We start from the raw sequence: 51,922 nt of genomic DNA, 5'->3' as shown, positions 1-51,922 counted from the left end.
GCGATGCTCAAGACCGCAGAAGAATCCACGCCATGCACCATGTCCAGTCTGTCTTGAACCGGACAGCCGTGGGCTTGTCCCGGCCATCCACGTCGTTCGCCGGATGTCGATGGGCGTGGATGCCCGGGGCATGACGTGCCTCAAGCCAACAGGCGAGCTCTCCACAGGGGATTCTGTCGTTGCCGCAACATCGAAACCCTGTGTTTCGTCCCAGCCGCTTGCAATCCGGTTCCGCCCCTTCCAGCTGACAGCGGGACGCCGTATGACGGCCCGACGCAATGGAATGAGACATGATCACACCAATCGAGTTCGGCCTGGACACGTTCGGCGACGTCACCCGCGGCGCCGATGGCGACATGGCCTCGCATGCCCAGGTGATCCGCGACGTGGTCGAGGAAGCGGTGCTGGCCGACCAGCTCGGGCTCGATTTCATCGGGCTCGGCGAGCACCATCGCGGCGATTTCGCGATCTCGGCGCCCGAAGTGGCGCTGGCCGCGATCGCGGCGCGGACCTCGCGCATCAAGCTCGGCTCGGCGGTGACGGTGCTGAGCTCGGACGATCCGATCCGCGTGTTCCAGCGATTTTCGACGCTGGACGCCGTCTCGAACGGCCGCGCCGAGGTGATCCTCGGCCGCGGCTCCTTCACCGAGTCCTTCCCGCTGTTCGGCTTCGATCTCAAGGACTACGAGGCGCTGTTCGAGGAGAAGCTCGATCTGTTCGTCAGCCTGCTGCCGCAGCAGCCGCTGACCTGGCAGGGCAATCTGCGCCCGCCGCTGCGCGAGCAGCTGGTCTACCCGCCGGTCGAGCACGGCCGGCTGAAGGCCTGGATCGGCGTCGGCGGCAGCCCGGAGTCCGTGGTGCGCGCGGCGCATTACGAGCTGCCGCTAATGCTCGCGATCATCGGCGGCGATCCGAAACGCTTCGCTGCCTATGTCGAGCTGTACCATCGCGCGATCAAACAGTTCGGCCGCGAGACGAAGCCGATCGGCGTGCATTCGCCCGGCTATGTTGCCGACACCGACGAAGTGGCACGCGAGGAGCTGTGGCCGGACTACAAGACCATGCGCGACCGCATCGGCCGCGAGCGCGGCTGGCCGCCGATGGGCCGCGACGAATTCGTGCAGGAGGCCGACCACGGCTCGCTCTATGTCGGCTCGCCGGAGACCGTGGCGCGGAAGATCGCCGCGACGATCAAGGCCCTCGGCCTGTCGCGCTTTCAACTGAAGTATTCGGCCGGCCCGCTGCCGCATGCGAAGCTGATGCGCAGCATCGAGCTGTATGGCCGGGTGGTGGTGCCGCGGGTGCGGGAGTTGCTGGCGGAGCAGTAGGCCGCCTCCGCGGTTCTTGATCATGTCCGCAACCGCGCCTGGCTCCTGCATCACGGGACCTGGATCAAAGGCGGGCGGCTCGTTCAGGACAATCCAAGCGAGCCGATTAGGAGAGCCTTCGTGACACGCAGCATAAGCTCGACGTCGCGCACGCCTGCTCCGATCAAGGGGGCGCAATCCGATCGGCTGCCCGGAGGCAGACGACGATCTCGCGGGCCTGGGAACGAACTGATGTTGCTGAAGATCATCGCGGTGGTTTACGGACTCTGGTTCGTCCAGGCCGCCCTGGACTCCGGCTTCTACGATACGCCGGCTCACATGGTGAGCTCGACGCTCGCGCTCGGCGGGTTGCTCGCGCTGTTCGATCATGCCTTCAGGATGGGCTTGCTCTCCGCCAACATCTGGCGGGTGGTTGCGCTTGTCTACGTCGCCGACGGCCTGGTCCACGTGGTCCCGGGCGCCAAGGCTCTGATCGAAGCGCAACGTTTCGAGGTGCTGGCAGGCGCTGCGGCGATCAGCTTCGTTTTCCAGCTCCCGATGCTGTTCAGCTTGTGGCGATTGTCGTTTCCGTCCGCGCGCTCGGATCAGACCGGTCTCGCACGCATCGCCACGCGATAGGCGTCGGACCTCATCAGCCTTCGACGTCCGCTCTCGGCCTCAGACCGGCCCGGGCGACAACAGCCCGCGCTCACCCGCCGCCAGCCGCGCAAGCTCCCCGGCCGTCCGCGCCAGCACCCCGTCCCAGGCCATCGGCTTCTCCTGGCGGAACAGCCGCATGGTCGGATACCACGGGCTGTCGGCGCGGTCGCGCAGCCAGCGCCAGTCGAGCGCGTAAGGCAACAGCACCCAGACCGGGCGGCCGAGCGCGCCGGCGAGATGCGCCACCGATGTGTCGACGGAGATGACGAGGTCGAGTGCGGCGACGGCGGCCGCGGTCTCGGCGAAGTCGCTCAGCAGCGGCGCGAGATCGATGACGTCGGTGCCGAGCTCGGCGAGCCCTAGCGCATCGCCCGGCCGCGGCTCCTTCTGCAAGGAATAGATCTGCACGCCCGGCATCACCAGCCGCGGCAGCACCGCCTGCGCGGTCAGCGAGCGCTGCCGATCGCCCTTGTGCCTGGGATTGCCGGCCCAGACGACGCCGACTTTCAACGACGGCGCGCGGCCCAGCACGCTGCGCCACGCGGCCATCTTGATCGGATCAGCTGCGAGATAAGGCACCTCGGCCGGGATCGTCTCCAGCGTGGTGCCGAAGATGCGCGGCAGATCCATCAGCGGCGCCTGCAGGTCGACTGGCGGCAGCGGCGCGCCGCGCGGCACCACGGTCACGCCCTCCAGGCAGCGCAGCAGCGGCGCGATCGCCGGCTGCACCTGCAGCACGACCGGGCCGCCCATCATCCTGGCGCGATCGACATAGCGCACGAACTGCAGCGCATCGCCGATGCCATATTCGGCGAACAGCAGCAGGGTGCGTCCGTCGAGCGGCGCGCCCTGCCATTCCGGCGCGTCGAAGCGCGGCATGCCCGCGGAGAGGTCCGGACAGTCGCGGCCCCAGCGATGCTCGGCAAAACCGTTCACGAGGTCGCCGCACATCAGCAGGAAATGCGCGTGATTGTAGCGGGCGAGCGCATTGTCGGGCGCCAGCGCGATCGCACGATGCGAGGCGGCCAGCGCCGCGTCGATGTCGCCGGCGTTGCGCAGCGCCACCGCGAGGTTGGCGTGGCCCTTGGCGTAACCGGGATCGGCGGCCACGGCACGGCGATGCGCCGCGACGGCCTCGATGGTCTCGCCGCGCATCTCATGGATGATGCCCAGATTGGTATGCGCCGGGGCGTGATCGGGCAGCAAGGCCAGCGCGTGCTCGCAGGCGGCCATCGCCGCATCGAGCTGGCCGGTCCCGCACAGGCAGGCGGCGAGATTGCTGAGCACGACCACATCGGTGGGATCGAGCACGGCGGCGCGCCGATAGGCCTCGACGGCCTCGGCCGGGCGGTCGGCCTCATGCAGCGCGTGCCCGAGCAGCCGCGCAGCATTGGCATCGCCCGGCGCGAGATCGCAGGCCCGACGATAATGGACCGCGGCCTCGGCAAAGGCGCGCTGCCTGTAGAGCACATCGCCAAGGCTGAGATGCAGGCCGGCATCGGCCGGATGGACGGCGAGCGCATGCTGATAGGCCGGCACCGCCGCCGCATGATTTCCCTGGTCGGCGAGCACATGCGCCAGCGCCCGCCACGCCTCGGGGTAGGCCGGGTCGCGTTCGAGCAGCGCACGGTAGACGGCTTCGGCCTCCGCGAGGCGGCCCTGACGCGTCAGGGCCAGCGCGAGATTCCAGCGCGCATGCGCGAGCGCAGGATCGAGCGTCAGCGCCTGGCGATGGGCGGCCTCGGCCTCGGCGAAGCGCGACAGCTCCAGCAGCGCGCTGCCGAGCCTGCTCTGAATCGCCGCATCGCGCGGCCGCAACGCCGCTGCGCGCGCGAACGCATCGGCGGCGCCGTTGCGCTCGCCTTTCACCGCCAGCGCATCGCCGAGCGTGACATACGCCGGCGCATGGCGGGGATCGCGGGCGAAGACGCGCTCGAGCAGCTCCGCGCCCTCGGCCATGCGGCCGTCGGCAAAGGCGAGGATCGCGGACAGATGCAGCGCCGGCAGATGATCCGGCACCGCCTGGAGGATGTCGCCGCACAGTGCCTTGGCCGGTCCGGCGCGCCCCGCATTGTAATGATCGGCCGCCTCGATCAGCAGCCGGTCGACAGCCACAGCCCCCATGATGTCCTTGACCTCTTGCACCCGGATGCAAGCTTGAACGGGCGGCCGGGTGATTCCAGGCGAGACTCGAGGCCGAGCCGGCTCAGCCGGCCGCCGCCTCCATCCGCGTCGGCACCTTGCGCGCGCGCTCGACATCGGGCGTGCGATAGGCCGCCTCTGGGATGGTGCCCAGCCGCGAATCGTGAAGGCGCGGGCCGAGGCCATAGAACTGCTGGAAGCTCATGATCAGCGGCCGCCATTTGTCGGGATCGATGCGGTCGCGCGCGCCGTCCACCAGGAGGGCGCCGTCGACATGAACGCGCTGGACGCGGACCTCGAAGCACAGGATGTGCCCCTTCAGCAGCGCGTCGTCATCGGCGATGCCATGCACCGCTTCGACGCGCGCTTCGAGCTGAACCGGACATTCGGCGACACGCGGCGCGGCCACCGTTTCGGACCTGACCGCGGTGAGGCCGGCCGCGGCGAACTTGTCCGGCTCATGGCGGTAGCCCTTGCGCTGCTTCATTGCCGGCACCGGGGCGGATCCCGTGGTCAGCGCCAGGCGATCGACCGCGGCGACGAGATCGACCGACGGCAGGTTCAGCACGCACTCGCCGGTGCGGCGCATGTTCTGCGGCGTCTTCGATCCCGCCGCGAGACCCAGCATGCAGCGCCAGCCGAGCCAGAACGCGGACGACATCGGCGCGAGATTGAAGCCGCCGTCCTCATTGACGGTGCTGATGAGGACGACGGGCGTCCCGAAATAGAGGATGCCCGGCTCGATCGTCGTGTGCATGGATAGCTCTCCAGGGTGATGCATTCGGCGGCGATGGCGCGCCGCGCGGACGGGGCTCGGGCCGCCGTCTCACCCGGAGAAGGTCCTCGATCGCGGCGGCGCGCTCCACCCGTTTCCCGAGCGGATCACACGCGCGACGGTTTGATCTGGAGAGGTCTGCGCGCGCAAAGGCTGCGGCGGCAGATGGCGATCCCGGCATGACTCGAACATGCGACCTACGGTTTAGGAAACCGCCGCTCTATCCAGCTGAGCTACGGGACCGGAGCCTGCACCGAAGTGCACCTGCTTCGCTGCCTCCATAGCAGACCCGGCCACCGACCGGAAGCCTCTCCGGTGACCGCCAGCACGGCGTGGCTCACCGTGGCACAGCGCCGCGCGGCAGGTTCGCGGGTCCGGTTCAGCGCGGGGGAACGTCGGCGCGCCGGACCGCTCGAAGGGGCTGCCGCGATCACACCCCCGTTGGCCGGGGCCGGTTTGACTATCCGGGAGGCAGCCAATGGTCTAAGAGAACGGCGCCGATGCGGAACCGGCCTCGGGATCGCCGTATTGGTCGTGCCTGAGCGCATCTCGGACCGGAGGATAGCCGTCCTGCGAAGCCGGAGCCGCCAGGTCACATAGACCTTGCCCATCATTTTTCAGCCGAGGGAAACGATTAAGTCGATGCTCATCCGGTCGGTCATTTCAGGCGCGCTCGCAAGCTTCCTCTCCATCGCCGCCGCAGGCGCGCAGGACACCCGTAATCTGCTGGAGTCCAAGGAGTCGCTCTACAACAACATCTATGTCTATGAGCAGCCGCCTTACCGCAGCATGACCTTCGGTCACAACCGCCGCATCTATACCGAGAGCGTCTACAACACCCGTGACGAGCTCGACCTGCCGGTCGACTATACCCGCTTCATGACCGCGAGCGTGATGTACGCCAAGGACGTCCACTCGATCCTGGAGATCGGCTTCGGCGGCGGCCGCACCGCGTGGTACCTGCACCGCTTCCTGCCCAAGGTGCAGGTGACCTCGGTCGAGCTCGATCCGACCGTGCTGGAGCTCGCCAAGAAATACTTCGGCATCAAGGAGGAGCCGAACTTCCACGTCGCCAACCGCGACGGCCGGCTGTTCGTGCAGGAATCCAAGGACCGCTACGACATCATCCTGATCGACGCCTATCGCGGGCCGTTCGTGCCGTTCCACCTGCTGACCAAGGAATTCTACCAGCTCGTCAAGGACCATCTCGCCGAGGGCGGCGTGGTGGCGCAGAACGTCGAGCCGTCGACGATGCTGTTCGACGCCGCGGTGAAGACCATTCACAGCGTGTTCCCGCAGGTCGACTTCTACGAGGCCGGCGGCAACATCGTCATGGTCGCCTATCCCGGCGACGAGCGGAAGGCGGAAGATCTCGCCGGCATCGCGCAGGAGCGCGACAAGGAATTCGGCTTCCGCTACAAGCTCGCCGACATGCTGGCGCAGCGCAAGCGCATCGACATCGACAACGGCCAGGTGATCGACGCCAAGGCCAAGGTGCTGACCGACGACTTCGCGCCGGTCGAGGCGCTGAAGAGCATCGAGCGCCACAACAAGAAGCTGCCATGAGCGAGCACGTGTCCCGCGCCGGCATGCTGGCGATCTATGTCTGCTCGTTCCTGGTCGGCTGCGTGCTGATGGGCTTCGAGATGCTCGGCAGCCGCTACCTCAACCCGTATTTCGGCAGCGGCATCGGCGCCTGGGCGAGCCTGATCTCGACCGTGCTGTGCGCGCTCGCGATCGGCTATTTCGCCGGCAGCGCCATCGTCGACCGGCAACCGTCGACGCGCACCATCGGCACCATGATCCTGATCGCCGCCGCCTACATGGCGCTGGTGCCGGCGACCGCCGATACCGTGATGGCCGACATCCTCGACAGCATCGGCGACGGGCCGATGGCGACGCTGATGGCCTCGACCGCGCTGCTGCTGGTGCCGCTGACCCTGCTCGGCACCTTCTCGCCGATCGCCGTCAGCCTGCTGACGCGCTCGGCCGGCGAGGCCGGCCGTGTCGCCGGCCTGGTCTACGGCGTCTCGACCATCGGCAACGTCGTCGGCACGCTGGTCACGACGTTCGCGCTGATTCCGACCATCGGCTCGCGCGCCATCACCTATTATTTCGCCGTGGTGCTGGCTGGCTGCGCCGGCATCCTGTTCATTCCCTTCGGCAAGAAGCCGTCCTGACATCGTTGAAGAGCTTTTCGGATGACCGAGTTCTGGCCCCGCCTCGCCGCCACCGCGACAACGGCCGCGTTGCTGCTGACGTCGCCGGCCGCCCACGCCGCGGACGCAAAGATCGAATTGTGGGACGGCCAGCGCGCGCTGTCCGTCATCACCGATCTCTTGCGCTTCACGCCGCGCTCGATGGGCGAGCCGGGACATCAGAAGACCATCGACTACATCAAGGATGCGATGGCCAAGAGCGCGGCGGAGGCGGTGCTCACGCAGAGCTTCACCGCCAAGGGCGATGACGGCAAGGCGATCCCGCTCACCAACATCATCGCCCGCTTCCAGGTGCAGAACCCGCGGCGCATCATCGTCGCGACCCATTACGACAGCATCATCAAGGCCTACCGCGATCCGAAGTCACCGGATGCGCCGATGCCCGGCGCCAACAACTCGGCCTCGGCGGTGGCGCTGCTGCTCGAGACCGCACGCGTGCTGTCGCTGTCGCCGCGGCCCGACGTCGGCATCGACATGATCTTCTTCGACGGTGAGGAGGGACCGAAATCGCTCGGCGCCGGCGATCCGACCTGGCGTCCCCTCGGCTCGCCGCATTTCGCGGCCAACCTGAAGACCTATTATCCGACGCACAAGCCGGAGAAGGCGGTCGATTTCGACATGGTCTGCGACAAGGATCTCAAGCTGCAGCCGGAGCCGTCGTCGCTGGCCTCGGCGCTGCCCGAGGTCAAGAAGTTCTGGAGCATCGGCAGCCGGATCGCGCCGCAGGCGTTCTCGCCGGAGCCCACGACGTACCCGATCAGCGACGACCACACGGCGCTGCAGCAGGCCGGAATTCCGAGCTTCCTGGTCATCGACTTCGACTACGAGCCCTATTTCAACACCACGCAGGATACGATCGAGCAGTGCTCGGCGCAGAGCCTGGAGACCGTCGGCCGCACCCTGCTGCGCTACCTCTACACGCCCTGATCGCCGCGCTCATGCCGCCTTCGGCGGCGCTGTCATTGCGTCCGATGCGACATCTGATACGCGCGCCAGCAGGCCGGGCACGAGCGCCTCGGCCGCCTCCGCGCCCGAGATCACCACGGCCTCGACGCCGGCTCCGGCATTGCCGCCGCCGGCGATGACGAGATTGCGCACCGGCGCCTTGGCGCCCTTCAGCCGTCCCGACCGGGCCACGCCATAGATCGCGCCGGCACTGGCGAGGTCGTAGCGCGCATAGGTCACGGGGCTGGCGTCGGTGCGGTAGACGATATGCTGCGACAGGCCGGGAATGATGGTCTCGGCGGCGGCGACCATGGCATCGCCGAGCTGCTGCTTGCGCGCCTCGTAGTCCGGCGAGCGCCGCCACGCCTTCCAGTCGTCGCCGCCCTCGTCGGGAAACCAGCTCTTGGCCTGTTCGTGAGGAACGAGGGTGATGATCGTCATCGTCGCATGGCCTTCCGGCGCCGCCGACGGATCGAGCTTGGACATTACCGCGAGCCCGATCCCCATCGGGGAGTCGAGATGCGCGGCGGGCGCGACGTCCGGCACCATGTCGAGGCCGAGATGCACGGAGAAGCACGACGTGGCGGGCGCGAGGGCGCGGGCACGCTCACGAAACGTGGCGGGCAGATCGTCGGCCTTCAGAAGCTCGGTGAAGGTGCGGCCGAGATCGGCATTCGAGACCACCGCCTGCGCGCGGACCGTGCGGCCATTGCCGAGCACGACGCCGGCGGCGCGGCCCTGCTCGACCAGGATGCGGGTGACCCTGGATTTCAGATGCACCTCGCCGCCCCGGGCGGTGACCGCCTCTGCGAGCACGTCCGCGAGGTGGCCGGAGCCGTCGACCGGATAGAAGCCGCCCTTGAAATAGTAGCCGAAGATCGGGACCATCTGCGCGCAGCTCAGCGTCTCGCTGCCGTCGCCGAGATAGCCCGACAGCGCATTGAGAGTGGCGATCAGCTCGGGATCGGAGACGTGGGCGGCGACGAGCTCGTCGAACGGGCGGTTCATCCAGCGGTACGCCTGCGGATGCTTGCGCGGGAAGGCCAGCATCTCCTCCAATGTGGCGGGCATGCCGGGAATGCCGCTGCGACCCTGCCCCGTCGCATACATGCTCTCGAAGATGGCATGGATGGTGTCGAACAGCCGGGTCAGCCCGTCCGCGCTGGCTGGAAACATCTCGCAAAGCAGTCGGACATAGGCGCGCCAGTCCTCTGGCACCTCGATGCGCCGGCCGGCGAGACGGTAGGAGTGGGTGACCCGCCGCCATTGGATACGGTCAGCGACGCCGAGCCGGCGCAGCACGCCGTCGACCGGCCCGCCGGGCCAGACGCCGGAGAAATCGTGCGGCCCGGCATCGAAGCGATACAGCACCGGCTTGTTGTCGTGGTGCGCCTTGCGAAGATAAGTGTGGCAGAAGCCGCCGGGCACGACGTGGTGGTCGAACACCTTCACCTTCAGCCCGGACTCCGCGAGCAGGGCCGCGGCCGTCAGCCCGCCGATTCCAGCGCCGATCACCGCGACATCGCAATCGGTCTCGGCCGCGGAGGCGAAGCCCGGCGCCGGCCAATGGCACTCCTCGCGCGCGGCCCGCATGCGCAGCAAGGCCTGGCGAATTGCGAAGCGGGGGCCGAAGATCGAGATCAGCGCGCCGCCGACGACGATCGCCGTCGTGATCCAGGAGGCGACGCTGGCCCAGCGGCACAGGCCGAGCACCAGGAACAGCACGCCCCAGAGCCCGGTCATCAGCATGTTGATCAAATGGAATTGGGGCGTCGAGGCGCTGTCGGCATAGGCCGACCGGGAATAATCCCCGGTCCAGGGGCGGCCGACGGCGAGCGAAGCGAAGCTGATGAGGCCGAGCCCAGCGAAGGACAGCCACAGGGCATTGCCGGCCGTCCAATTCGGCGCGACGTCGTTGGCGATCGCCAGCACGACGAAAAGGGCGAGGCTTCCGAGTTCCAGCAGCGCGAGCTCGCTACGGGAGGCGCGCCAGACATTGGCGGCCAGCGCCAGGGCCAGCGCGGACCACACCGCCCATGCCGGCTGATGCCAGGCCAGCAGGGTCCAGAACACGACGAACGGCAGCAGCGCCAGCTTGACCGTGAGGAACACCTTCATCGCAGCCTCCTCCGCGCCGGGCGGCGCAATCCATCTTTCCAGTGTCAAGATATTCATAGGAGCGCTTGTGCGGTCCAGTCAACACCAATCTTTCCATCGTCAAGATTAGTTTCGTCAACTACGGCGGGATGAAAATGGTGGAAAAAAGCTGCGTATCGTTCCGGCGCCACAGCAAGGTGCGATTCACGAACGGCGCTGCCGTGATTGCCGACCCGACTGTGGCAATGAGATCACGGAACCACGGCAGATAAAGAAGAAAGTCGCAAATTACGCAGCATTGGAGTCACACATCGCCCCAAATTGGCGACAATCTCCCGTCATCTGAGGCGGGGAGCCGCTGAGGATTGCCGTTCGTGTACCGACCCCACTTGCCAATTCTGGTCTTTGCAGCGATCACCTGCCTGCCTGCGGTGCAACCTCAACGCGCGCATGCGGAATGGTGGAGCCGCGCCCCGACGGATTTCGAGGAGTGTGCCGACGCCGCCGAGAAGTCCGCCTCCAAGGAGGAGAAGACCGCGGCGCTGGCGCAATGCAACGCCAAATTTGCCGGGAGACGGAAGCCGGGCGGCGGCTATGTCTACTACGACTTCATGCAGGACCGCAGCTTCGACATCGCCGGGCCCAATCCCACGGCCGAAGAGCAGAAGTTCATCGACCAGCAGTATACGCAATACCTCGAGCGCCAGCGCCACGCCAACATGAGCTCGGCAATGATGTCGCGGCCGCAGACGCAGGACCTCCAGCCCTCGCTCCGGGACATGACGGCGCGGGCCGCGATCGAGCCGCCGAAGCCGGCCATGCCGGCGCCGCCGCCGCAACGGCCGAGCAAGCCGCCGGCCGCGACCGCGCAGGGCGGCTTGCCACCGCCGGCGTCGAACGTGGAGGCACGCGCCCGCATCAAGGCAGCGCAATGCGCCAAGGATGGCTGGCGGCGCGATTCGTTCTCGTGCAACTTTCCGGTCCTGTCGGAGAAGCTCGACGAGCTGAAGCGGATGTTCACCGGCCCGAGCCAGACTGCTGCCGCACCGCCGGGAGCCAAGGCGCCGAAACGGGCCGAAGCCCGGAACTGAGCCGCGCGCGACACGTTCCCTTGTGCGACCGTTCTGAGCGCGGCTTGTCACGCCGCGTGCAAGCCCATAGGTTCGTTGGCACGGGTCGCAGGAGGCAGGTCATGGGTCTACTCGATATCCTCAACGGCATGCAGAACGGCCCGAATGGGCCAAGTCATCCGGCCACGCAGAAGAGCGGCGGCATGTCGCCAATGACGATGGCGATCCTCGCTTTGCTGGCGTGGAAAGCGGTGAAGCATTTCTCGCAGAATGGGCAGCAGCCGAATGCGGCGCCCGCGCCGGTCCCGCCGTCTCAGCCGACCGGGAATCAAGGCGGACCGCTCGGCGGTGCGCTTGGTGGCGGATTGAGCGGCGGCCTCGGCAACATCATCGCTGGCGGACTCGGCGGCCTGCTCGCCGGCGGCGCCGCCGGCAGCGTCTTGTCCGGCGGGCTCGGCGATCTGCTGCGCCAGTTGCAGGACAAGGGCCATGGCGACACCGCGAACTCCTGGGTCTCCCCCGGCGAGAACAAGCCGATCTCGCCCGGCGACCTCGCCAATGCGCTCGGCGCCGACCAGATCGATCAGCTCACCGCGCAGAGCGGGCTGTCGCGCGATGAGCTGTTGAACGGGCTGAGCCAGTACCTGCCGAAGGTGGTCGATCAGCTCACGCCGGACGGGCGGCTGCCGACCGAGCACGAGTTGGCGAGCCGGATCTGAGCGCGACCTTCAGGCAAGGATCATGTCATGCTCTATATTTTGATCGTCGGGCTGGTCGCCGGCTTCCTCGCCCGGCTTCTGTCGCCGGGACCGAACAACCCCTCCGGCTTCATCCTGACCGCCGTGCTCGGCATCGTCGGCGCATTCCTCGCCACCGCGGTGGGACAGGCGATCGGGCACTATGGTCCGAACCAGGGCGCCGGCTTCATCACCGCGACGATCGGCGCCGTGGTGGTGCTATTCATCTGGAACAGGCTGGTCGCCAGCGGCACGATCCGCGATTTCAATCGCTAGCGCGCTCGCTCCAAGCGCTCTCACTCCAAGTCATTGCCAGCCAGGCGGCGACGCAATCCAGCACCAACAAGGTCTGGCCTGCGCCGTCGCGTCGGCTGTTCACCACGACGGCGTCGCCCCAAGAAACGGCGTCACCCCAACAGATGCATCCCCGCATCCATGCGCACGACCTCGCCGGTCATGTGGCCTGACGCCGGGCTCGCCAGGAACGCCACGAGCTGCGCGATATCCTCGGCGGACGAAGCCGCGCGCAGCGGCACCCGCGCCACCACCGCATCGCGCACCTGCTTGGCGCCGGCCTCGCCGCGGCCCTTGGTGAACCACGGCGTATCGATGTAGCCGGGGCAGACGGTGTTGATGCGGATCGCTGGCGCCAGGGCGCGCGCCAGCGACAGCGTCATCGTGTTCAGCGCGCCCTTGCTGGCGGCATAGGCAACCGACGAGCCGACGCCGCTGATGCCGGCCACCGACGAGACGTTGACGACCGCGGACGCACGCGCCGTCGCCTTGGCCGCTGCTTCCAGCAGCGGCCGTGCGGCGCGCACCATCTGGAAGGGGCCGATGGTGTTGACCGCGAAGATGCGCTGGAAATCCTCCGCCGAAAGGCCGTCGAGCTGATCGTGCGGGACGTGCTTGGTGGTGCCGGCATTGTTGACGAGGGCATCCAGCCGGCCCCAGGCCGCGGCGGCGGCGACGATCTTGCGGCAATCCTCGTCGCGCGACACGTCGCCTTGAATGACGACGACCTCGACTCCTTCCTTGCGGCAGAGATCAGCGGTCTGCTCGGCTTCACTCTTGCTGTTCGAATAGTTCACGACGATGCGCATGCCGGCCTTCGCCAGCAGCAACGCGGTCGCGGCTCCGAGGCCGGACGCCGACCCCGTCACGACCGCGCACAGACCTTCAGCCATTCCGCACCTCCCTGTTTGCCTTTGCCTGTTACCTTGCTTCTTCTTAGCCAACATCGCTGCATCTGCAAAATCGGCAAAATCTCCGCAGCGCGGAAATCGCTCGCCTCCATGCGGCGAGCGGACGGGGCCCTGCAGCGCGCTACGCTTGTCAGGGCCATCGCTTGCGCCCATCATGCCGGCAAGACATCGCCGGCGCGCGCAGGACATGGCGCGCCGAGACCGACGATAACGAGGGCGAGGAGCGCTGTGGCGGAAGCTGAGAACATCGTCGTTGCGACCGCGGAGAAGATCTTCGCCGATCTCGCCGACCCGCAGACGATCAACCACGACAAGGACGGCCGCTGGACGGCGCCGCTGTGGCAGGCGCTGAGCGAGGCCGGCCTGACGCTCGCCTGGGTGGGCGAGGAGTTCGGCGGCGCCGGCACTGACCTCGCCGACGGCTTCGAGATCATCAATGCCGCGGGCCGTTTTGCGATTGCGGTGCCGCTGGCCGAGACGCTGCTCGCCGGCTGGCTGCTGCAACAAGGCGGCATTGCCTCGCCCGACGGCGCCATGACGATCGCGCCGGCTCATCCGAGAGACCGGATCACGCTCGACGCTGACGGCACCTTGTCCGGCCATGCCCGCGGCGTGCCGTTCGCCAGAGCCGCGCAGCATGTTGCCGTGCTCGCGCAAGGCGGCGACGGCGTGTCGATCGCGCTGGTCGAGACCGCGCGGCTGCGCATCGACGCGGGCCTCAACCTCGCCAACGATCCCAGCGACACGGTGACGTTCGACAAGATCACGCCGCTGGCATGCCGGCCGGCGCCGGCCGGCTTCGACGCCACGACATTGATGCTGATGGGCGGCGTTGCCCGCGGACTGCAGATCGCCGGCGCGCTGGATCGGCTGCTCGCGATCAGCGTCAACTATGCGGGTGAGCGCGTCGCCTTCGAGAAGCCGATCGGCAAATTCCAGGCGGTGCAGCACAATCTCGCACGGCTGGCCGGTGAGAGCGCCGCTGCGAGCGCGGCCGCGACATCGGCCGCCGATGCGATCGCGCGGGCCGCCGCATTCGACGACGCGGTGTTTCTCGAAGCCGCCGCGGCCAAGATCCGCTGCGCCGAGGCCGCCGAGAAGGGCGCGGCGATCGCGCATCAGGTGCACGGCGCCATCGGCTTCACCACCGAGCACATCCTGCATCGCTTCTCCTTGCGCGCGCTGGGCTGGCGCGACGATTTCGGCTCCGAGAGCCATTGGGCCGTCGAGCTCGGCAGGCGCGTCGCCGCACACGGCGCCGATGAGCTGTGGCCGCTGGTCGCCTCGCGCTGACGACGAAGAGGATTGCCGCATGACCGCACTTCGTTTCGATCCGATCCGCCTGCCGAGGGAATGCGAGGAGCTGCGCAAGGAGGTGCGCGCCTTCCTCGCTGATGAGATCGCGGCCGGCACCTTCAACCCGTACCAGCCCAAGCGCGAGGATGCCGACGCGCGCGAGTTTGCGGCCCGCGTCGGCGCGCGCGGCTGGATCGGCATGACCTGGCCGAAGCAATATGGCGGCCACGAGCGCTCGTTCCTGGAGCGCTACGTCGTGACCGAGGAGATGCGGGTTGCCAACGCGCCTGTCAGGCGCTTCTTCGTCGCCGACCGGCAGAGCGGGCCGATCCTGCTGCGCTACGCGCCCGAGCATATCAAGACGGACATCCTGCCGCGCATCTGCCGCGGCGAGCTGTGCTTCGCGATCGGCATGAGCGAGCCGAACTCGGGCTCCGACCTGTTCGCCGCCAAGACGCGCGCGACCAGGACGGACGGCGGCTGGCTGATCAACGGCTCGAAGATCTGGACCACGTCGGCGCACATGGCCGACTACATGATCGCGATCTTCCGCACGTCGCCGGCCACCAAGGAGAACCGTCGTCATGGCCTGACGCAGTTCCTGGTGAACATGAAATCAACGGGAATCAAGGTGAACCCGATTGGGCAGATCACCGGGCAGAAGGAGTTCAACGAGGTCGTCTTTACCGACGCCTTCGTGCCGGACGATCATCAGCTCGGCGAGATCGACGGCGCCTGGAAGCAGGCCACCTCCGAGCTCGCCTATGAGCGCTCGGGGCCCGAGCGTTTCCTCGAAACCTACTATGTGCTGACCGAGCTGGTGCGCGCGGTCGGTCCCAACCCCGACACGCGCAGCGCGGAGGGCATCGGTCGCCTGGTGGCGCAGCTGCACACGATGCGGCGGATGTCGGTGTCGGTCGCCGGCATGCTGCAGGCCGGCAAGGAGCCGGTGGTCGAGGCCTCGATCGTCAAGGACGTCGGCACGGTCTGGGAGCAGCAGCTGCCGCATCGCGTCCGCGACCTCGCCGCGTTCGTCGAGGACAACGCAGGAAATCGCGAGACCTTGGAGAGCCAGCTGACCTTCGCGATGCAGACCGCGCCGAAGCTGACCATCCAGGGCGGCACCACCGAGGTGCTACGCGGCATCATCGCGCGCGGGCTGGGGTTGAGGTGATTGTAGGAGCCAATTCGGCTTGCTCGGTGCACCCTCTCCCCTTGTGGGAGAGGGTGCCGGAGATGCGAAGCATCGGAGGCGGGTGAGGGGTCTCCATCCGCACGGCCAACTGCCGAGAGAACCCCTCACCCGGCTCGCCGTCGCTTTCGCGTCGGCGATCCACCCTCTCGCACAAGGGGAGAGGGTGCACCGGCCGTACCGCTGCATTAGGTAACTAATCAGGAGACCCCACCATGACCCACTTCCCTGACATCGGCGTCGAGATCCACGGCCATGTCGGCCTGATCGAGATTCGCCGGCCGCCGCTCAACTTCTTCGACATTTCACTGATCAACCAGATCGCCGATGCGCTGGAGGGCTTCGACCGCGACATCGAGATCCGCGCCTCGGTGCTGGCGGCGCAAGGCAAGGCGTTCTGCGCCGGCGCCAACTTCACCGATCCGGCGCGCCAGGCGCAGGAAGCGGCCGGCGCCAAAGGCGATCCGGCCGACAGCCTCGGGGCGATCAACCATCTCTACATGCAGGCGGTGCGGATCTTCCGCTGCAAGAAGCCGGTGGTCGCCGCGGTGCACGGAGCCGCCATCGGCGGCGGGCTCGGCCTCGCCGTCTCGGCCGACTTCCGCGTCACCTGTCCGGAGGCGCGGTTCTCGGCCAATTTCACCAAGCTCGGCTTCCATCCCGGCTTCGGGCTGACGGTGACGCTGCCGGAGCTGGTCGGCAAGAACAACGCCGAGCTGATGTTCTACACCAGCCGCCGTGTCACCGGCGAGGAAGCGCTCAGAATCGGCCTCGCCAATGAATGCGTGCCGCAGGACGAGGTGCGGACGGCCGCGATGAAGCTCGCCGCCGAGATCGCCGAATGCTCGCCGCTCGGCCTGCTGTCGACCCGCGCGACGATGCGCGCCAATCTCGCCGACCGTGTGATGGCGGCAACCGAGCACGAGCTCGCCGAACAGACCCGGCTGCGCGCGACCGAGGATTTCAAGGAAGGCGTCAAGGCCACCGAGGAGCGGCGCTTCGCGAACTTCAAGGGGCGGTGACGAACCGCGAGCTTCGAACGTCGGCATGGCCGGGCTCGTCCCGGCCATGCCGATCGACTAGTTGGCGACCGCCCCCTGCAACGCGAAGGCAACGCCGCCAATTGTGAAACAGCCGCCTGAAACCGCATAGCCACGAGCGCGCGCAGCGTCGGCCACACGTGCAGCATCGGCGACGCGGAACGTCAGCCCGCTCATGAGCTCGCGCTCGCCGGGTTCGATGCGGATGCCGGCGTTCGGCAATTTCAACTGCTGAACACCATCGCTGGCAGACGGCACCACATCGAGAATGCGCCCCCAATGCGCGGCAAGCGCGGCCGGCTCGGGGCTCTGCAGCACCACTTCGGTCATCGCCTTCGTCACGTCGCTGCGGATCGCGCGCGTCCAATCCGGCCCGGCGGGCGGATAGGCGCCGAGCACATCGTCGCTGCCCTCGGTGTGATTGAGCTCGATGAAGACCGCGCGGCAGTCGCGGGGATGCAGTTGCACGCCGTGATAGGGCGGATGATCGATGACATTGGCCGTACGCACGCCCATCGCATTGGCTCGGGACGCGCGGCCATCGGGATCATCGCAGGCGAAGATCGCCATGTAGCCGCCGCGACCGCCGGTCTTGTCGAGGAAGCGTCCGGCCGCGGTGTCCTCGCGGGTCGGCGCGATCACCTCGAGCAGGATCGGCCCGACCGGCAGCAGCGCATTCTCCAGCCCGTATTTGGCGACATGCGGGTCGCGATAGCAGACCTCGAGGCCCATGATCGCGGCGATGTCCGAGACGACGGGCTCGAGGCTTCGGGCGACGAGACAGATCTGGCGCAGGTGGAGGTAAGGCATGCAGTCCTCCTCGAGACGTTACCTGTTCACACGGGCCAGCGGCTTCAGCAGCGTCATCGCGAGCGACGCTACCGCCCCTGGAACAGCGGCGCGCGCTTCTCGACGAAGGCTTTCGCCGCCTCCCTGTGGTCCTCGGTGTCGCTGCAGCGCGAGTGATGCATCGCCTCGGCGTCGAAGCAGGCCTCCAGGGTCATCGTCTCAGCATTGTTGATGTTGCGCTTGATGTAGCCGAGCGTCACGCTCGGCCCCTGCGCCAGCGACATCGCCAGCGCGCGCGTCGCGGCTTCGACCTCGGCATCGGGCACGACCTTTGTCACCAGGCCCAAGGCGAGCGCCTCCTGCGCCGTCAGGACCGGCGAGGTCAGATAAAGCTCCCGCGCCTTGGCGCTGCCGAGCAGTTGCGTGAGGAAGTAGGTGCCGCCGAAATCGCCCGACAGCCCGACCTTGGCGAAGGCCGTCGTGATCTTGGCCGACTCGCCGGCCACGCGCAGATCGCAGGCCAGGGCGATCGACAGGCCGGCGCCGGCGGCCGCGCCGTCGATCTGCGCCACCACCGGCTTCTGCATCTGGTGCAGCAGCCGCGACACCTCCATGCGCTCGCGCAGGGTCGTCACCTTGGTCTCGAACGAGGGCGCGGTCTTGGCTTCGGCCATCGCCTTGACGTCGCCGCCGACGCAGAACGTGCCGCCGGCGCCCTTGAGCAGCACGGCGCGCACCTCCGGATCATCGGCCGCGCGATGCGCCGCCTCGACCAGGCCCTTGGTCAGGTCGCTGTTGAGCGCGTTGCGCCGCTCCGGCCGGTTCATCGTGATCGTGAGCAGGCCGGACTCGAGGTGCTGCAGGACGGTGGTGTTGGTGGTCATGGCGGAAGTTCTCCGGGTTTGGCGGTCGTTGCGAACGACGCGAAGCAATCCAGGGTCGCGCGCGCAGTCCTGGATTGCTTCATCGCTTCGCTCCTCGCAATGACGGCAGCTACTTCTTCACCAGCGGGCAGCGCGACGCCTCGAGCGGCTGGAATGCCTCGTTGCCCGACACGGTCGCGAGCAGCTTGTAGTCGTCGGACTTGGCCTTCGACTCCGACGGCTTCTTGACCTCGAACAGGTACATGTCGTGCACCATGCGGCCGTCCTCGCGGATGCGGCCGCCCTTGGCGAACATGTCGTTGATCGGCGTCGCCTTCATCAGCTTCATCACGGCGTCCGCGTCGGTCGTACCCGCAGCCTTCACCGCCTTCAGATAGTGCGTCACCGAGGAGTAGACGCCGGCCTGGGCCGAGGTCGGCACGCGCTTGGTACGCTCCATGAAGCGCTTGGTGAAGGCGCGGGTGTCGTCGTTGAGATCCCAGTAGAACGCTTCCGCGACCAGCAGCCCCTGCGCCGTCTCCAGCCCGACGCTGTCGATGTCGGAGACGAAGGCGAGCAAAGGCGACAGCTTCTGTCCGCCCTTGGTGAGGCCGAATTCGGCCGCCTGCTTGATCGCGTTGATGGTGTCGCCGCCGGCATTGGCGAGCCCGATCACCTTGGCCTTGGAGGCCTGCGCCTGCAGCAGGAAGGAGGAGAAGTCGGAGGTGTTGAGCGGATGACGCACGCTGCCGAGCACCTTGCCGCCCGACTTCACCACCACGGCGGTGGTGTCCTTTTCCAGATCCTGGCCGAACGCGTAGTCGGCGGTCAGGAAGAACCAGCTGTCGAGGCCGGACTTCACCGCCGCCAGCCCCGTGACGTTGGCCTGCGCGAAGGTGTCGAACACGTAGTGCACGGTGTAGGGGCCGCACGCCTCGTTGGAGAGACGCACCGAGCCCGGGCCGTTGAAGATGATGATCTTGTTGCGCGCCTTGGCGATCTCGCCGGCGGCCAGCGCGGTGGCGGAGGCTGCGACATCCCAGATCATCTCGACGCCCTGGTTGTCGAGCATGTCGCGGGCGATGTTGGCGGCGAGATCGGCCTTGTTGAGATGGTCGGCGGCGATCACCTCGATCTTGCGCCCGAGCACTTCGCCGCCGAAATCCTCCACCGCCATCTTCGCCGCGGCCTCGCTGCCCGGGCCGGTGATATCGGCGTAGAGGCTCGACATGTCGAGAATGCCGCCGATCTTCAGCGGCGGCTTGCTCTGCGCATGCGCCACGCCTGCGGACAACGTCAGCGCCGACGCCAGCATGAACAACGACGCCGCCGCGCCGCGGATGGTTCTGCTCATCGATATCCTCCCTGCCGGGCGCGTCGCTACATGGCGACGGCCTCTTTGATAGTTCGCATCATGGCGCACGTATTCGCATGCGGCAAGCGCTCAGCACGCTCAGCAAAGCGTCGCCGGTCGCCGCTTTCCGCTCAGTGGAATGGAAATTTCGTGCGATGATGCAGCATGACGAGGGAGCGCAGAATGAGGAGCAGACGGAGGCTGATCGCGCTCGGTGCGAGCGTCGCGATCGTCACGATGATGTCGGCGAGTCGCGCCATGCCGTGCATGTTCGCGGAGCTCGGCAAAGGCCGCGTCAGCGAGATCATCGATGCACGCAGCTTCCGTCTCGACGACGGCCGCGAGGTCAGGCTCGCCGGCGTCGAGGTGCCGCCGGAGGAGCAGCGCGCGACGTCGATGGATGCGCTGGACGTGCTGCTGCGCGGCCGCGACGTCGTGCTCCGCGGCGAGGACGACACCCCCGACCGCTACGGCCGGCAGCGCGCCTTCGCCTTCGAGGCCGGTGCGGACCAGCCGGTGCAGCGCGAGCTGCTGCGGCAGGGCGCGGTGCTGCGCGGCATCGACCTGCCCGACCGGGATTGCGCCCTCAGCCTGGACGCGGCGGAAGCCGAGGCACGCAGCGCCGGGCGCGGTCTCTGGAAGATTGGGACCGTCATAAAAAACACGGAAAGTCCAGACGATATTTTGTCTCGCGTAGGGCTATTTACGGTTGTCGAAGGGAAGGTGTTGTCCGTACGACAGACGGGGACAACAACTTATCTGAACTTCGCTCGTAACTGGACACGGGGCTTCGCGGTGATTATTCCAAAGCGTATGATGGCGGTATTGGAAGGTGCCGGCATCGACGTCAAATCACTTGCGAATCGGCAGGTTCGCGTGCGCGGTTGGATTGAAGCGCATGCGGGTCCGAGACTGGAACTGACGCAGACCGCCCAGATCGAGATTTTAAGCGGGAATTGACCGCTGAGGTACATGAGTAGCGACGTGAACCTGTCTATTCGAAAGCGCATGACGGCGATGAACTGCGGTTCGCGGATCGCACCGGCGCTGCTGTGCCTGGGATTGGCGCTGGCCGGTTGCAGCGACATGGGCAAGTTGCAGCAGGCGACGGCGCCGTTGCCGACGCCGCGGCCGAAGCCGGCGATGGTGCAGACGACGCCGGCGAGCGATCGCGAGCATGAGCGCATTCTTGCAACCTATGGCGGCGCCTATGAGGATCCCCAGCTCGAAGGTCTGATCTCCAAGATCGTCGACCGGCTGGTGGCCGTCTCCGATCGCCCCGACCAGGGCTACAAGGTCACGATCCTGAACTCCGGTGCGGTCAACGCCTTCGCGCTGCCGACCGGCCAGCTCTACGTAACGCGCGGGCTGATTGCGCTCGCCAACGACACCTCCGAATTGTCCTCGGTGCTGAGCCACGAGATGGCGCATGTGCTGGCGCGCCATGCCGCGATCCGCGAGGACCAGGCGCGGCAGGCCGCAGTGGTGACCCGCGTCGTGTCCGACATGGGCAACGATCCGGACCTGACGGCCCTGGCGCTCGCCAAGACCAAGCTGACGATGGCGAGCTTCTCGCGCACCCAGGAGTTCGAGGCCGACGGCATCGGCGTCGGCATTTCCGCCAAGGCGAAGTTCGATCCCTACGGCGCCGCGCGCTTCCTGACCTCGATGGAGCGCAACGCGGAGTTGAAGGCCGGCAAGGTTGCGATCGACCCGCGGGCCCAGGACTTCCTGTCGTCGCACCCGGCGACGCCGGAGCGGGTGCAGAACGCGGCCGCGATCGCCAAGCAGTATGTCTCGCCGGAGGCCAAGGAGCATGACCGCGAGACCTACCTCGCCGCGGTCGACAACATCGTCTATGGCGAGGACCCGAGCGAGGGCTTCGTGCGCGGCCGCCGCTTCCTGCATCCGAAGCTCGGCTTCACCTTCCAGGCGCCGGAGAACTTCACGCTCGACAACACGGCGCAGGCGGTGATCGGTGTCCGCGAGGGCGGCGCCCAGGCGATGCGCTTCGACGTGGTGCGCGTGCCGGCCCAGCAGACGCTCGGCGACTATCTGAATTCCGGCTGGATGGAGAACGTCGACAAGTCGGCGACCGAGGAGCTGACGATCAACGGCTTCCCGGCGGCCTCCACGACGGCGAGCGGCGATCCCTGGCAGTTCAAGGTCTATGCGCTGCGCGTCGGCAGCGACGTCTACCGCTTCATCTTCGCCTCGCGCCAGAAGACCACCGAGAGCGAGCGCAATGCGCGGGAGACCGTGAACTCGTTCCGTCGGCTCAGCCTGGAGGAGATCCAGTCGGCCCGCCCGCTGCGCATCAAGGTGATCACCGTTCAGCCGGGCGACACGGTCGAGTCGCTGGCGCACCGCATGACCGGCGTCGACCGCCCGGTCGAGCGCTTCCGCGTTCTCAACGGCCTCGACGCCCGCGCCCAGGTCAAGGTGCGCGACCGCGTCAAGATCGTGGTGGAGTGAGCGGACGCGAACGCGCCTTCCAGTAGTCGGCCCAGACTTCGGAACGATCTGCTCAGAACGGCCAGCCTGACGGCGGTCGTCGCGCGGGTTGCGCTCCGCCGAACACTGGCTCGCGCCGCTCGATATAGGCGATCATCTGCCTGAGCCGCGCCAGCACGCCGGTATCGCCGCTCCGGTCGGCCTGCGACACGACAAAGGCGGAGAGGCGATGGAGCAGGTCCTGCTCCTCGCGACTGCCGGTCGTCAGCGGTTGGGGGCCAGCGACGGGTTGCCTGTCATCGTGGACGAACAGTTCACGGTGATGCAGTCCGGCAGCGTCAGGCATTGCCGAGCGCTGCAGCCACAATGCGACAAGACTCCCGTCCTCCGTCTCGAAACGGGCTTCGTACGATCCTCCGTCGCGAAAGATTTCCACGGAGATCAATCTGGCCAATGCATGTAACATGGACTGCATCTTGGACCTGCGCGGGGCGCGAGCGGGGCCACGGTTGCGGCCTTCTATGTGATGGTGCGGCCTTGGGCCGGCAATCCGCTATCGTCTGTCCAACCACGCGAGAGTCGCGGCGAAACGCGCAAAGCAAAAAGCCCGACCTCACGGCCGGACTTTGCTAAGCAACTAATTGGAAAACGCTGTTACGGTCGATCAGGCGGCCTCGTCGGCCACGGCGGTGTCGTCGCCGTCGATGTCGTCACCCTCGCCTTCCGCATCGCCCTCGGCGACCGCATCGGCTTCGGTCTTGGCACCGCGGCGCGGGCTCTTGGCGAGCTGCGTCTCGATCTCCTTGACGGCCTCGGTCTCGGTCGAGTGCTGCACGACCGCGATCTCGCGCGACAGACGGTCGAGCGCGGCTTCATACAGCTGGCGTTCGCTGTAGGACTGCTCCGGCTGCGACTCCGAGCGATAGAGATCGCGCACGACCTCGGCGATCGCGACGATGTCGCCCGAATTGATCTTCGCTTCGTACTCCTGGGCGCGGCGCGACCACATCGTGCGCTTAACGCGGGCGCGGCCCTTGAGCGTCTCCAGCGCCTTCTTCACCAGCGCCGGGTCGGACAGCTTGCGCATCCCGACATTGGCGACCTTGGCGGTCGGCACGCGCAGCGTCATCTTGTCCTTGATGAAGTTGATGACGAACAGCTCGAGCTTGGCGCCCGCGATCTCCTGCTCCTCGATGGCCAGGATCTGGCCGACGCCGTGAGCCGGATAGACGACGAATTCGTTGGTCTTGAAGCCCTGGCGCTGGGTCGGCAGCTTCTTCTCCTCGACGCGCGGCGCGGCCGCGGCGGGAGCAGCCGGCTTGGCGGCGACGGCGGGCTTGGCAACAGGGGCAGCAGCCGCCGGAACGGCGGTCTTGGTGGCAGCCTTGGGCGCAGCGGCGGCCTTGGCAGGCGCAGCCTTGGCAACAGAGTCCTTTGCAAGAGTGGTCTTCGCGGCGGATGCTTTCGCGGCAGTCTTGGCAGTCTTTTCAGGCATTGCGCTTCTTTTGTTCTTGGTGGACTTGGCAGCCGAGGCCTTCGCGGCAGCCCGAATCTCCTTTACAGGAGCCCGGGCACGGCCCTTGGAAACGCTGCGGCTGGCCGCGGCGGCTTTTTTTGTACTCTTGGAAGCACTCTTTTTACGCGTTTTCTGTGACACAGCCTGCGCGCGGAACTGCCACGCCCCTGTTTGATGTTGCGGGAACCTAAAAGGGCGGCCAAAAAAAGGTACGCATGGCCGGGTTCGGCTCTGAGAATGTGCTATATATAGCACATTTGCCGCAAAAATCAATGATTTAGAGGCCGCAGGGGCGGTATTGTGACGGGTCCACGAAGTTAGGGTTAAATGAAGCGTGCCGGAATAGAACAACTCATGCGGCGGTTCCCGCTCGCCGCAGTGTCGTTCTAGGCCATTGTTTCCGCGTGGCGATTCCGATCAGCCACGGCCAGCTGCAGGATTGTCGGCGCCGCGCTCGCGCCGGTGCAGAGGTGACCTGTCAGTCTCCGGCGCCCGGCTTCGATGAAAAATATTTCTCGAATTTTCCGTCCTCGCCGTCGTGCTCCTTGGCGTCCGCCGGCGGGTCCTTCTTCTGCGTGATATTGGGCCAGGACTTGGCATATTCGGCGTTCACGCCCAGCCACTTCTCCAGCCCCGGCTCGGTATCCGGCTTGATCGCGTCGGCCGGGCATTCCGGCTCGCACACGCCGCAATCGATGCATTCGTCCGGATGGATCACCAGCATGTTGTCGCCCTCGTAGAAGCAGTCTACCGGGCAGACCTCGACGCAATCGGTGTATTTGCATTTGATACAGTTTTCGGTGACGACGTAAGTCATCCAAGGCTCCGGAACGGATCGACAAATCGGCTGGCTTGGACTAGCGCAGGACGTGTTGGGCCGCAAGTGAAGCGGGACGAAGAACTGAATTGGACTTGCGCTGGCGCAACCGATCAGCTTCGGCCGCTGCCGTCGAGATCGTCATAGAGCCCCTGCACTGACGCGGCATCGCCGCGTCGTTGGGCGAAGCCCGTCACCTTGAGGACGCGCACACGGCGATCGAGTGCGACGGTCAGCACGTCGCCGGTCTTCACTCCATGGCCTGGCGAAGTCTCACGCACACCATTGACCCGGACATGCCCCGACGACACCAGCGCCGCGGCGCTGGTGCGCGCCTTCACCAGCCGCGCATGCCACAGCCATTTGTCGAGGCGCTGGCGCTCTGACGGGGTATCGGACGTCGGCGTTGTCCCTCCAACCAATCTTGCCAACCGATCTTGCCGCTCAGTCCTTGCGGTTGTTCCCGGCGAGTTGCTCCTTGAGCGCGGCGAGCTTGGCGAACGGCGAGTTGGGATCGACCGGACGGTCGCGATCCCGGCCGCCGCCGCTGCTCGATGCGTAAGGCCGCAGCGCCGGGCCGCTGTCGCGCTTGTCGCGGCCGCCCTTGCCGAAGTCGCGGCCGCCGCGCCCCTCGCGGTCGCCACCGAACTTGCCGCCCTTGTTGCGGTCCCGGTTCTGGTCGCGCCCCTTGGCATCATGATCGCGGCGCGGCCCGCGATCCTCGCGCGCCGGTGCAGGTGCACCCCCGGCTGGAGCCGCACCAGCCTCCGGCGGGCCCTTGCGGAAGTCCTTGCCAAACTCCTTCATCCGGTCGCGCCGGCCATGGCCGCGATGATGGCGCTCGCGCGCCTCGCCGCCCTCGGCCGGAGCGGCCCCGGCCGATGCCTGACCGCCGGCAGCCTGCCCGCGCTCATGCTGCGGACGGTTGGTCCGGCCGCGATGATGGTGGTCGTGGCGCGGCCGGCGCTCCTCCGAGCGCCCGCCCGGCCGCCAGACCTCGACCATGACGGGCTCGGCAGCAGGCGCGGCCTCGGCGGGAGAAGCCTCGGTAGCGGTCGGTCCAGCAGCAGTTTCCACCGCGGCAGCTTCAGCCGAAGCGTCGCCGATGCCTGTTGCCTCGTTCGCGACGGCCTCAGCGGCTTCTGACTGCGGCGCATCCGCGGCGACGGCGGCTTCCGCCTCGGCGACGACGCTTTCGGCAGCCGTCTCGGCCACGGACGCTTCGCCCGCCACACCCGGCGTGACGAAATCGACGGTCGGCAGCGATGCCAGGGCCGAGACCGACGCGGCTTCCGGCTGCTCCTCGCTGACCAGGGCGGGCACCGCGACGGCCTGCTCGGTCACCGGAGCGACGGCGGCCTCCGCGACGGTGGGAATTTGCTCGTCGGCCGGCTCGCCGGCGACAACTGCGATATCCTCGCCCGGCACGGCCTGCGCATCTACTGGCTCAGCTGGAGCGGCTTCGGCAGCAGCAGCGTCCGCGACGGCAGCACCCTCGACCGGCTTCTCAACCGGCTTGGGCGGCAACGGCGGACGCTTCTCCATGCGATAGCCGAGCGCGCGCAGGATCGAGGCGAAATCCTCGCCGGCCGAGCCGGTGAGCGAGGTCATCGCCTGCGTCACCACGAAGCCGCGGCCGTCGAAGGCGCCGGCCGGCTTCTCGCCCGGTGCATTGTCGCGCCAGGCCAAAGCGGGACGAATCAGGTCGGCCAGCCGCTCCAGGATGTCGACACGCACCGCGCGCTCGCCGGCCTGCTTGTAGCCGAGCACGCGATAGGCATCGCGCGGCAGCGCCTTGTCGACCGGGAACGATGTCCGGCCCGAGCTCGCCAGATGCTGGGCGCCGGTCAGCGCGGACATATCGACATTGCCCTGCTTCTCGGCCCACAGCAGCGCCGCGAGCGCGCGTGCCGCAGGCTTGAGCAGCGCCGGGACGTAGATGTGATAGGCGCCGAAGCGTACGCCGTATTTGCGCAAGGTGGCGCGCGACGGCTGGTCGAGATCCTTCATCTCGGCCGCGATCTTGGCGCGTTCGATGACGCCGAGCGCCTCCACCAGCTGGAACGCGATGCCACGACCGATGCCGGTGATGTCCTCGGCCTTGGACAATTCGAACAGCGGGCCGAGCAGCTTCTCGATGTGCGTCTTCAGCCACAGATCGAGCCGCGCCTGGACCTTGTCGCGCGCGGCACCCGTCAACCGCTCGTCGGCGATGATGCGCAGGCGCGGATGCAGCGCGTCGTCGGCCGCGACCAGCTTGGCGACGGCGTCGCCGGTCCAGCGCACCGTGCCGTCGGCGGTGAGCACGATGTGCTCGTCGGGCGCGCCGGACAGCTTCTCCGCGCGCGCCTCGATCTCGCCGGCCAGCGCCTTCTGGGCAGCAGCCTGCAAGGCCTTGGCCTCCGAGCCGGCTTCGGCGGCGTCGGGCGCGAAGGTGAATCCATCCAGGCGGCCGATCGCGTGCCCTTCAACGATCACTTCGCCGGTCTTGCCGATTTCCGTATTCAAAACACTGTTCTCCCGCAGGCGCCGCATCAATACACTGGTACGACGATCAACGAAACGCTCCGTGAGCCGTTCATGAAGGGCGTCTGACAATTTATTTTCGAGTTCGCGGGTAATCCCCTGCCAATAATCAGGGTCGCGCAGCCAGTCGGGCCGGTTGGCCACGAAGGTCCAGGTGCGAATCTGTGCAATCCGCCCCGACAGCGTATCGATGTCGCCATCGACGCGGTCGGCCTGATCGACCTGGGCCGCGTACCAGGCGTCCGGAATACGCCCCTTCTGCATCAGGAAGCCGAACACGGTGGTCACCAGCTCCGCATGGGCGGCCGGCGACAGCCTGCGATAGTCGGGGATCTGGCAGGTTTCCCAGAGACGCTCGACCGCTTCAGCGCCATGCGCCATGTCGCGCACCTCGGCGTCGCGCGCGGCATGATCGAGCACGCGCAGATCCTCTGCGGTCGGCGCGCGCGTCAGCGCGTCATGCCCCGGCGTGATCGCCAGGGAGACCTGGAGCGCGCTCAAGGACGCGAAATCAAGCCTGGAGTTGCGCCATTGCAGCACCTTCACGGTATCGAAGGTATGGTTCTGGAGCGCATTGACCAGCTCGGGCTCGAATGGCGCACAACGTCCGGTGGTGCCGAACGTGCCGTTGCGCGTCGCGCGTCCGGCACGGCCGGCGATCTGGGCGAACTCCGACGGCGTGAGCCGGCGGAACTGATAGCCGTCATATTTGCGGTCGGACGCAAAGGCGACGTGGTCGACATCGAGGTTGAGCCCCATGCCGATCGCATCGGTGGCGACGAGATAGTCGACGTCGCCGTTCTGGAACATCGCCACCTGCGCGTTGCGGGTGCGCGGCGACAGCGATCCCAGCACGACAGCAGCGCCGCCATGCTGGCGGCGGATCAGCTCGGCGATGGCGTAGACCTCGTCGGCCGAGAAGGCCACGATGGCGGTCCGGCGCGGCTGTCGCGTGATCTTGCGATCACCGGCGAATTCGAGCTGCGACAATCGCGGCCGCGTCACCATCGACGCGCCCGGCAGCAGCCGCTCGATGATGGGGCGCATCGTCGCAGCCCCCAGCAGCAGCGTCTCGTCGCGCCCGCGGCGATTGAGGATGCGGTCGGTGAAGACGTGGCCGCGCTCGAGATCGGACGCGATCTGGATCTCGTCGACGGCAAGGAACGACACGTCGAGATCCCTGGGCATCGCCTCGACCGTCGATACCCAATAGCGCGGATTCTTCGGCTTGATCTTCTCCTCGCCGGTGATCAGCGCGACGGCCTCGCTGCCGACGCGATCGGCGATCTTGTTGTAGACCTCGCGCGCGAGCAGCCGCAACGGCAGTCCGATGATGCCGGAGGAATGTGCGAGCATGCGCTCGATCGCCAGATGCGTCTTGCCGGTGTTGGTGGGGCCGAGCACGGCGGTGACGCCGCTTCCGGGAGCACGGTCGGACGTGCGCTCGAAAGGCGAGGCAGCCGAAGAGGACGAAAAAGCCATTCGTTAAATGTGGGTCTCGAAGCCGGCGTTGGAAGCGCGCCGTTCACGCGCGACGGATGCGGAATTGTCCTGTGTCTGGAGAGGCTGCGATGCTGACCCCTGTCTCACATTGTGACGCATATAGTGCCGCAGCTTAAGCTTCGGAACGCCTTGAGAACGAATCACGAAGGAATCGCTGACTCCGTCGGCTTTCCGGCTTCGTTCACCGCAACATCTCGCGCTCTGCGATCAAGCCAGCACTAGATCAAGTTTTCGCGGGCTCCACAAGCAACGCTTTCGCGATGGAACTGGCACGCATTTCAGCGCGTCCCGAGTCGAATCAGAATCAGGGAAGAGTCAAACGGATTCACGCGCAGCAGACAGAATCGTATGTGACCGACAAATCGGAGGGTCAATGCGGAATCCATCGCATTCAAGCGAGAGCGGACGGCATGCCGTCAGACCTTCACGCCATGGCCGCTGTTGCGGCTCAGCCGCCGACGGGGGCGTGCCGCAGCGGCGAGATCCGACGTGGACGAAGAGAGATACGAGGCGCTACTGGGTCTTGGCGACGTGCGGCGCCGCCTGGGTGATGAACGACGTCGCCTCCAGCATCGCGGTCCCCAGCGGGGTCGGGATCACCATCTTGAACGGCACCAGCACGCGGGTGCCGGCGATCGGCACGAAGAAGATCTCCATGTTGCGGGCCTGAGCCAGATATTTGATGACAGGCCGGTCCGGGATGTAGCCCGCGACGGGCGTGAAGTAGATCGCGCAGACCAGCGCCGGACCGCGATAGCCCTTGTCAGCCTTGACGTTCTCCATGCGCTTGTAGTCGAGCTTGAGCTCGTAGCGCATGCGGCCGTCGAACACGGGCGCAGCGCCGCGGCACGAGTCCGGCGACAGCAATTCGCCATTGCCCGGCACCCGCACCAGAGAGGCCGTCATCGGATCGAGCACGCCGCGCTTGTGGGCATCCGTCACCGGAATGCGGTCGGGATCGACCGGCGGCGTCGGCTCGATGGCGAAGTCCTTCACAGTACCGTTCTGCAGATTGATGCGGATCTGCTCGGATTTCTTGCCCGTGGTGGTCGAGGCCTGGTAGCTCTGGCCGACCAGGGCGCCGTTGACGACGCGTCCCTGCACCGAGCCGGTGCCTGATCCCTGCGAGAAGCTCTTGAGCAGGCCGGCGGTGCCGCCCTGAGCCGCAGCACCATACTGATCATCCCCGATCTCGACCGCCCAGGTGCCCTTGCCGACGGGGATACCGGCCAGGGACGCCTCGTATTGAGCGTCCAAACGAGCCTGCGCCTGGGCGTTTTGCGCCAGCAACAACAGGCACAGCGCGGACCCGGCCGCGGCCAGGGGACCCGAGAGAGATGAGGGAACCGAGATGATGGTCACGTGACGAATGATCCTGCCGATCCGCCTGCCTGAGCGCCGGACCGATCCGACGCGCCGTCCTTGCTACTTAAGCCAAAAACGCCTTCAAACAACGCGAACCGTCCGACAATGGCGGTTTGTCCAGCGCTTTGCGCCTGAACAGCACTCAGAACCGTCGCCCGCAGCGCTGCCGAAACCGCGCCGCGAACCTCCGACCGCGCCAACATGATATCCATCCATCACGTCCGAATGCGCCCTTTATATGGTCTAAACTGCCGGCTATACTATTGATTACACGCCTGCTTTTCTGCTGGTCGGCGATTTCGGCCCGACCAGGAGGCGGCATGGGGTCGCGTCCTCCGGTTTCGCCGGCCCGGCTCCCTGTATTTGCCGCGGCCTTCAAAACCTTGACGAAAAGCCGCATCCCCCCTATAGGACCGCATCTCCCAGAGACGAGCTGGACGAGTTTTGGACCCCCGCGGCCCGCCGACATAGGCGGACGAAGGGTGCGGGGATGAGAGAGGATTTATTGCCATGTCGCGGCGCTGTGAACTGACGGCCAAGGGTCCCCAGGTTGGCCACAAGGTCAGCCACTCGAACATCAAGACCAAGCGGCGCTTCCTGCCGAACCTGTGCAACGTGACGTTCATCTCGGATGCACTCGGCCGCAACGTGCGCCTGCGCGTCTCCACCAACGCGCTCAAGAGCGTTGACCACAATGGCGGCCTCGATGCCTATCTGCTCAAGGCCAACGCCGCGACCCTGTCGCCGCGCGCGCTGGAGCTGAAGCGCGCCATCGAGAAGAAGGCGGCGGACGCTGCCCCGGCCGCCAAGGCGAGCTGAGAGAGCAAGCCAAAATTCAGGATTGATGCAGAAGCCGGACGCGTCACGAGCGGGGCTTCGGGCTGAACAAGATGTCGAAACGGCCGGATCGAGAGATCCGGCCGTTTTGCTTGCGGATGCGGTGACCAACTGACAACTCTGGACGCGGGCAGCCGGCGCGGGGCGGCAGGACAGGTCGGGTGACCATCCGTTCGTACAACGGCGCCCAGCAGTCACTCCGCTATGTCGGCCGCGCCACGCGCAGCAAGCGACCCAGACGAAGTGCCATAGGGAACCGACCTCCCCAACACCAGCCGGATGCTCTACACTCGTTGCGGTAGCATTTTTGCGGACATTCCTTTGCCATGAAGAATATTGTCATCTGCTGCGACGGCACCGGCAACGAGATCAGCGAGAACATCTCGAACGTACTCAAGCTCTATCGCTGCATGCGCAAGACCGACAAGACGACACCGCATCAAGCCGTATTCTACGATCCCGGCGTCGGCACGCTGACCCAGCCCGACAGCTGGCACCGCTTCAAGGCCAATTTCAACATGGTGCTGGGGCTCGCGACGGGCTACGGCCTCGACGACAACGTCATCAACGCCTACTCCTTCCTGGCCACGCATTACGAGGACGGCGACCGCATCTTCCTGTTCGGCTTCTCGCGAGGCGCCTACACCGTGCGCGTCCTGGCCGGGCTGATCCACAAGATCGGGCTGATCTCGCCGGGTCAGATCAATCTCGTCGGCCCGGGCGTGATCGCCTACAAGAAATACTCCTCCGACAATCCGAAGGCCGGCCGCGGCATCACCAAGGAGCTCGAGAGCACCGAGGAGGACGGGCCGATCCCGGAGAGCCGCGACGACCACGCCGCGCAGTTCGCGCGGATCACCTCGGCGCGCTGGCCGACGATCCATTTCGTCGGCGTGTGGGACACGGTGGCGAGCGTGATCGTGCCGCGCACCGACCGGCTGTTCGCGCTGCCGAGCCTCGAGGAGCTCGCCTTCACGATCGAGAACCCGAGCGTGAAGATCTTCCGTCAGGCTGCGGCGATCGACGAGCGCCGCTGCATGTTCCGGCTGAAGCCGTGGGGCACGCCGCAGACCTTCACGCCGAACCGCTTCAACAAGGCGCAAGCGCGACCGCAGGACGCCAAACAGGTGTGGTTCGCCGGCGTGCATTCCGACGTCGGCGGCGGCTATCCCGAGGTCCAGTCGGCGGCGTCGAAATATCCGCTGCTGTGGATGATCGACGAGGCGGTCGAGGCCGGGCTCACGGTCAATCCGCGCACGGTGAACCAGCTTGCCTGGGGCGTTCAGCGCAAGAACAGCCCGTTCTCCTATGTGGCGCCGAGCGTCCAGGGACCGCTGCACGATTCGATGACAGCGGCCTGGCGCCTGCTCGAATGGCTGCCGAAGAGCGCGACGTACAAGGAATGGCCGGAACGCAAGGCGCATTTCGGATTGTACATTCCGAACTGCGAGCCGCGCTTCATTCCCGAGGGCGCGTTCATCCACGAGAGCGTGCTGATGCGGATCGCGGAATCGCAGGACTACCGGCCCGCCAATCTGCCCGCGTCCTATGAGCGCGTACCGCTTCCGGTCAAACAGAAGGCGGAGTAGCAGCAACAGCGCGTTGCGCATCGGGCAGCGCCTTCGGTGGCCCGCGCGTGGCGGATCGCCTCAGATCATGCGCAGGTGGATGACGCCGTCGGTCACCTCGCCACGGGCGAACCGCTCACGCGCCATCTGCTCGAACGCCGTGCGGTTTCGCTGCAGATAGGCCAACGCCTGATTGCGTGTGCAGAAGCAGGTCTCGAGATGACAGACCTGCCGTGTGGCACCGATTGCGAGCGCGAATGCGATCGTCTGGGTTCCACGCTGCGTCTCGTGCTTGGCAATGCGAACGTCTGTAGCGGTCGACTTGGCCACGTCAGCCTCCTCGGTACGAAGGTCGGGTCTGTACGCGGAACACGGTCGGGGTGTCGCAATCAGGCATGGATCGCTCGTCTGTTCGAGCACCGGCAACGGATCTGAAGTTCCGATGGTTCACCGGGCAACCGACGCCGCAAGGCGAGATGAAGCAGCCCTAGCGAGCGACCTTCTTGCGCCGCTTCGGCGCAGGCGCCGCATCAGACCCCGCTTGCGCAGCTTCCGCTTCCTTGGCGAGCCGCAACACGCGCAGCCGCTCCATGTTCTTGCGGACCGCCATCGCGCGCTGATCCCATTCGGCGCGCGCCTTCGCCCCGTCCTCGGCGGCGACGCGCTGGCGCTCCGACCGCGCGATGCTTTCGGGGGAGCGCTCTGACATCTTCTTGGTAGCCATCGACTGATCCTTCCGGAGATGCGGGTTACCGTCGAGACGCAGAAAGCCCGCTCAATACAGGATCGAGCGGGCAAACCAGCCATTTCAGTACATCCGTGAAATGGCCTAAGACGTCAGAGACGTCTGATCAGTACGGTCAGACCAGCGCGAGATTTTCTGCGCTGGTTTTACCGCGCATCTTGTCCGTCTTGACCTCAAAACTGACTTTCTGGCCCTCAGCCAGACCGGCGAGACCAGCGCGTTCAACCGCGCTGATGTGAACGAACACGTCGTTCCCGCCATCCTGCGGCTGAATGAAACCAAAGCCCTTCTGGCCATTGAACCACTTGACGGTACCCTGCATGTCTATCTCCAAATCATTCATCGCGCGACCATCACGCGATCTCATTCAACTGAGCGATGACTTTTGGAAATAGCCCACAGGCACATTCAGAAAGGCACAGCGGCTAATCGAACTACCTCAAGGTAGAGATTTTCTGGGGGATTACAAGGCCGCGCGGCGAATATAGTTTGCCGAGGGCCGGAACCGTTGAGTCGGCTCGCGCTGGCAATATCAGCAGATTGCCCTTATCTTCACAGCACCATCGGTAACGGCCTGGCCATCGATGGCTGAGAGACACTCGTGCTCCCGCCTTCCGACGAAGGGGATCACCGTGTCTCGCACGCATCGTGCCTCATCACATTGTGAGCAACACGTTTCATTGGTGCCGCTCAGCTGAGCGCGCCGCTCTCCCCGCCGCAGCGCCGATCGGCTTCGCCAACCGAATTTCATCGATAGAGATGAAGACAAGGAGGACACTTTTGCAGGTTCTTGTTCGTGACAACGACGTCGAGAAGGCGCTGCGCATCCTGAAGCGGAAGATGCAGCGCGAAGGCGTATTCCGCGAGATGAAGCGCCGCAGATCCTACGAGAAGCCATCGGAACGCAAGACGCGCGAGAAATCCGATGCGATCAGGCGCCAACGCAAAGTCGCGCGCAAGCAGGCCATCCGCGAAGGCTTGCTGCCGGCCCCGGTCAAGAAGGTACCTGCAGCGCGGCCGGGCGCGCTTCCCTCAACGACCTCGACGCGCATCGAACGTGAACGGCCGCGGGACGAGCTCACCGCTACGCCTCCGCGCAGCTGAGCGAGCGACGGCATGGCCGCCGAATACGACGGGAAGAGGCTGGCGGTTCACGCCAGCTTCTTCGGCTGTTTACCGGCGCTGTCGGCCGCTTCACGCGCCAAGCGCTCGGCCTTCAGTCGCTCGCGATTCTGATCGAACGCGGTCTGCGCCTTTTCATATTCACTTCTCGTCGGCTCGACCGGCTTGAAGGCTTTTTGCGCCTCGCGCACGGCGGCCGTTGGCTTGCGCTCCGACATGATGAAAGTCCTCGTTGGGATGGTGAGCGCCGCTGCGACATCCTGTCGAGACTGGCGCTGCATGGGCACGGTTCAATGACGGCCTCGGGTAGAGGGAGCACGAGCCCGCTCTCTTGGCGCGGACCAGCTTGGGCGACCACTCTGCGACGCCATCGGGGTCCAATGCTATTATAATCCAAATACGCCGAAGATGTTGCAAGTAATTGAACCCGGCCCGGCACGATGCGCCATGGTTCCGACCGGCGGTCGGTTTACGCACAATCACGCCATTCCGTGCTTGCGGCCGGGAACGGCAGCGAGCAGCTCGCGGGTATAGGCGTGTTCGGGATTGGCGAACAGCGCGGCGGTCGGCTTCAGCTCGACGATCTCGCCCTTCTGCATGACGGCGATCCGATCGCAGATCTGCGCGGCCACCCGCAGGTCATGCGTGATGAACAGCATCGACAGACCAAGGCGCGCCTTCAAATCTTCCAGCAGCCGCAGCACCTGCGCCTGGACGGACACGTCGAGCGCCGACACCGCTTCGTCCGCGACGATGATCTCCGGATCGAGCGCGAGCGCGCGCGCGATGCCGATGCGCTGACGCTGGCCGCCGGAGAATTCGTGCGGATAGCGGCCGATCGCGCCCGCGTCGAGCCCGACCATGCCGAGCAGCTCCTGGGCGCGCTTCAGCGCGGCATCGAGCGGCGTGCCGCGCGCGACCATGCCGTCGGCGATGATGCGGCCGACCTTGCGGCGCGGGTTGAGCGAGGCGAACGGATCCTGGAAGATCATTTGGATGCGATGACGCTGCGCACGCAAGGCGCCGCCCTCCAGCGCCGTGAGATCGACGTCGCCGATCCGCACCGTGCCGCGATCGACCTCGATCAGCCGCATCACGAGACGCGCGACGGACGACTTTCCCGAGCCGGACTCGCCGACGAGGCCGAGCGTCTCGCCCTGATGGATCGCGAAATTGACCGCATGCGCAGCGCGCGTCTCGCGCTTCGGGCGGAACCAGCCGGTCGGCGTCACATAGGTCTTGTCGAGGCCGATCACCTCCACCGCCCGGGGAGCAGCCTCGCGTGATTGACGCGGCGGCGGGTCGAACGACGGCACGGCCGCGAGCAGCGCCTTGGTGTAGTCGTGCTGCGGCTGGCCGAGCACGGCGGCGGCCGAGCCCTCCTCCACCACCTTGCCATGGCGCAGCACAACGACCTGGTCAGCGATGTCGGCGACGACGCCGAAATCATGGGTGATGAACATCACCGCCATGTTGTGGCTGGCCTGCAGGTTGCGGATCAGCTTGAGGATCTGCGCCTGGGTCGTCACGTCGAGCGCGGTGGTCGGCTCGTCGGCGACCAGCACCGCCGGTTCGAGCGCCAGCGCCATCGCGATCATCGCGCGCTGGCGCTGGCCGCCGGAGAGCTGATGTGGATAGGCGCGGATGATCCGTTCGGGATCGGGCAGGCCGACCTCGCGCACCAGCGCCAGCGCCTTCGCGCGGCGCTCGCGAGGGCTCAGCAGATCATGCGCCTCGAACACCTCCATCAATTGGTCGCCGATCCGCATCAAGGGATTGAGTGCGGTCATCGGCTCCTGGAACACCATGGCGATGCGGCGGCCGCGCAGATCGCGCCAGCCGTCCTCATCGACGGCAAGCAGGTCGCGCCCCTCGAAGCTGATCTCGCCGCTCTCGACGTTCACCGTATCGGGCAGCAGCCCGAGCAGCGCATGCGCGCACATCGACTTGCCCGAGCCGGATTCGCCGACCACGCAGACGATCCTGCCGGCGGGGAGATCGAACGAGACGCCGTCGACCGCGTGGGTGCGCTCGGCGCCTTTGGGCAAGGCGATGCGCAGGTTCCTGATGGCAACGACAGAGTCAGCCATGGCTCACCGCCACAGCGTCGTAGGGTGGGCAAAGCGAAGCGTGCCCACCATCGGCAGATGAGGTCGAAAAATCGGTGGGCACGGCGCGGTGCGCCTTTGCCCACCCTGCGGACTCATGGTCGATCATGGCCTCACCTGCCCTCGCGCGACAGGCGCGGGTTGAGGGCATCGTTCAGGCCCTCGCCGATCAAATTGAGGCCGAGCACCGACAGCAGGATCGCGACGCCGGGAAACACCGTGATCCACCACGCTTGGCGAATGACGGTGCGGCCGGCGCCGACCATGTAGCCCCAGGAGATCAGGTTGGGATCGCCGAGCCCGAGGAACGACAGCGAGGATTCCAGCAGGATCGCGGTCGCGACCATCAGCGAGGCCAGCACGATGACAGGCGACAGCGCGTTGGGCAGGATCTCGCGCCAGATGATCCAGGCATTGCTCTGGCCGGTGACGACCGCAGCCTGGACATATTCGCGGGTGCGCAGGCTCAGCACCTCGCCGCGGACGAGACGCGCCACCGGTGGCCAGCTGACGAGGCCGATCGCGGCGACGATCGAATAGATCGAGGGCTGCAGGATCGCCACCAGCACGATCGCGAGCGCGAAGCTCGGGATGGTCTGGAAGAACTCCGTGAAGCGCATCAGCGCGTCGTCGACACGGCCGCCGAAATAGCCGGCGATGGCGCCGAGCGGCACGCCGACGATCAGCGCCACCAGCGTCGAGACCAGCCCGACCAGCAGCGAGACGCGAGCCCCGAAGATCAGGCCGGCCAGCACGTCGCGCCCGAGCGCGTCGGTACCGAGCGGGACCTTGGACAGCGTGAACGGCGGAACGAACGGCCGCTGTACCATGCGCCACGGCGAGTTCGGGAAGTAGAGCGGTCCGGCGACCGCGATCACGATCGCGAGCACGAGAATGATCAGCCCGATGACGCCGCTCGGGCTGCGCAGCATGGTGCGCCAGAACTGCCTCATGAGGCGTACTCGATGCGCGGATCGACCAGACGGTAGACGAGGTCGGTGACGAGGTTGAAGATCAGCACCATGGCCGAGGACACCACGAACACGCCGAGCAGGAGATTGTAGTCACGCTGGATCAGCGCGTCGTACATCAGCCGGCCGATGCCCGGCCATGCGAACACCGTCTCCGTCAAGACCGCGCCGCCGACCAGCGTGCCGGCATGAACGCCAGCCAGGGTCACCACCGGCAGCAGCGCGTTGCGCAGCACGTGGCGGCGCAGGATGACGCCGTCGCGCAGCCCCTTGGCGCGCGCGGTCTTGACGAAATCGAGCCGCTTGACCTCGAGCATGGAAGCGCGGGTCATGCGGGTGTAGGTCGCCATGAAGAACAGCCCGAGCGTCGCAGCCGGCATGGCGAGATGCGCGGCGACGTCGAGCGCGTGGCGGACTCCCGTATAGCCGGCACCGATCGTCTCATAGCCGAAGCTCGGCAGCCAATCGACCCAGACCGAGAACAACAGGATCGCGATCAGCGCGATCCAGAACAGCGGCGTTGCGTAGAAGATCAGCGCGAGCACCGTGATCGCGGTGTCGAGGATGGTGCCGGCGAAGCGCGCGGCGAGCACACCGAACAGGATGCCGAGACCGAGCGAGATCGCGAACGCCGTCAGCGTCAGCAGCAGCGTCGCCGGCAGCCGCTCGGCGATCAGCCTGGCGACCGGCGCCTGCTGGCGGAACGAGAAGCCGAGATCGAGGCTGGCGATGCCCTTGACGTAGATCAGCAGCTGCTCCGGCAGCGGACGGTCGAGGCCGAACTTCTCGCGCAACTGCGCCACGAAGATCTGGTCGGAGGCGCCGGCCTCGCCGGCCATGACCACGGCCGGATCGCCCGGCGCCAGCCGGATCAGGAAGAAATTCAGCACGATGATGGCGAGAAGGACGATGATGCCTTTCACGACGCGCTGAGCGATGAAGGAGAGCATGAAAGGTCCGTGAAGGTCAGCTCGGGAGGACAGCGAAGCACCGGAGCGCGGGGATCATGGCCGCGCCCCGGAGTGCACCGCTATTTGTCGAGCCAAGCGTCGCGGAAGCCGTCGTTGACGCCGATGCCGGTGGTGATCAGGTTCTTCACCTTGCACTTGGTGATGGTCGGGAACTGGAGCTCAAGCAGCCAGGCCACGGGCACGTCCTCAGCCAAGATCTTCTGCACCTTGTCGTAGGCTTCCTTGCGCTTGGCGTCGGTCGGCGCCGTCGCGCCCTCGGCGAACAGCTTGTCCACTTCGGGATTGGAATAGCCTTCGACATTGTTGAACAATTGGCCCTTGGCGATCGCCGAGGTGATGTAGTTGCGGGACACGCCGAGCGCGGGATCGCCGTACTGGTAGAGATAGGTGAAGGCGATGTCGTAGTCCCACTCCATGATCTTCTGGTTGCCGCCGGGCACGTCGGTCGCGATCGTCTCGATGTTCATGCCGACATCCTGCAGGTTCTGCTTCACCGCCTCGCCCCAGCGCTGCCAGGTCTCGCCATAGGCGAGCGGCAGCATGCGGATCTTCTCGCCCTTGTAGCCGGCTTCCTTCAAGAGCGCCTTGGCCTTGGCCGGATCGTACGGATATTTCGGCACGTCATCGGAATAGAACTTGATGGTCGAGGCCGACGGACCGGTCGCCACCTTGCCGAGGCCGTTCCAGATCACGTCCTTGGCGAAGTCGCGGTCGATGGCATACATGATCGCCTGGCGCACCTTCTTGTTGGCCAGGATCGGATGCCGGTTGTTGAGCCACATCCAGGCCAGCGGCGAGAAAAACTCCCAGCCGGCACCGGTGACGCAGGCGCCCGGCAGCTTGGAGACGCGCGGCACGTCGAAATTCTCGATCGAGCCGCCCGGCAGCACATCGACCTTGCCGGTCTCGAAGGCCACCGCGCGCGCCGCGGCGTCGGGAATGATCTGCCAGTAGACCTCGTCGAGATAGGGCTTGCCCTTCTCGTGGTAGTTCGGATTTTTCACCATCCGGATGAAGGAGCCCTTCTGCCATTCCTTGAACATGAAAGGGCCGGTGCCGATCGGCGCGTTGTTGTTCGGATTGGTCTTGTAGTCGGTGCCTTCATACAGGTGCTTCGGCACCATCGGCATCGAGCCGACCTCGAAAATACCGATGAAGGGACCGAACGGCTCCTTCAGCGTGAACACCACCGTGAGATCGTCCGGCGCCTCGACCTTCTCGACGATTGCGAGGTTGTTGCGGGCGCGCGCATGCGTCTGCTTCAGCATCTCGATCGAGAACAGCACGTCGGCAGATGTGAACGGCTTGCCGTCGTGCCAAGTCACGCCAGGCTTGAGCTTGAAGGTGTAGACCTTGGCATCCGGGCTGATGGTCCAGCTCTCGGCGAGGCCGGGCAGCGGCTCGAGCTTGGGGCTGTAGCGCAGCAGGCCCTCAAAGATGTTGCCGGCGACCATCTGCGTCGGGCCGTTCTGGACCATCGCCAGCATCAGGCCCGGCGGCTCGGGCTGAATGACGGCATTGACCACGCCGCCGACCTTCGGCTCCTCCGCTTGCGCCGCGGACAGTCCGCAGCCAATGACCACACCCAGCAGCACCCGTTTCAACATGATGAACTTCCCAAATGTCCTTGCCGCCTGCAATGCATCAAGCGCGCCAACGCGCGGAATCGCCATGCGGCGTTTTGATGCTGCGCTTGCTCTGGGCGCATGGACGCCGGCTTTGTCGCGACCCCGCGCCGAAATGCAGCCTGATCATTTGCCGGATCACCGGCCGGCAAGTTGGCTCGCCGACGGTGCCGTCGCTGCTCAGTATCAGCTAGTTCCGCAGAGCAGAACTCAACGAGGAGCCTATGCGCCACCTGTTCGCCGCAAGATGAAACTCGCGACAGCGTCAGCCCAAAAATTGAACAGGGAAAATCAGCGCCGCAGACGCGCGATCGCGCCGGCAACGATCTGCATGATCACGCCGATGATCCAGCCGACCATGATCAGCGACGTCCAGACGATGTGCGGATCTTCGCGCAGGATGATGATGGCAACGGCGAAGAACGCCGTGAGGGTTGCGAGGAAGGTCCCGACGGCGCTCAGAAATTCGGCCGTGTCGATCTTCGTCTCCGTCGGCGAGTTCTCGTCATGAGGATGAAAAGGCAGTTGCGGCGTGTCGATGCCGAGATAGAAGCCCAGCGCCCCAGACAGCATCATCACGATCAGGAAGCCTTGCGTGGTCAGCAACGGAACGCTGGAGCCGACATGGGCCCCGACGAAGACGCCGCAGGCGGCGCCTGCCAGAGCCAGACCCGAGCGTTCGAGGATATGGGCAAACTTCCTGACGCGAAACCGCATGACCTGCCCCCAGATGTCAGACCCGCCACGCGCATGCAGCGGATTCGACGCCTGGATCCGTCCTAACGGCAAGACCGTCACCCAAACGTCAAATCTGAAGCTGCACTCGCGCGAAAATTTTAGCTACATTTCTTTTGACGCCAGCATTGCCCGAAAGGGAGGGGGAATGCTGGCGTCAAGATACTAGGACGTTACTAGGCGGCCTTGGTCAGGCCGGCATTGAGGTGGCTCAATCTCGGCATCACCTCCTGCTTCAACAGGCGCAGCGAGTTGTGCCAGGCTTCCGGCTTGTGCTTGTAGTCGAAGCCGAACACGCACAGCGTCCCGAAGCCGCCGACCTCGTGCCAGATCTTCTCGATCTTCTCGGTCACCGTGGCCGGCGAGCCGACGATCCAGTTGCGCTTGGCGCAATAGTCCACCGTCACGTCGGAATCCGGCACCTCGGGTGAGTGCTTCAGATAGTCCTTGAAGCCGAAATGGCCGAGCAGTGGCAGGAAATATTCGCCCATCATCCGCCCCATCATGTCGCCGGAGGACAAGCGCCAGGCTTCCTCGTCGGTCTCGGCGACGAACACCTCGCGCACCAGCCGCCAGTCATTGCGGCTGGGCTTTCGCCCGGACTTGGCCGCGCCGGCCTCGACCGAGTCCCAGTGCGACGACACATAGGCCGGGTTGAGGTTGAGGCTCATCGGGATGAAGCCGCGCTCGCCGGCGAGCTTGAGCGTGTCGGAGTTCTTCGACAGGCCGGCGACGCCGATCGGCGGATGCGGCGCCTGCACCGGCTTGATGTGCGGCTTGAGGAAGTCGAACATCACGTCGGGCTTGGTCACCGTCCAGTATTTGCCCTTGTGCGTGAACGGTGCCGGCTCGGTCCACAGACGCAGGATGATCTCCAGCGCCTCGCGCGTCATCTCGCGGTTCTGGCCGCTCATGCCGTCGACGTTGAACATCGCCCAGTCGCTCGGCAAACCGGATGCGGCAATGCCGAAATTGAGCCGGCCGTCGGACAGATGATCCAGCATCGCAACGCGGTTGGCGAGCTCGGCCGGGTGATGATAGGGCAGAAGGAAGCCGCCCGGCCCAAGCCGGATGTTCTTCGTTTCACGGAAGGCCTGCGCCAGAATGAGATCGGGTGCCGGGTGCGGCTCCCAGGGCGCGGTGTGATGCTCGCCGATCCAGGCTTCCTGATAGCCGAGTTCGTCGAGCCACCGCAGGACCTGCAGGTCCCATTCCTGCCCCTCCTTCAATCCGCACTCCGGCGGATGCGAGGGCATCGTGAAGTATCCGATTTCCATGGCGCTTTCCTCTCGCGTTTGTATTGCGGCGCATCTTTGTGATGCGCTCATCGTCACGCGAGACGAAACACGACCAGACGAGTCGGCATCGCCGCACGTGGTCTGCGAAGTCTAGCACTTCGTCCGACAGCGACAATCGTCAGCCGTGTCGCGGGCGGAATGATGACCGCAGAATTTTGCAACGCTGATGCGCAACATTGCGGTCATCAATTGCACGTCAGCGTGCGCCGAACGTCGTCTTGCCGAACAACTCCTTCTGCGTCGACGGCTGCGAGCGCCAATATTGCGGAGGTGCGGCGACCTGTCCGCCGAGCTCCGCTGCCGCGTGCCAGCCCCAGCGCGGGTCATAGAGCATGCCGCGGGCCAGCGCGACCATGTCGGCCTTGCCCGAGGCCACGATCTCCTCGGCCTGCTGCGCCTGCGTGATGAGACCGACCGCCATGGTCGGAAGCCCCGTCGCCTGTTTCACGGCCGCGGCAAACGGCACCTGGTAGCCGGGTCCGAGGGCGATCTTCTGCAACGGCGACACGCCGCCCGAGGAGACGTCGATCCAGTCGGCGCCGCGGCGCTTCAGCTCTTGCGCAAATATGATGGTCTGCTCGAGATCCCAGCCGCCGTCGACCCAGTCGGTGGCCGAGACACGCATGCCGACCGGCTTGTCCGCAGGCAAGACGGCGCGCACCGCATCGTAAACTTCGAGCGGAAAGCGCATGCGGTTCTCCAGAGACCCGCCATAGCTGTCGGTGCGCTGGTTGGCGATCGGCGACAGAAACTGATGCAACAGATAGCCATGCGCGCCGTGGAGCTCGATCGCGTCGATGCCGAGGCGCGACGCCCGTTGCGCTGCAGAAACGAACGCATCGCGAATGCGGGCCAGGCCCGCGAGATCGAGCGCCTCCGGCGCGAGCTCGCCCGCCTTGTGCGGCAAGGCCGACGGCGCCACCGTCCGCCATCCGCCGTCCGCGAGCGGAATCTGCTGTCCGCCATCCCACGGCTTGTGGCTGGAGCCCTTGCGGCCGGCATGGGCGAGCTGCATCGCGACCGCGGCCTTCGAATGTTTGCGAACCGAGGCCAGGATCGGCTTCAGCGCAGCTTCCGTCACATCGTCCCACAGCCCGAGACAGCCCGGCGTGATGCGCCCGATCGGCTCGACATGCGTCGCCTCGATGCAGAACATCGCCGCGCCTGACAGCGCCAGCGTGTTGATGTGGGTGAAGTGCCAGTCATTGGCAGCGCCATTCTCGGCCGAGTACTGGCACATCGGCGACACCATGATGCGGTTGGCGAGTTCGAGACTGCGCAGCTTGATCGGAGTGAACAGGGCGCTCATGCTGAGTTCCAGGTTGTGACGGTTGACGCGATGATCCGATGGCCGCGAGTGTCGATCATGGACGAGCCGCGGTCAACGCGAGCCGCCGCAGCGGTATCGCTGCTCACTCCATCAGCGTGAACTGCAGCAGCAGCGTGCGCTGGATCATCGAGAAGTTGTCGTCGGACACCAGCGTCAGCACGGTCTCGCCGTCCGGCGTGACATGCGCATCGATGCCCTCGAGATTGTCGATCTCCTGGCCGAGATCGGCGGAGAAGATCGCCGGACCATCGACCAGCGCGCCCGGCGCGATCTGCGCTAGCGTCAGCCGGCGGATTCGAATGCCGACCCCGTTGAACAGCGAGAACTTGCGTTCGAGCACCAGAAGATCACCGGACGGCAGCAGCACGGCATCACTGACGTCGAACTCGTTGCTACGGACGATGCTAAACTGTCCCGCGGCCGGTCCGCCGATCAGGAAGGCCAGCAGATTGCCGTTCGCGTCCAGACCGCGCTCGGACAGCGCGATCAGGGTGCCGGCGAGCGGCAGGCCCTTCGGCACGACCACCAACGCCTCCAGTCCCTTGTTGTGGGGCAGCCGTCTGGCGGCCGGCGGCAGCGGCACGATCTCGCCGCGCGCGCCGGTTCCACCCTTGGCGAAGTCGTAGCGCAGGAGCTGGTTGACGCGTTCGAGGCCGACATAGACGATGTCTCCATCGCGCGCGAGCGACTCGGAATCATACCAACCGCGATCGGTGATGGGCCGTCCGTCCGGACCAAGCAGCGGCGCCGCTTCGACGTCGGCGAGCCCCGCGATCTCGCGACCGGAATAGGCAATGCGGCCGGTGAACCAGCCGCCCTTGTCGCTGACCGCGAGGAAGCGTTCACCCTTGGCATCGAGCCGGATGCCGGACAGGCCACCGAAGCCGGGAAAAGACGAGGTCAGCGCCACGCCGCTGCGATATTGCAGCATCCCGAAGCGCAGATGCGTCCGATCACGGAGGTCGAACGAGGGCAGCGGTCGCGCGTTGACCTCGATCTTGACCGCCGATGTGACGGAGTGCTCGTCGATGGTGACGCGTCCGCGGACCGGCGCCGGCGCAAGCTGCGCGCGAGCCGTCCTGGACCATGCGAATGCCGACACTCCGCCGATGGTCAGCGCGAGAAAGCGCCTGCGGTCGGCAATCGCCTGCAGCGACATCGTCAGCGGAGCCCCCTCCCCCACCTCCTCCAAGACGGAGGAGACGCAGCCGGCCGACGGCCGCTTACGAATGCAGCCTGCGCTTTGGTCCCGGCGCAGGCTGCGGTGCCGCGTGGGTCTCCGTGAACAATTCGGCGAGCTTCTCGGTGATGGCGCCACCGAGCTCCTCGGCATCGACGATGGTCACCGCGCGACGGTAGTAGCGGGTGACGTCGTGGCCGATGCCGATCGCGATCAGCTCGACCGGCGAGCGGGTCTCGATCTCCTCGATGATGTGGCGCAGATGCCGCTCGAGATAGTTGCCGGGATTGACCGACAGCGTGGAGTCATCGACCGGCGCGCCGTCCGAGATCATCATCAGGATCTTGCGCTGCTCGGCACGCCCGAGCAGGCGCTTGTGCGCCCAGTCGAGCGCCTCGCCGTCGATGTTCTCTTTCAACAGCCCCTCGCGCATCATCAGGCCGAGATTCTTGCGCGCCCGCCGCCACGGCGCATCGGCCGACTTGTAGATGATATGGCGGAGATCGTTGAGGCGGCCGGGATTGGCCGGCTTGCCGGCGGCAAGCCACGCCTCGCGCGACTGCCCGCCCTTCCAGGCCCGCGTCGTGAAGCCGAGGATCTCGACCTTGACGCCGCAGCGCTCCAGCGTGCGGGCGAGGATGTCGGCGCAAGTCGCGGCCACCGTGATCGGTCGGCCACGCATCGAGCCGGAATTGTCGAGCAGCAGGGTCACCACGGTGTCACGGAAGGTCGCTTCCTTCTCACGCATGAACGACAGCGGTTGATAGGGGTCGATGACCACGCGCGACAGCCGCGCCGGATCGAGGATGCCTTCCTCGAGATCGAACTCCCAGGCGCGGTTCTGCTGCGCCATCAGCCGGCGCTGCAGCCGGTTGGCGAGCCGCGCCACGATGCCCTGCAGATGTGCGAGCTGCTTGTCGAGATAGGAGCGCAGCCGCTCCAGCTCGTCATGGTCGCACAGGTCTTCCGCGGCAATGACCTCGTCGAACTTCGGCGCGAAGGCGTGATATTCCGGCCCGCGCGGCTCGTTGGCGCCGCCGCGGTTCGGACGCGTCGCCTCGCCCGGCGTCTCGTCGTCGCCGAGCTCGCCGTCGTCGAGCGTGTCGGACGCCGAAGCCTGGGCGGCCTCCATCGCGCTCTCCGACATCTCGTCCGACGTCGTCTGCGCCTGGTCTGCGCTCATCTCCTGCGCGGCGTCGGATTCGGGCGAGCCCTCGGCGCCGGACTGGTCGTTGTCGCCGTCGCGGCTGTCGTCGTTGTCCTCGTCCTCTTCGGAATCGGCGTTGCGCTCGTCGCCGAGATCCAGCGCCGACAAGAGATCGTGCACGAGGTCGCCGAACTTCGCCTGATCCTCGGTGAAGCGGCCGAGCTCATCGAGACGCTGGCCGATCCTGTCCTCCAGGAACGGACGCCAGAGATCGACCACCTTGCGCGCCGCGTTCGGCGGCGCCATGCCAGTGAGGCGCTCACGCACCATCATGGCCAACGCATCCGACAGCGGTGCGTCGGCACGGTCGGTGATCTCGTCATATTTGCCGCGATGGAAGTGATCATCGAGCATCGCCGTGAGATTCTTGGCGACGCCGGCCATGCGTTTTGCACCGATCGCCTCGACACGCGCCTGCTCGACCGCCTCGAACACGCCACGCGCCTGCGGATTGCCCGGGATCAGCTTGCGATGGATTTTCGGATCGTGGCAGGCGAGCTTCAGCGCGATCGAGTCGGCATGGCCGCGCACGACGGCGGCGTCGCGCTTGGTCATCTTGCGCGCCGGCTCCGGCAGCCGGGCCTTGCCCGGCGCAAGGCCGGGACGCTCGGCCGCGAAGGAGACTTCGAGCTCAGGCGCCCTGGCGATCGCGCGCAGGCACCCCGTGACCGACCTCTTGAAAGGTTCGGTCGGTGCTTCCTTGACGCCAGGACGGGGCTTGTTGCTCGGTGTGGTCATCTGGTTCCTGCGGCTATCGTCCCGGCGAACGCCAGGCCCGATAACCACCGGCGTTCGTTTGTTCGCACTCGCTCTCCCGCATCACCCCACGAGAGAGGCCGCGGCGTATGGGTCCCGGCCCGAGGCCGGGACCACGCCGTTGTGTCAGCTCAGCGCCACGTTGATGGAGGATTCCGGCAGCTCCGCATTGAAGCAGCGCTGATAGAATTCGGCGACCAGCGGACGCTCGAGCTCGTCGCACTTGTTGAGGAACGTCACACGGAAGGCGAAGCCGATGTCACCGAAGATCTCGGCGTTCTCGGCCCAGGTGATCACCGTGCGCGGGCTCATCACCGTCGACAGATCGCCATTGGCGAAGGCGTTGCGCGTGAGGTCGGCGAGCCGCACCATCTTGTTCACGATGTCGCGTCCCTGCGCGTTCTGATAGTGCTTGGCCTTGGCCAGCACGATCTCGACCTCCTCGTCATGGGCGAGGTAGTTGAGCGTGGTGACGATCGACCAGCGGTCCATCTGGCCCTGGTTGATCTGCTGGGTGCCGTGATAGAGGCCCGAGGTATCGCCAAGGCCGATCGTATTGGCGGTCGCGAACAGGCGGAATGCCGGGTGCGGCTTGATCACCTTGTTCTGGTCGAGCAGCGTCAGGCGGCCCGACACCTCCAACACGCGCTGGATCACGAACATCACGTCCGGACGGCCGGCGTCGTATTCGTCGAACACCAGCGCGACGTTGTGCTGCAGTGCCCAGGGCAGGATGCCGTCACGGAACTCGGTCACCTGCTTGCCGTCCTTGACCACGATCGCGTCCTTGCCGACGAGGTCGATACGGCTGATGTGGCTGTCGAGATTGACCCGCACGCACGGCCAGTTGAGCCGCGCCGCGACCTGCTCGATATGGGTCGACTTGCCCGTTCCATGGTAGCCGGTCACCATCACGCGGCGGTTCTTGGCGAAGCCGGCCAGGATCGCCAGCGTGGTGGCGCGGTCGAAGCGGTAATCGGCATCGACCTCGGGAACGTGCGGGTCGGTCGCTGAAAAAGCCGGCACCTCAAGGTCGCTGTCGATCCCGAACACCTGCCGCACCGACACCTTCATGTCGGGCACACCGGTCATCTCCTGCGCATTGGTCGTAGCGGCGGTCGTCATTCATCCTCCGAGGTCCCGGGCATTCCCGAAACCAGATTTCATGTTTGGCTGCGGTTGAAGGGCTTCGACGTCAGCCTAGCAGAGAGCACGCGCGGGCAGAAGCCTAAGCCTTGATCAAAGTTCCGTCGTTATATCATCGAGATAGGCATGGGTGGCCGTTTTCGGAAGGCTGCCCTGCGAATCGTGCCACCTTTTCGCCCACCGGCTCTTCCCAGGAATCTCGACGTGGCACCCGGGGCCGGGGTTCCTACTTATCGGGAAGTCCCCGCCCCACCCTCTCCACCAACAGGAACCGCGTGGCCCATCTGCTCGACCCACTCATTGCCTTTGTCTCAGCGCATGCGGGACTGGCCTATCTCACCCTGTTTCTGGCCGCCTTGCTGGAGGCGATCCCGATCGTGGGCTCGGTAATTCCGGGCACGACCATCATCCTGGCGCTGAGCGCGCTGATTCCGGGCGGCGAGCTGACCCTGCAATGGGTGCTGGCGACGGCCGTCCTGGGCGCGGTGCTCGGGGACGGCGGGGCGTTCTGGGTCGGCCATCGCCGGCAGCGCGAGATCCTGGCGAACTGGCCATTCTCGAACTATCCGCGCCTGGTGGCGCAGAGCGAGGCCTTCTTCCACCGGTTCGGCACCCTGGCGATCTTCTTCGCCCGCTTTGTCGCGCCGATCCGAGCCGTCGTGCCGATCACGGCCGGCGCGCTCGACATCCCTCCGCTGCGCTTCTACGCCGTGAACATCCCAGCCATCGCGCTGTGGGCCTGCGCCCACGTCCTGCCCGGCGTCTTCGCGGTGCAGCTGTTGCACCGTTATGGCGGGATTCCGCATCATAGCCATATCGCCAAGTCCACCTGGATCATCGCGGCTGTCGCGGGCACGATCGTGGTCTGGCTGGTCCTCAGATTGGTGCGGAAGCGGCGCGAGTCTGAGCTCGCCGCTGGCGTCACGGATTAGAACGCTACAGCGCATCCAACATGGCTCCGCGGCCGGGCGCGGGTCCGATATAGCGAGCACGTGGGCGGATCAGGCGGCCGTGCTGCAGCTGCTCGCAGGCATGGGCGAGCCAGCCGACGCAACGTGCCATCGCGAACAGCGCCAGCTCGCTGCCGGCAGGCAGCCGCAGGCTATGCACCAGCACCGCCAGCGCATAGTCGATATTGACGAACTCGCCGGTCGCCTCGGCGATCCGCTCCGGCACCTCGCGGGTGAATTTGCGCGGCGCGCCGGCGCGCGTCAGCGCCTCCAGCAGCGAGATGGCGCGGGGGTCGCCGTGCTTGTAGACGCCGTGGCCGAAGCCGGCGAAGCGCTCGCCGAGCGCCACCCGCTCGCGGATCAGCGGCGCGACATCGCGATCAACGAGGGTCTTCACCAGTTGCGACGCCAGGACGCCGGCGCCGCCGTGCTGCGGTCCTTTGAGCGCCGCAAGACCCGCGATGACGGCATCGTAGAGACTGAGGCCCGTCGACGCCGCACAGCGGACGGTGAAGGTCGACGCGTTCAGCTCATGATCGGCCAGCAGCACCAGGGTGCGGCGGATCAGGTCCGGCGCATGTTCATGTCCGGGCGCCCAGCTCCGCGCGACCTGAACATGCAGCGGATCGGCTGAGGCGGGCTGGTTCAACATGGTTGCGACCACCAGCCGGACGATGCGCGCGCCGACCAGCGCCCGACCATCGGGAGCGCGGTTGAACGCCGCGGGATCGGCATGTGTCGCCAGCGCCAGCACCGCGATGGCCCGGTCGATCGGCGCCGCACGCCGCGCGGCATCGGCGATGAAACCCATCTCCTCCGACACGGCCGGAAGGTTGCCCGGCGCAAACGGATCGAGCGCGGTCACGTCCCACAGCAGGGTCGCAGCATGTTCCAGCGTGCCGCGCACGGCCAGGTCGACGCAATTGACGCCGCGGTAGATCGGACCGGCTTCGGTGATTGTCGACACGGCGGAATCGAACACGGGGAGGTCCGCATCGAAGCTGCGGAAGGCGCGCGGCTCGGGGGCCGGTGCGCGCCGCTCCTTCAGGGCCCGGATGTCCTCGGCGCGATAGCGGTTGCTGCGCGAATTCGGCGACGGCTCGGAGCGGACCAGTCCGCGGCTGACATAGGCGTAGAGGGTGGCCGGCGAGATCGCCAGTTCAGCCGAAGCCTCCCGGGCAGATAGGTAAAGACCGCTGTCTTTTTTCATATTGATCAGCTTAATCAAGATTGATCAAGTTGTCGACTGAGCGGATCTTGGCAGCGTGACCATTTCTCGAAGGAGACCCGCCATGACCATCCAGCTCGGCAAGACCCCCATCGGCCTCGACGGAATCGCCGCCGCCGAGACCGTGCTCAGCCACGTCGACGGCCAGCAGGGGGAGCTCATCATCGCCGGAGCGCGTGTGGCTGACCTCGCCGCCGCCAGCGGCTTCGAAGGCGTGACTGCCCGACTATGGAGCGCGGCGACGAAGCGCAGCGTCAGCGAGGCGGATGTCCGTGCCAGCCTCGGCCAGGCCCGCGCGCGCGCCTTTACGCGGCTGCCCGAGCTGCTCGCCGCGACCTCCGGCCTGTCGATCATCGACGGCTTCCGCGCCGCCATCGCGGCGCTGCGGTCCGAGCCCGGGCTCGACGACGAAGCCACGATCGTCGGCGCCTGCCCGGTGATCGCCGGCGCCCTGGTCCAGCGCGCACAGGGAGCACAGCCGATTGCGCCCGATCCTGACGCCGGCCACGCCGCAGACACCCTGCGCATGGTCCGCGGCGATACGCCTGCGGCTGGCGAGGTGGCGACGCTGGACACGTATCTCGTCACCGTCAGCGATCACGGCATGAACGCCTCGACCTTCGCCGCGCGCGTCGTCGCCTCGACCCAGGCCGACCTGTTCGCATCGGTGACCGCCGGCTATTGCGCGCTCACCGGCCCGCTGCATGGCGGGGCGCCGGAGCCGGTGCTGGAGATGCTCAACGCGATCGGCACGCGCGAGAACATCAAGCCGTGGGTCGACGCGGCGCTCGGCCGCGGCGAGCGGCTGATGGGGTTCGGACATCGGATCTATCGCGTGCGCGATCCGCGGGCCGACGTGCTCAAGGCCGCGATCGAGCGGCTGGCGGGCAGCGGCGCCGACCTGCCGTTTGCGAGCGAGGTGGAGGCTTACATCCGCCAGGCGCTGCGGCGGAAGAATCCGGAGCGGGCGCTCGACACCAATGTCGAGTTCTTCACCGCCATCCTGCTCGATGCGCTGAAGATTCCGCGCCAGGCGTTCACGCCGATCTTCGCGGTGGCGCGGGCCGCCGGCTGGACCGCCCATGCGCGGGAGCAGCAGCGGACGGGGCGGTTGATCCGGCCGAGCTCGGCCTATATCGGGCCGAAGCCCTGAGACCTTCGACGCAACGCGCGGCAGCCTCACGCGCTGCCGCGCGTCAGCCCTTCACCACCGTCTTCAGGTAGTTGTAGGCCTTGATGATCTCGATCAGGCGATCCTCGGTAGAGCGGTCGCCGCCATTGGCATCGGGATGGTGCTGCTTCACCAGCGCCTTGTACTTGACCTTGACGTCTTCCAGCGTCGCGTCGGGACCGAGGCCCATGACCTGCAGCGCCTTGCGCTCGGCGTTGAACACCTTGCGCGTCTCGGCCTTGGGGGCCGACCGGGGATCCGGGCGCCAGCTGCCGCGGCCGTTGATCTCGGCGAATACGCTGAACGGATCGGCGGCATCGCCGAGATCGCCCTCGGCGCTGCCGGTGCCGCGCTTGGCCGACGTGTTGGCCCCCATCTTCCAGGTCGGGCGGTGTCCGGTCAGCGCATCCTTCTGATAGCGCGCGACCGCCTCGGCGTTCATCCCCGAGAAGAAATTATAGGACTGGTTGTACTCGCGCACGTGATCGAGACAGAAGTGCCAATACTCGCGCGCGTTCTCGCGTCCCTTGGGCGCGCGATGCGAGCCCTTGTTCTTGCAGTCCGGCCACTGACAGGGCTGGGCCTCCTCGCGCACCACCGGCTGCCGCGCAGCCGCCTTCTTGGGCTTGATGCGGATGGAGTCGAAGAATTTGTTTGAATCGATCGGCATGGCGGACTTTGACTACGCAACGCGAAAAGCTTCAAGTCTTGACATTGCGAATACCTCGGGCGGGGACCGCCGATTGACGAAAAATAATTTGATGCGTATTTCCAGAGACCATGCGGACCCGAGATGCTATCATCAAAAAGTTGCGCGAAGCTTTCACGCCTGAAAGCCTCGATGTTCAGGACGAATCACATCTGCATGAAGGCCATATGGGCCATCAGCCGAGCGGTGAGACCCATTTCCGCGTGTATATTGTGTCGCAGGCCTTCGCGGGCAAGAGCCGTGTCGATCGCCACCGCCTGATCAACGCCGCATTGGCAGCGGAACTTGCCGGCTCGGTGCACGCGCTCGCGCTGCATGCGAAGGCGCCGGGCGAGGCTTGATCCCATCGCTTTGTTTGAGCATGATCTCTTCGGAAAACCGGCTTCCACTTTT

The 51,922-nt window shown here is 66.2% G+C and carries 49 protein-coding genes and 1 tRNA gene; 19 read left to right on the top strand and 31 right to left on the bottom strand.

The genetic code is table 11. From position 1 onward, the window contains the following. Window positions 1-290: 290 nt before the first annotated feature. Together QX010_RS27385 and QX010_RS27380 are read left to right on the top strand one after the other, a co-directional pair. On the top strand, window positions 291-1,328 hold the full coding sequence (locus tag QX010_RS27385) for an LLM class flavin-dependent oxidoreductase (protein WP_316182938.1): 1,038 nt from the start codon (window positions 291-293) through the stop codon (window positions 1,326-1,328). A gap of 231 nt (window positions 1,329-1,559) precedes the next feature. Then, window positions 1,560-1,946 (top strand): hypothetical protein, encoded by a 387-nt coding sequence (locus QX010_RS27380; RefSeq protein WP_316182937.1) that lies wholly within the window; start codon window positions 1,560-1,562, stop codon window positions 1,944-1,946. Window positions 1,947-1,985: 39 nt separating this feature from the next. Here QX010_RS27380 and QX010_RS27375 read toward each other — a convergent pair whose 3' ends face one another. The 3 genes from QX010_RS27375 to QX010_RS27365 form a co-directional block, all read right to left on the bottom strand. Further along, complete coding sequence (locus QX010_RS27375; RefSeq protein WP_316182936.1) at window positions 1,986-4,091, bottom strand: tetratricopeptide repeat protein; 2,106 nt, start codon at window positions 4,089-4,091, stop codon at window positions 1,986-1,988. An 82-nt stretch (window positions 4,092-4,173) separates the two neighbouring features. After that, a complete protein-coding gene (locus tag QX010_RS27370) occupies window positions 4,174-4,866 on the bottom strand; it encodes a flavin reductase family protein (protein WP_316182935.1) in 693 nt (230 codons plus the stop codon). Window positions 4,867-5,050: 184 nt separating this feature from the next. Beyond that, window positions 5,051-5,127: transfer RNA gene (locus tag QX010_RS27365), tRNA-Arg, on the bottom strand. A 399-nt stretch (window positions 5,128-5,526) separates the two neighbouring features. Between QX010_RS27365 and QX010_RS27360 the strand changes: the two genes are divergently transcribed. From QX010_RS27360 to QX010_RS27350, 3 genes are read left to right on the top strand one after another with little or no spacing between them, the layout of a single operon-like run. Beyond that, complete coding sequence (locus tag QX010_RS27360) at window positions 5,527-6,450, top strand: fused MFS/spermidine synthase (protein ID WP_316182934.1); 924 nt, start codon at window positions 5,527-5,529, stop codon at window positions 6,448-6,450. Further along, window positions 6,447-7,064 (top strand): fused MFS/spermidine synthase, encoded by a 618-nt coding sequence (locus QX010_RS27355; RefSeq protein WP_315800559.1) that lies wholly within the window; start codon window positions 6,447-6,449, stop codon window positions 7,062-7,064. Before QX010_RS27360 ends, QX010_RS27355 begins: the two co-directional genes overlap by 4 nt. Before the next feature lie 21 nt (window positions 7,065-7,085). Continuing rightward, a complete protein-coding gene (locus tag QX010_RS27350) occupies window positions 7,086-8,030 on the top strand; it encodes a M28 family peptidase (RefSeq protein ID WP_316182933.1) in 945 nt (314 codons plus the stop codon). A 9-nt stretch (window positions 8,031-8,039) separates the two neighbouring features. Here the strand turns inward: QX010_RS27350 and QX010_RS27345 are convergent, their stop codons facing one another. Next, window positions 8,040-10,166, bottom strand: coding sequence for a phytoene desaturase family protein (locus QX010_RS27345; RefSeq protein WP_316182932.1), 2,127 nt, complete (start codon window positions 10,164-10,166; stop codon window positions 8,040-8,042). Window positions 10,167-10,519: 353 nt separating this feature from the next. Between QX010_RS27345 and QX010_RS27340 the strand changes: the two genes are divergently transcribed. From QX010_RS27340 to QX010_RS27330, 3 genes are all read left to right on the top strand, one after another. Next, window positions 10,520-11,236: a hypothetical protein gene (locus QX010_RS27340; protein ID WP_316182931.1), complete on the top strand. Its 717-nt coding sequence runs from the start codon at window positions 10,520-10,522 to the stop codon at window positions 11,234-11,236. Between the two features lie 101 nt (window positions 11,237-11,337). Next, entirely contained in the window at window positions 11,338-11,934 is a 597-nt protein-coding gene (locus QX010_RS27335) for a YidB family protein (RefSeq protein ID WP_315800563.1), read from the top strand. Window positions 11,935-11,961: 27 nt separating this feature from the next. Further along, window positions 11,962-12,228, top strand: a complete 267-nt coding sequence (locus QX010_RS27330) for a GlsB/YeaQ/YmgE family stress response membrane protein (protein ID WP_315800564.1) — start codon at window positions 11,962-11,964, stop codon at window positions 12,226-12,228. Window positions 12,229-12,359: 131 nt separating this feature from the next. On the opposite strand, the gene QX010_RS27325 is transcribed toward QX010_RS27330, so the two are convergent. Next, entirely contained in the window at window positions 12,360-13,139 is a 780-nt protein-coding gene (locus QX010_RS27325) for an SDR family oxidoreductase (protein WP_315800565.1), read from the bottom strand. 246 nt (window positions 13,140-13,385) lie between these two features. On the opposite strand from QX010_RS27325, the gene QX010_RS27320 reads away from it, so the two are divergent. From QX010_RS27320 to QX010_RS27310, 3 genes are all read left to right on the top strand, one after another. After that, complete coding sequence (locus QX010_RS27320) at window positions 13,386-14,450, top strand: acyl-CoA dehydrogenase family protein (RefSeq protein WP_316182930.1); 1,065 nt, start codon at window positions 13,386-13,388, stop codon at window positions 14,448-14,450. 19 nt (window positions 14,451-14,469) lie between these two features. Continuing rightward, a complete protein-coding gene (locus tag QX010_RS27315; RefSeq protein WP_316182929.1) occupies window positions 14,470-15,627 on the top strand; it encodes an acyl-CoA dehydrogenase family protein in 1,158 nt (385 codons plus the stop codon). A 233-nt stretch (window positions 15,628-15,860) separates the two neighbouring features. Next, window positions 15,861-16,667 carry an enoyl-CoA hydratase/isomerase family protein gene (locus QX010_RS27310; RefSeq protein WP_316182928.1) on the top strand — a complete coding sequence of 269 codons (807 nt, stop codon included), beginning with the start codon at window positions 15,861-15,863 and terminating at the stop codon, window positions 16,665-16,667. Between the two features lie 57 nt (window positions 16,668-16,724). Here QX010_RS27310 and QX010_RS27305 read toward each other — a convergent pair whose 3' ends face one another. From QX010_RS27305 to QX010_RS27295, 3 genes are all read right to left on the bottom strand, one after another. After that, entirely contained in the window at window positions 16,725-17,495 is a 771-nt protein-coding gene (locus tag QX010_RS27305) for a hypothetical protein (protein WP_316182927.1), read from the bottom strand. Between the two features lie 68 nt (window positions 17,496-17,563). Then, complete coding sequence (locus QX010_RS27300; protein ID WP_316182926.1) at window positions 17,564-18,358, bottom strand: enoyl-CoA hydratase; 795 nt, start codon at window positions 18,356-18,358, stop codon at window positions 17,564-17,566. A 109-nt stretch (window positions 18,359-18,467) separates the two neighbouring features. Continuing rightward, the gene (locus tag QX010_RS27295; protein ID WP_316182943.1) at window positions 18,468-19,652 is read right to left on the bottom strand and encodes an ABC transporter substrate-binding protein; all 1,185 of its coding nucleotides are present in this window, start codon (window positions 19,650-19,652) and stop codon (window positions 18,468-18,470) included. A gap of 222 nt (window positions 19,653-19,874) precedes the next feature. Between QX010_RS27295 and QX010_RS27290 the strand changes: the two genes are divergently transcribed. Further along, entirely contained in the window at window positions 19,875-20,651 is a 777-nt protein-coding gene (locus QX010_RS27290) for a thermonuclease family protein (protein ID WP_316182925.1), read from the top strand. A 48-nt stretch (window positions 20,652-20,699) separates the two neighbouring features. Then, entirely contained in the window at window positions 20,700-22,166 is a 1,467-nt protein-coding gene (locus tag QX010_RS27285) for a M48 family metalloprotease (RefSeq protein WP_316182942.1), read from the top strand. A gap of 52 nt (window positions 22,167-22,218) precedes the next feature. On the opposite strand, the gene QX010_RS27280 is transcribed toward QX010_RS27285, so the two are convergent. The 7 genes from QX010_RS27280 to QX010_RS27250 form a co-directional block, all read right to left on the bottom strand. Continuing rightward, complete coding sequence (locus QX010_RS27280; protein WP_316182924.1) at window positions 22,219-22,611, bottom strand: hypothetical protein; 393 nt, start codon at window positions 22,609-22,611, stop codon at window positions 22,219-22,221. Window positions 22,612-22,809: 198 nt separating this feature from the next. Continuing rightward, window positions 22,810-23,640, bottom strand: a complete 831-nt coding sequence (locus tag QX010_RS27275; protein ID WP_316182923.1) for a CarD family transcriptional regulator — start codon at window positions 23,638-23,640, stop codon at window positions 22,810-22,812. A gap of 499 nt (window positions 23,641-24,139) precedes the next feature. Next, the gene (fdxA, locus tag QX010_RS27270; RefSeq protein ID WP_035660174.1) at window positions 24,140-24,478 is read right to left on the bottom strand and encodes a ferredoxin FdxA; all 339 of its coding nucleotides are present in this window, start codon (window positions 24,476-24,478) and stop codon (window positions 24,140-24,142) included. Window positions 24,479-24,591: 113 nt separating this feature from the next. Then, window positions 24,592-24,900, bottom strand: a complete 309-nt coding sequence (locus QX010_RS27265; protein ID WP_316182941.1) for an RNA-binding S4 domain-containing protein — start codon at window positions 24,898-24,900, stop codon at window positions 24,592-24,594. Window positions 24,901-24,922: 22 nt separating this feature from the next. Next, window positions 24,923-28,486, bottom strand: a complete 3,564-nt coding sequence (locus QX010_RS27260) for a helicase-related protein (protein WP_316182922.1) — start codon at window positions 28,484-28,486, stop codon at window positions 24,923-24,925. A gap of 534 nt (window positions 28,487-29,020) precedes the next feature. After that, on the bottom strand, window positions 29,021-29,797 hold the full coding sequence (locus QX010_RS27255; protein WP_316182940.1) for a DUF3108 domain-containing protein: 777 nt from the start codon (window positions 29,795-29,797) through the stop codon (window positions 29,021-29,023). Between the two features lie 68 nt (window positions 29,798-29,865). After that, entirely contained in the window at window positions 29,866-30,084 is a 219-nt protein-coding gene (locus QX010_RS27250) for a hypothetical protein (protein WP_316182921.1), read from the bottom strand. 298 nt (window positions 30,085-30,382) lie between these two features. Here QX010_RS27250 and rpmB point away from each other — a divergent pair, with 298 nt between their 5' ends. Continuing rightward, window positions 30,383-30,691 (top strand): 50S ribosomal protein L28, encoded by a 309-nt coding sequence (gene rpmB / locus QX010_RS27245; protein WP_316182920.1) that lies wholly within the window; start codon window positions 30,383-30,385, stop codon window positions 30,689-30,691. 344 nt (window positions 30,692-31,035) lie between these two features. Then, complete coding sequence (locus tag QX010_RS27240; RefSeq protein ID WP_316182919.1) at window positions 31,036-32,298, top strand: DUF2235 domain-containing protein; 1,263 nt, start codon at window positions 31,036-31,038, stop codon at window positions 32,296-32,298. Window positions 32,299-32,358: 60 nt separating this feature from the next. Here the strand turns inward: QX010_RS27240 and QX010_RS27235 are convergent, their stop codons facing one another. The 3 genes from QX010_RS27235 to QX010_RS27225 all read right to left on the bottom strand — a co-directional run bounded on the left by QX010_RS27235 (window position 32,359) and on the right by QX010_RS27225 (window position 33,344). Then, on the bottom strand, window positions 32,359-32,607 hold the full coding sequence (locus QX010_RS27235; protein ID WP_316182918.1) for a hypothetical protein: 249 nt from the start codon (window positions 32,605-32,607) through the stop codon (window positions 32,359-32,361). A 157-nt stretch (window positions 32,608-32,764) separates the two neighbouring features. Beyond that, window positions 32,765-33,001 carry a transcriptional regulator gene (locus QX010_RS27230; RefSeq protein WP_316182917.1) on the bottom strand — a complete coding sequence of 79 codons (237 nt, stop codon included), beginning with the start codon at window positions 32,999-33,001 and terminating at the stop codon, window positions 32,765-32,767. 136 nt (window positions 33,002-33,137) lie between these two features. Further along, window positions 33,138-33,344, bottom strand: a complete 207-nt coding sequence (locus tag QX010_RS27225; protein WP_315715242.1) for a cold-shock protein — start codon at window positions 33,342-33,344, stop codon at window positions 33,138-33,140. 458 nt (window positions 33,345-33,802) lie between these two features. Between QX010_RS27225 and rpsU the strand changes: the two genes are divergently transcribed. After that, window positions 33,803-34,126, top strand: coding sequence for a 30S ribosomal protein S21 (rpsU, locus tag QX010_RS27220; RefSeq protein ID WP_316182939.1), 324 nt, complete (start codon window positions 33,803-33,805; stop codon window positions 34,124-34,126). Window positions 34,127-34,173: 47 nt separating this feature from the next. Here rpsU and QX010_RS27215 read toward each other — a convergent pair whose 3' ends face one another. The 11 genes from QX010_RS27215 to cobS form a co-directional block, all read right to left on the bottom strand. Then, window positions 34,174-34,362, bottom strand: a complete 189-nt coding sequence (locus tag QX010_RS27215; RefSeq protein ID WP_316182916.1) for a hypothetical protein — start codon at window positions 34,360-34,362, stop codon at window positions 34,174-34,176. A gap of 261 nt (window positions 34,363-34,623) precedes the next feature. Further along, window positions 34,624-36,234 carry an ABC transporter ATP-binding protein gene (locus tag QX010_RS27210; protein WP_316182915.1) on the bottom strand — a complete coding sequence of 537 codons (1,611 nt, stop codon included), beginning with the start codon at window positions 36,232-36,234 and terminating at the stop codon, window positions 34,624-34,626. Window positions 36,235-36,365: 131 nt separating this feature from the next. Further along, window positions 36,366-37,205 (bottom strand): ABC transporter permease, encoded by an 840-nt coding sequence (locus tag QX010_RS27205; protein ID WP_316182914.1) that lies wholly within the window; start codon window positions 37,203-37,205, stop codon window positions 36,366-36,368. After that, window positions 37,202-38,173 carry an ABC transporter permease gene (locus tag QX010_RS27200; RefSeq protein ID WP_315800580.1) on the bottom strand — a complete coding sequence of 324 codons (972 nt, stop codon included), beginning with the start codon at window positions 38,171-38,173 and terminating at the stop codon, window positions 37,202-37,204. The genes QX010_RS27205 and QX010_RS27200 overlap by 4 nt, the downstream gene beginning before the upstream one ends. 80 nt (window positions 38,174-38,253) lie before the next feature. After that, window positions 38,254-39,801: an ABC transporter substrate-binding protein gene (locus QX010_RS27195; protein ID WP_315800581.1), complete on the bottom strand. Its 1,548-nt coding sequence runs from the start codon at window positions 39,799-39,801 to the stop codon at window positions 38,254-38,256. 309 nt (window positions 39,802-40,110) lie between these two features. Next, the gene (locus QX010_RS27190) at window positions 40,111-40,536 is read right to left on the bottom strand and encodes a hypothetical protein (RefSeq protein ID WP_315800582.1); all 426 of its coding nucleotides are present in this window, start codon (window positions 40,534-40,536) and stop codon (window positions 40,111-40,113) included. 194 nt (window positions 40,537-40,730) lie between these two features. Further along, window positions 40,731-41,831, bottom strand: coding sequence for an LLM class flavin-dependent oxidoreductase (locus QX010_RS27185; protein ID WP_316182913.1), 1,101 nt, complete (start codon window positions 41,829-41,831; stop codon window positions 40,731-40,733). A 217-nt stretch (window positions 41,832-42,048) separates the two neighbouring features. Further along, complete coding sequence (locus tag QX010_RS27180) at window positions 42,049-43,161, bottom strand: NADH:flavin oxidoreductase/NADH oxidase (RefSeq protein ID WP_316182912.1); 1,113 nt, start codon at window positions 43,159-43,161, stop codon at window positions 42,049-42,051. A 103-nt stretch (window positions 43,162-43,264) separates the two neighbouring features. Continuing rightward, complete coding sequence (locus tag QX010_RS27175) at window positions 43,265-44,341, bottom strand: esterase-like activity of phytase family protein (RefSeq protein WP_316182911.1); 1,077 nt, start codon at window positions 44,339-44,341, stop codon at window positions 43,265-43,267. A gap of 64 nt (window positions 44,342-44,405) precedes the next feature. Next, complete coding sequence (cobT, locus tag QX010_RS27170; protein ID WP_315800586.1) at window positions 44,406-46,307, bottom strand: cobaltochelatase subunit CobT; 1,902 nt, start codon at window positions 46,305-46,307, stop codon at window positions 44,406-44,408. A 144-nt stretch (window positions 46,308-46,451) separates the two neighbouring features. Beyond that, window positions 46,452-47,450, bottom strand: a complete 999-nt coding sequence (gene cobS / locus QX010_RS27165) for a cobaltochelatase subunit CobS (protein ID WP_315800587.1) — start codon at window positions 47,448-47,450, stop codon at window positions 46,452-46,454. Window positions 47,451-47,746: 296 nt separating this feature from the next. Here cobS and QX010_RS27160 point away from each other — a divergent pair, with 296 nt between their 5' ends. Then, window positions 47,747-48,403 carry a DedA family protein gene (locus tag QX010_RS27160; protein WP_316182910.1) on the top strand — a complete coding sequence of 219 codons (657 nt, stop codon included), beginning with the start codon at window positions 47,747-47,749 and terminating at the stop codon, window positions 48,401-48,403. Between the two features lie 4 nt (window positions 48,404-48,407). Here the strand turns inward: QX010_RS27160 and QX010_RS27155 are convergent, their stop codons facing one another. Continuing rightward, a complete protein-coding gene (locus QX010_RS27155; RefSeq protein WP_315800589.1) occupies window positions 48,408-49,631 on the bottom strand; it encodes a citrate synthase family protein in 1,224 nt (407 codons plus the stop codon). A gap of 82 nt (window positions 49,632-49,713) precedes the next feature. On the opposite strand from QX010_RS27155, the gene QX010_RS27150 reads away from it, so the two are divergent. Continuing rightward, entirely contained in the window at window positions 49,714-50,802 is a 1,089-nt protein-coding gene (locus QX010_RS27150) for a citrate synthase/methylcitrate synthase (protein ID WP_316182909.1), read from the top strand. A 43-nt stretch (window positions 50,803-50,845) separates the two neighbouring features. Here QX010_RS27150 and QX010_RS27145 read toward each other — a convergent pair whose 3' ends face one another. Beyond that, window positions 50,846-51,490, bottom strand: a complete 645-nt coding sequence (locus QX010_RS27145) for a J domain-containing protein (protein ID WP_315800591.1) — start codon at window positions 51,488-51,490, stop codon at window positions 50,846-50,848. Between the two features lie 110 nt (window positions 51,491-51,600). On the opposite strand from QX010_RS27145, the gene QX010_RS27140 reads away from it, so the two are divergent. Continuing rightward, the gene (locus QX010_RS27140; RefSeq protein ID WP_315800592.1) at window positions 51,601-51,870 is read left to right on the top strand and encodes a BolA family protein; all 270 of its coding nucleotides are present in this window, start codon (window positions 51,601-51,603) and stop codon (window positions 51,868-51,870) included. Window positions 51,871-51,922 lie beyond the last annotated feature (52 nt).

This window comes from Bradyrhizobium sp. SZCCHNRI1009, assembly GCF_032487575.1.
Taxonomy (GTDB): Bacteria; Pseudomonadota; Alphaproteobacteria; order Rhizobiales; family Xanthobacteraceae; genus Bradyrhizobium.
The sequence above is the reverse complement of the archived record's forward strand: the minus strand, read 5'-3'. Positions and strand labels throughout refer to the sequence as shown.

Excerpts from the sequence above, each read along its gene's own strand:
- QX010_RS27195 (WP_315800581.1), bottom strand. The coding sequence starts at position 39,801 with ATGTTGAAACGGGTGCTGCTGGGTGTGGTCATTGGCTGCGGACTGTCC.
- QX010_RS27275 (WP_316182923.1), bottom strand. The coding sequence starts at position 23,640 with ATGCCTGAAAAGACTGCCAAGACTGCCGCGAAAGCATCCGCCGCGAAG.
- QX010_RS27325 (WP_315800565.1), bottom strand. The coding sequence starts at position 13,139 with ATGGCTGAAGGTCTGTGCGCGGTCGTGACGGGGTCGGCGTCCGGCCTC.
- QX010_RS27360 (WP_316182934.1), top strand. The coding sequence starts at position 5,527 with ATGCTCATCCGGTCGGTCATTTCAGGCGCGCTCGCAAGCTTCCTCTCC.
- QX010_RS27180 (WP_316182912.1), bottom strand. The coding sequence starts at position 43,161 with ATGAGCGCCCTGTTCACTCCGATCAAGCTGCGCAGTCTCGAACTCGCC.
- QX010_RS27185 (WP_316182913.1), bottom strand. The coding sequence starts at position 41,831 with ATGGAAATCGGATACTTCACGATGCCCTCGCATCCGCCGGAGTGCGGA.
- cobS (WP_315800587.1), bottom strand. The coding sequence starts at position 47,450 with ATGACGACCGCCGCTACGACCAATGCGCAGGAGATGACCGGTGTGCCC.
- rpmB (WP_316182920.1), top strand. The coding sequence starts at position 30,383 with ATGTCGCGGCGCTGTGAACTGACGGCCAAGGGTCCCCAGGTTGGCCAC.
- QX010_RS27375 (WP_316182936.1), bottom strand. The coding sequence starts at position 4,091 with ATGGGGGCTGTGGCTGTCGACCGGCTGCTGATCGAGGCGGCCGATCAT.
- QX010_RS27155 (WP_315800589.1), bottom strand. The coding sequence starts at position 49,631 with ATGAAAAAAGACAGCGGTCTTTACCTATCTGCCCGGGAGGCTTCGGCT.
- QX010_RS27145 (WP_315800591.1), bottom strand. The coding sequence starts at position 51,490 with ATGCCGATCGATTCAAACAAATTCTTCGACTCCATCCGCATCAAGCCC.
- QX010_RS27330 (WP_315800564.1), top strand. The coding sequence starts at position 11,962 with ATGCTCTATATTTTGATCGTCGGGCTGGTCGCCGGCTTCCTCGCCCGG.
- QX010_RS27175 (WP_316182911.1), bottom strand. The coding sequence starts at position 44,341 with ATGTCGCTGCAGGCGATTGCCGACCGCAGGCGCTTTCTCGCGCTGACC.
- QX010_RS27350 (WP_316182933.1), top strand. The coding sequence starts at position 7,086 with ATGACCGAGTTCTGGCCCCGCCTCGCCGCCACCGCGACAACGGCCGCG.
- fdxA (WP_035660174.1), bottom strand. The coding sequence starts at position 24,478 with ATGACTTACGTCGTCACCGAAAACTGTATCAAATGCAAATACACCGAT.
- QX010_RS27215 (WP_316182916.1), bottom strand. The coding sequence starts at position 34,362 with ATGTCGGAGCGCAAGCCAACGGCCGCCGTGCGCGAGGCGCAAAAAGCC.
- QX010_RS27260 (WP_316182922.1), bottom strand. The coding sequence starts at position 28,486 with ATGGCTTTTTCGTCCTCTTCGGCTGCCTCGCCTTTCGAGCGCACGTCC.
- QX010_RS27140 (WP_315800592.1), top strand. The coding sequence starts at position 51,601 with ATGCGGACCCGAGATGCTATCATCAAAAAGTTGCGCGAAGCTTTCACG.
- QX010_RS27370 (WP_316182935.1), bottom strand. The coding sequence starts at position 4,866 with ATGCACACGACGATCGAGCCGGGCATCCTCTATTTCGGGACGCCCGTC.
- QX010_RS27285 (WP_316182942.1), top strand. The coding sequence starts at position 20,700 with ATGACGGCGATGAACTGCGGTTCGCGGATCGCACCGGCGCTGCTGTGC.
- QX010_RS27240 (WP_316182919.1), top strand. The coding sequence starts at position 31,036 with ATGAAGAATATTGTCATCTGCTGCGACGGCACCGGCAACGAGATCAGC.
- QX010_RS27200 (WP_315800580.1), bottom strand. The coding sequence starts at position 38,173 with ATGCTCTCCTTCATCGCTCAGCGCGTCGTGAAAGGCATCATCGTCCTT.
- QX010_RS27380 (WP_316182937.1), top strand. The coding sequence starts at position 1,560 with ATGTTGCTGAAGATCATCGCGGTGGTTTACGGACTCTGGTTCGTCCAG.
- QX010_RS27225 (WP_315715242.1), bottom strand. The coding sequence starts at position 33,344 with ATGCAGGGTACCGTCAAGTGGTTCAATGGCCAGAAGGGCTTTGGTTTC.
- QX010_RS27305 (WP_316182927.1), bottom strand. The coding sequence starts at position 17,495 with ATGCCTTACCTCCACCTGCGCCAGATCTGTCTCGTCGCCCGAAGCCTC.
- QX010_RS27190 (WP_315800582.1), bottom strand. The coding sequence starts at position 40,536 with ATGCGGTTTCGCGTCAGGAAGTTTGCCCATATCCTCGAACGCTCGGGT.
- QX010_RS27355 (WP_315800559.1), top strand. The coding sequence starts at position 6,447 with ATGAGCGAGCACGTGTCCCGCGCCGGCATGCTGGCGATCTATGTCTGC.
- QX010_RS27230 (WP_316182917.1), bottom strand. The coding sequence starts at position 33,001 with ATGGCTACCAAGAAGATGTCAGAGCGCTCCCCCGAAAGCATCGCGCGG.
- QX010_RS27210 (WP_316182915.1), bottom strand. The coding sequence starts at position 36,234 with ATGGCTGACTCTGTCGTTGCCATCAGGAACCTGCGCATCGCCTTGCCC.
- QX010_RS27295 (WP_316182943.1), bottom strand. The coding sequence starts at position 19,652 with ATGCTGGCGTCGGCGCTGACGTTGTCCGCAGGCGTGGCGCATGCGCAG.
- QX010_RS27385 (WP_316182938.1), top strand. The coding sequence starts at position 291 with ATGATCACACCAATCGAGTTCGGCCTGGACACGTTCGGCGACGTCACC.
- QX010_RS27310 (WP_316182928.1), top strand. The coding sequence starts at position 15,861 with ATGACCCACTTCCCTGACATCGGCGTCGAGATCCACGGCCATGTCGGC.
- QX010_RS27250 (WP_316182921.1), bottom strand. The coding sequence starts at position 30,084 with ATGGATATCATGTTGGCGCGGTCGGAGGTTCGCGGCGCGGTTTCGGCA.
- QX010_RS27315 (WP_316182929.1), top strand. The coding sequence starts at position 14,470 with ATGACCGCACTTCGTTTCGATCCGATCCGCCTGCCGAGGGAATGCGAG.
- QX010_RS27280 (WP_316182924.1), bottom strand. The coding sequence starts at position 22,611 with ATGTTACATGCATTGGCCAGATTGATCTCCGTGGAAATCTTTCGCGAC.
- QX010_RS27300 (WP_316182926.1), bottom strand. The coding sequence starts at position 18,358 with ATGACCACCAACACCACCGTCCTGCAGCACCTCGAGTCCGGCCTGCTC.
- QX010_RS27290 (WP_316182925.1), top strand. The coding sequence starts at position 19,875 with ATGAGGAGCAGACGGAGGCTGATCGCGCTCGGTGCGAGCGTCGCGATC.
- cobT (WP_315800586.1), bottom strand. The coding sequence starts at position 46,307 with ATGACCACACCGAGCAACAAGCCCCGTCCTGGCGTCAAGGAAGCACCG.
- QX010_RS27345 (WP_316182932.1), bottom strand. The coding sequence starts at position 10,166 with ATGAAGGTGTTCCTCACGGTCAAGCTGGCGCTGCTGCCGTTCGTCGTG.
- QX010_RS27150 (WP_316182909.1), top strand. The coding sequence starts at position 49,714 with ATGACCATCCAGCTCGGCAAGACCCCCATCGGCCTCGACGGAATCGCC.
- QX010_RS27205 (WP_316182914.1), bottom strand. The coding sequence starts at position 37,205 with ATGAGGCAGTTCTGGCGCACCATGCTGCGCAGCCCGAGCGGCGTCATC.
- QX010_RS27335 (WP_315800563.1), top strand. The coding sequence starts at position 11,338 with ATGGGTCTACTCGATATCCTCAACGGCATGCAGAACGGCCCGAATGGG.